This window comes from Brachybacterium muris (genome assembly GCF_016907455.1).
Classification (GTDB): Bacteria; Actinomycetota; Actinomycetes; order Actinomycetales; family Dermabacteraceae; genus Brachybacterium; species Brachybacterium muris.
In genome coordinates, this window is the sequence record NZ_JAFBCB010000001.1 from 343,831 (window position 1) to 401,501 (window position 57,671).

The following is a 57,671-nucleotide window of genomic DNA, read 5'->3' on the forward strand; positions in this document are numbered from 1 at the left end:
CTGATCGTGCACCTGCACGGCGGCGCGTACGTGTCCGGCCCGTTCCCCAGTGACTGGACCTGGCTGTCCAAGCAGGCCGACGGCCTGGACTGCGCCGCTCTGATGGTGGACTACCGCACCGCCCCGGACCACACCCACCCCGTCGCCCGCGAGGACTCCGAGGGCGTCCTGCACGCCCTCGCCGCCGACGGGCGCCTCACCGCCGGCCCATGGGTGCTCAGCGGTCAGCACGCCGGTGGCGGACTGGCCTTCGCCATCGCCCGGCGCCTGCGCGAGCAGGACGAGATCCCCGCGCCTGCGGCACTGATCACCATGTCACCGTGGCTGGACCTGGAGCTGGCCAACGCCGGCATCACCGAGACCGATCAGGTGGACCCGGTGCACGAGCGGCGGATGCTGCGCGAAGCGGCCCGCGCCTACGCCGGCCGCACGCCTCTGGATGATCCTGACCTCTCCCCGATCAACGCGAGCCTGGAGGGCCTGCCTCCCGTGCACCTGAGCGTGGGCACGCGGGACCTGTTCCTCTCCGACGTGCGCGTGGCCAAGCTGCAGCTGGAGGAGAACGGTCTGTCGGTGACCTACCGGGAGATCAACGGCCGTCTGGGCCTGCAGCTGGTGCAGCGCCGCGGCGAGGACCTCGAGCGCCTGCACCGCGAGCAGGGCGAGCTGATCGCCCGCGCGCTGACCCCGCCCCGCAGCTGAGGACTGCCCTCGCCCCGGCACTGAGGGAAGGCCCTCCCGTCACCCCTCGACGATGACGAGCTCCGCGCCGAGCGCGGGCACCTCGCACTCGCGGGAGGGGACCATCCGCAGGATCCCGGCGACCAGAAACGCCTGCCCCAGCGCGTAGGTGAGCATCACCCACACGGTGCTCAGCAGGATCGCGGCCCCGGGTAGGAACCAATCCATCGCCAGCAGTGAGCTGGACAGCAGGAACAGCGTCCCACCCATCCAGGTGAGGCCGTTGCCGCCGGAGGAAAGGAACGCCATCGCCGCCAGCACGATCGCGTACAGCGCCACCAGCGGCATCATCTCGCCGGCGCCGTCGGCGCAGGCCACGAACAGGCCGATCACCACACCGGCGTAGGGGATCGCCAGCGCCAGGCGCAGGGGATCGCGGTTGCGCGCCCAGAGCGGTGCCAGGGCCACGCAGTACAGCACCAGGGCCATCAGGAACATCACCACGGCACCCGGCCGCAGAGCGTCGGGGAGGAACGGTGGCAGCGTGTCACCGAGCCACGCGAAGAACAGCCCCGCGATGATCAGTGCGACGGTGCGGTTCCGCAGCGGGGCCGAGACCAGGATGATCGCCATCAGCAGCAGCGCGAACATCGGCTGGGTGACGCGCTGGACCATCCCCCCGCCTGCGAGCAGGGATCCCAGATGGACCAGGACCACCAGGGCATAGATCCCCCACAGCACGAACTGGGGGACGCGTCTCGGGGGCACCCAGCAAGATTATGAAAGCCCGTTGCCGGATATAAGGCCGAATCCCGTCCGGCCGGGGCACGTTTGGGTAACGGTGGGACACGATCCGGTCACGCCCGGGGGGACGCGGGCCCCTCGGGGCGCGCCAGGAGCGGCCCGGCAGGCTCTCACATCTGCTGCGGGGCGTTCACTCCGAGGGCTGCGAGACCATCGACCAGCACCCGCTCGGTGAGCTGGGTCAGCGCCAGGCGCCCCACCCGGACCTGCGGGTCCTCCTCCTTGAGGATGGGGGAGGCCTCGTAGAACGAGGTGAAGGCCTGTGCGGTGGCGAACAGGTACGCGCACAGGCGGTGCGGCTCGTAGCTGGCCCCCACCTGCGCGAGCGTGGGACCGAACTCGAGCAGCTGCAGCGCCAGGGCGCGCTCGGCGTCGTTGACCACGTGCGGGGTGACACCGGTGGCATCGACGCCCTGCTCGGCGGCTCGACGGCCGATCGAACGGATCCGCGCCACCGCGTACTGCAGGTACGGGGCGGTGTTGCCGGTCAGCGCCAGCATCCGGTCCAGGTCGAACACGTAGTCCGAGTCGTGCGCGGTGGAGAGGTCCGCGTACTTCACGCCGCCGATGCCGATGTCGTGGGCGATCGAGGCGCGCTGGTCCTCGGGCAGGTCCGGGCGCAGCTCGTCGATCACGCCGCGGGCCTTGGCCACCGCTTCTTCCAGCAGCGCCATCAGGCGCAGGGAGGAGCCGGAGCGGGTGCGCAGGATCTTTCCGTCCTCGCCGAGCACGGAGCCGATCTTCACGTGGGTGGCCTCAACGGTCTCCGGCAGCCAGCCCGCCTCGCGTGCGGTCTGGAAGATCATCTTGAAGTGCAGCTCCTGGGCGGTGCCCACCACGTACCCGATACGGTCGGCTCCCAGGGTCTGCACCCGGTGGCGGATCGCGGCCAGATCGGTGGTGGCGTAGCCGTAGCCGCCGTCGGACTTGCGGATGATCAGTGGCAGCGGCTGCTCGTCACGCCCCGTGAAGCCCTCGGGGAACACGCACAGAGCCCCGTCGGAGATGCGGGCGATGCCGGCCTCCTCGAGGTCGCGGCACACCGCCTCCAGCAGGTCGTTGTAGGTGGACTCCCCGGCGAGGTCCGCGTCGGTGAGGGTCACGTCCAGCTCGTCGTAGATGCGGTGGAAGTACTGCTTGGACAGTCCCACCAGGCGCTGCCAGATCTCCAGGGACTGCGCATCACCGGACTGCAGGGTCGCCACACGGCGGCGGGCCCGGGCGGCGAAGGAGTCCTCGCCGGCGCCCTGATCGCCGTCGGTGGCATCGAACTTCTGGCGTGCCGCCTGGTAGAAGGCATTGGGGTCGGTCAGCAGCAGGCCGGCCTCCTCCGAGTCCTCGCCCACCTCCAGCAGGTGCTCGATCAGCATCCCGAACGGGGTGCCCCAGTCGCCGATGTGGTTCTGGCGGATCACGGTGTGGCCCAGCGACTCCAGGGTGCGGGCCAGGGCATCGCCCACCACGGTGGTGCGCAGGTGCCCCACGTGCATCTCCTTGGCCACGTTGGGGGCGGAGTAGTCCAGCACCACGGTGCGGGGGGTCTGCTCGGGTGTGCCCAGGCGGGAGTCCTGCGCCAGCTCGGCGGCCTGCGCGGCGATCCAGTCGGTGCGCAGGCGGATGTTCAGGAAACCGGGGCCGGCGATCTCCAACGGCTCGGCCACGTCGTCCAGCTGCACGGCCTCCACGATCTCGGCGGCGATGTCGCGCGGCTTCTTGCCCAGTCGCTTGGCCAGGCCCATCGCAGCGTTGCACTGGAAGTCGGCGAACTGGGAGGGGCGGATCAGCGGGTCGGCCTCGGCGTACTCGGCTCCGAAGGCGGAGGTGAAGGCGGACTGGAAGCGCTGGGTCAGCACGATCTCGGGAGCAGGCATGGACTCAGGGTAATCCGGTGCTGAACCGGTGAGGGCCTCGGCGGGGCGTGAGATCCGTCGACCGCGGTGGGGAACCAGTGCAGATCCGGGGGCTTTCCTCCTGGTGGTTCGTCAGGACCGGTCTCTAGGCTTAGGGCATGCGCTTCTTCATCACCCTGGTCCTCAACCTCATCTGGCTGTTCACCGCCGGCATCCCCCTGTTCCTGGGGTACCTGCTGGCAGGCGTGATCGCCTGCATCTTCATCGTCACCATCCCCTTCGGTGTGGCCTCCTTCCGCCTCGCGGGCTTCGTGCTGTGGCCCTTCGGTCGCGAGGTGATCGTCACCGGTCGCGGTGGCGCCCTCAGCGGCGTGGGCAACGTGGTGTGGTTCCTCGTGGCCGGGCTGTGGCTGGCCATCGGCCACGTCGTCACCGCCGTCGCCCAGGCCGTCACCATCATCGGGATCCCGCTGGCGTGGGCGAACATCAAGCTGATCCCGGTGACCTGTTTCCCCTTCGGCAAGGAGGTCGTGGACTCCAGCTCGCAGCGCGCGAAGATGTTCCCCACCGCCGGCTGAGCGCTACACCCCGCCCCGAGTGGCCGGAACCGGGGCGGCCGGGCCCGGTCCGAATGGTCCCGGCCCGGCGCAGAGCACGCCAGGATCACGCCCGGCCCCCGGCGCGCCACGGCGGGCTCCCACGGGCGGCTCTCCTAGACTCGTCACGGCAGGTCGACCGGAGGAAGAGGGCTGTATGGCGGGGGAGCGCGAGCGAGGCACGGCAGGGGACGCCGACTGGATCTTCGCATCCGACGACCCCCACACCCTGCCCACCGAGCAGCTGCCCGACCGTGCCGCCTTCGACAGGTACGCGGCCCCGCTGCTGGAGCGCAAGCGCGCCGAACGGGCCCAGGCGCTGCAGGCGCAGCTCGCCGAGGACGCCGAACGCGCCGGCAATGACTCCGCCAGGCCGAGTGCGGAACAGGCGGGCACCCCCGGGAGCCCCACGGCCGTGCGCTCACCGCTGACCCCGAGTTCTGCTGCACCCCCGTGGCCCACCGGTGAGCCCCGCCAGGGAACTGCGCGCAGACTGGTCGACTGGGACCTGGACACCGAGGACCGCGAGGCCCCCGGCCAGGGACGCCCCGGGGAGGCCGTGCTGCCCTCCCGCACGACCAGCTACGCCCGCTCCGGCACCACCCCCAACGTCGAGGACCGCGCCAGCGGGATCGAGATGCCCGAGCGGTTCCGCGAGCTCGGGGTGTTCGACGCCCTGCGCGACCTTCTCGCCCTGGTATGCCTGGTCACCGCGCTCACCACCACCTTCACTTTCGCCTCGGTGCCGATCCTCGACACCCTGGGCAAGGTCTCGATCGGCATCGGCCTGGCGGCGCTGATCGCCGTGCACCTGCTGCGCTGGATCCCAGCGCAGCCGCCCCTGAACGTGGTGCGGATGGTGCGGGTGGTCGGTCTGCTGCCGGCCCTGCTCACCGCACTGATCGTGGTGGTCGCCGACCTCGCCGCCTCCCTGCCCGTGCTGTTCTCCTCCCTGCCCGATGGGCCCCCGGTGGGCATCGGGGTGGGGGTGCCGCTGCTGCTCCTGGGCGCGATCGTCGGCATGGAGCCGCGCGCCCACGAGGGCTACCTCCCGCACCTGGTGGCACGCAACCGGGCACGACTGGTGGTCCTCGGCATCGGCGTGGCCGCCGCCGCGGCCCTGCTGCTGGCCCTCGTGATGATCGTGGGCCGCCTGTTCACCACCGGCTGGGGCTTCTCACTGCGGGCCTTCGCCGACGCCCTGATCTCCGCCCTGCTGCTGGGGATCGTGTTCGGTGCCGTGTGGCGCAAGGACCGCTCCTGGATCGTGTTCTCCATCGCCGCGGTGGCAGGCCTGGTGATGTGCGCCCTGGCCGACAACACCCTGCGCCTCCAGTTCGCCGCCCCGCTCAGCTTCGCCACCGGCTTCGTGTACCTGCCGGCCCTGTTCGCAGCGTTCGGACTGATGATCTCCCGTTCCTTCGTGCGCACGATCCCGATCTCGTTCCGTCGCGTGGACTGGCTGGTGTACACCGTGCGGGCCTTCGAGTTCAGCGTGCTCATGCACGGTGCGGCCGTGATCTGGCACGTGCTGGCCGCGATCGCCTCGCCCACGGGCGTGACCCCCGGTGGGCCTGTGCTGCACCTGCTGGACGCCGTGGTGTGCGCCTGCTTCGTGGCCGTGTCCCTGTTCGCCCGCAAGGCGCTGCTGGAGCGTCGTGCGGAGGTGGCCCGCGCCAGCGGCGTCATCGCCGGCAGTCTGCTGGTGGTGGTCGGATTCCTGGACACCATCGTGAACTCCGTGGCCACCGGCGCCGGCGCCGGGCTGCTCACCGGTGGTGTGGCCATCGCCGTCGGCATCGCCACTGCGCTGATGCTCACCGTCCCCGCCCCGGTGCGCGACGAGTTCGGCGCACCGGACCTCGGCAAGATGTTCGCCGACTTCCGCCTGCGCGACACCCGCCGCGACTCCCTCCTGGACCAGGTGCCCGACGTCAACGCCGAGCGCGCCCGCAAGAAGGCCTTCCCCGGCGGCTGAGCCGCCCCGACCAGCCCCCGACACCTGCCCGGCCTCCTCCCGGCCTCCTCCCGGCCACCCCCTCTACTCCCACCAGGCACCACCCCGATCCCCACCCCGCTCACACCCCTGGAGAGCCATGCCGCTCTGGACCCTGCACGGCAACGGCCGCACCGTCGCCCCCGCCGCCATCGTCAAGCCCGAGGAGCGCCTGGCCTGGCCGGTGACCATCGGCATCGGCGCCCAGCACGTGATCGCCATGTTCGGTGCCACCTTCCTGGTGCCCCTGCTCACCGGGTTCCCGCCCTCGACCACCCTGCTGTTCAGCGGCATCGGCACGCTGATGTTCCTGCTGATCACCCGCAACCGGGTGCCCAGCTACCTGGGCTCCTCCTTCGCGTTCATCGCGCCGATCGTGGCCTCCACCGAGGCCGATTCCATGGGCGCGGCCCTGGGCGGGGTGATGGTCACCGGCATCCTGCTGGCGCTGCTGGGTCTGCTGGTGGCCCGCATCGGCACCGCCTGGATCGGCCGCCTGATGCCACCGGTGGTGATGGGCTCGATCGTGGCGCTGATCGGCTTCAACCTGGCCCCCACCGCGTACGGGAACTTCAAGGAATCCGCCGTCACCGCCACCATCACCCTGTTCGCGGTGGTGCTGTGCACCGCCCTGTTCAAGGGGCTGCTGGGCCGTGTCTCGGTGTTGGTGGGCGTCCTGATCGGCTACCTGGTGGCCGTGCTGCGCGGAGAGGTCGACTTCACGCCGGTGGCGGAGGCCTCCTGGCTGGGCCTGCCCGAGTTCCACCACCCCGAGTTCAACCTCGCGCTGCTGCCGATGTTCCTGCCGGTGATCCTGGTGCTGCTGGCCGAGAACGTGGGTCATGTGACCAGCGTGGGCCTGATGACCGGTCGTAACCTCGACCACATGGTGGGCCGCACCCTGTTCGCCGACGGCGCTGCCACCGCGCTGTCCGCTGGGTTCGGCGGCTCACCCACCACCACCTACGGCGAGAACATCGGCGTCATGAGCGCCACCCGCGTGTACTCCACCGCCGCCTACTGGGTGGCCGGGATCGTCGCGATCGGCCTGTCCCTGTCCCCGAAGGTGGGCGCGGCGATCTTCACCATCCCGCCCGGTGTGCTGGGCGGCGTCACCTTCGTGCTGTACGGCCTGATCGGCATCATCGGCGTGCGCATGTGGGTGGACGGCAAGGTCGACTTCTCCAAGCCGAAGAACCAGTTCACCGCGGGCGTGGCCCTGGTGGTGGGCATCGCCAACGTGACCTGGGAGATCGAGGGCATCCAGCTCACCGGTATCGCGCTGGGCACCCTGGCGGCACTGGGGATCTACCATCTGATGGACAGCCTGGGCCATCTGACCGGCACCGACACCGAGCCGGGCGGCCCGCACGCGCGGTGAGGCAGCCAGTGGGGTCTCACCTTTGATGAGCTTTATCTGGTCGGCAATCAACGCGGGGTTCTGCTCCGCTACAGCGGCGAGAGTGGCGAGGAGCCAGCAGTTGCCGAACGAGTTGCCCTGCACAACCGTTCTCGGATCGAACTCATCGATGGTCTCGAGGTCGACACCGATTGATCGTGAACGAACGGTGTTGGGATCTTCGAATCCACCCAGAGAGCCCGGTGTGGCGTCCCCAGAAGCCCCGCAGAGCTGGCGAAGGACTTCATCCAGAGAGTCGGACTCTTGAGCGCGGCGGAGATGATCCTGCAGCGACCGCATCGAGAACGTCGCCGAGGTGGAGTCGGGTTCGCTGGCCCGGTGAATATTCGCCTCGCTGGGGTCCGCTGATCGAGGGTTCGGGTGCCACGTCGCTGCCGTAGCGGTGGCGTCGTTCGGGACCACCAGTGGTGTCGTTGGGGCCGCTCTGTCTACGCTCCTTCCGCCGTGTGTATAGGGCACGCGGCGGAAGGAGCAATCTGGAATGGTACGGAAGATCAGGGCGAAGCTGGTGCTCCAGCTGCGCGCAGAAGGTCTGTCGGGGCGAGCGATTTCGTCCTCGCAGGGCATGTCCCGCAAGTCCGTGAGGGCGGTGTTCGAGGCCGCTGACGCTGCAGGGATCGGGTGGGGCGATATCGCGGACGTCGCCGATGAGCAGGTGTATGCCCGGTTGTTCCCGGGCCGGGGCGAGCACGAGAGCGTGTTCGCACAGCCGGACTGGGAACAGGTCCATCGAGAGATGGCCAGGGTCGGCGTGACGCTGAAGCTGTTGCACGGCGAGTACTTCGACGCGACCACGGCGGCTGGGGATCCGGCGATGGGGTATGACCGGTTTTGCCGCACCTACCAGCACCACGTCATGGTCACCGGTGCCGCTTCGAGAGTCGGTCACAAGGCCGGCCAGAGCGTGGAGGTCGACTGGTCCGGCCCCACGATGGAGCTGGCCGATCCGGTCACCGGCGAGGTCTCGAAGGTGTTCTTGTTCGTTGCCTGCCTGCCTTTTTCTCGTTACGCGTTCTGCTTCCCGGCGCTGGATATGCGCCAGGAGTCCTGGCTGCGAGCGCACGTAGCGATGTTCGAGGCGCTGGGCGGGACGGTCCCGAGGATCGTTCCGGACAACCTCAAGACCGGTGTGGTGAAGCACCCCCGCGAGGGCGAGATCGTCCTGAACGATGCGTATCGCGAGATGGCAGCGCATTACTCGGCGGCGGTGCTCCCGGGGAGGGTGCGGAAACCGAAAGACAAGGCGAGCGTGGAGAACACCGTCGCGCACGTCGCGACCTGGGTCATCGCCGGGCTGCGGGATCAGCGATTCACGTCCCTGCCCGAACTTGCAGCCGCCATCGGGCAGCGGATGGAGGCCTATAACGCGGAGCCGTTCCAGAAGCGGCCCGGATCCCGCGCCAGCGTGTTCGACGCGGAGGAGCGGCCGCTGCTGACGCCGCTGCCGGCGGTGCCCTACGAGATCTCGACATGGCACTACGGACGACGAGTGGGCAGGAACGGGCACGTCACGTTCGCGCGGAACTTCTACTCCGCGCCGTTCGCGCACATCGGCGCGAAGGTCGATCTGCGCATCACGGCCCGGACGCTGGAGATCTATCAGGGCAGCCAGCGACTGACCAGTCACCTGCTGCTCCCGGAGACCGCGAGCAATGAGTACCGCACCAACGACGCGGACCTACCTGCGGGCGAGCGTTTCCAGGCCTGGGACGCGCAGAGGGTGCGGGCGTGGGCAGATCGGGTCGGGCCGGCCACGGTGATCGTGATCCAGCGGATCTTCGAGTCCGTGCCGATCGTGGAACAGGGCCTGGATCCCGCGTTGGCGGTGCTACGGCTCTCTCGCCGCTTCTCCGTAGATCGGGTCGAGGCGGCCTGCGCACTCGCGCTGACGGGACGGGTCCGTTCACCGCGCTATGCGCATCTGCACCCGATCTTGGCCACCGGGCAGGACAAGGTCGCCGCCCTGCGTCCACCCCGCGAGGAACCCGCGGAAGACGGCGGATACGTCCGTGGCGCCGACTACTACGCCGGAGGTGTCCGGTGAGCGTGATCGATAACGACACGAAGCGGAAGCTGCGCGAGATGGGCGCGACCGCGCTGCTGGACGCGATCGATGCCCAGGATGAGGCTCACGTGCTGGGGATGTCGTTCCAGGAACGGCTCCAGCTGATCGTGGACGAGGCGCATTCCATCTTCAATCATGGAAAGGTCGAGGGTCTGATCCGCCGGGCGGGGCTGCGTTATCCCGGAGCGGACCTGCGGCGGCTGGATCTGGTCGAGGAACGGGGACTGAACCGGAACGTGATCGCGCAACTGGCAACCTGCTCCTTCATCCAGCGGCAACAGAACGTGGTCTTCCAGGGCTTCACCGGCTCAGGGAAGTCCTACCTCGGCTGCGCGCTGGCGAAGCAGGCCTGCCAGCACCGGCTCCGAGCCCACTACATCCGAATGCCCGACCTCGAAGAGGCCTGGGCCCTGGCAAAGGACAAGCCGCAGGGCCAGACGAAGTTCCTGCGGAAGTACTCCACGTTCTCGCTGCTGGTGATCGACGAGTGGCTGCTGGACCATCCTGACGAGGGAATGCGTTCGATGCTGCTGGAACTGCTCGAGCGCCGCTATGACACCGGCTCGACCGTGTTCTGCACCCAGTACCCGAAGAAGGACTGGCACGCCCGGCTCGGTGGAGCAGTCCACGCCGATGCGATCATGGACCGCATCGTGCACAACACAATCTGGATCGACACCGGCGACAGGAACATGCGAGAACACACCGCACTGCCCCAGTGACCCGATGCCGGCGGGAGCCAGTGGTCCCCACCGCGGCGGCTACTGGCCCCCGTCGGCACGATCGGCGGTCCCCAAGAGCAAGATTCGGTGGCTCCCACGACTACGAATACTCACCCGGTCCTGCTCCTCTGCGTGACCGCCAAGCTCGCCGGCATTCGCCCTCATCTGCTCGGAGACCTGGGTCAGACTCGCCGAGCCTCTCCCAGCCTCGTCTCGAACTGAATCCGATCTGATCCGTGCCAGGTCGTAGTCGCGAGCTGCTGCATGAGGGCGTCGGCGATCTGCTGGAGCGAACCTGAAGCTCGGATCATCCCTGCCTGCAAACCCAGTAGCTCCTGCGTGTCTGCGCCAATCATCTGGGTCCCCCTTGGACTCCCTGATGTGATCTACCACATAATACGGATGGGTGTCGATGCGAGGGAGGGTTTGTGGATGGAGCGGGCACGCGGGGGATTCGCCAGAGCGCACAGATGCTCATCCTCGGGGCCGGGGGTCTACTCATAATGGCCGCCTGCACGCCGTCAGAGCCCGGCACGATCCCCGTGGATGAGGCTTGGGCTTCGTGCCAGGAGTTGGTCGAGCCGCTGCAGACAGCGATGCATCCCGAGGGTGGCGCCGAACGGAACTCGGACGGTGGGGAGACGCTCTGGGACGATGGCGGCACATGCCGATGGGCTCCGGCCGACAGCGTCAGCGATGTCGGCATCCCTGAGGATGATGCGCAGTGGGAGATGCGCGAGAGCACCGTCGATGAGATCCTCGGTGCCTATGGCTTCGATCCCGTCGGCGCGGCGGGCAGACGGGCGGGAGCCCCGGCCTACGGATTCGACACCAGTCGTGAGGACGGCGCCCGCGTGCAGCTCTACTCGGCCCCCGGTACCACAGTCATTCGCGTCTCCGGTATCCCGGTGGATCCGGGAGCCTGCAACGCCTGACTGCCGTACCGGTGCAGTACCGAGCGGTCGAGGAGGGGCTGTCCCCTCGCATGGATCAGGATGCCTGCGTAGGTTGAGGGGGCACGCACGCCCAACCTGTCGCGCAGCGCGTGACCCCTGAGGGGAGATGTCCATGAGAGTCGCCGTCGTCGGTGCCACCGGGAACGTAGGAACCGCAGTCGTGCAGGCCCTGCACGAGCGCCCGGAGGTGTCCTCCGTGCTGGGCATCGCCCGGCGCATGCCCGATCAGACCGCAGAACCGTACTCGCACGCGGACTGGGCCTCCATCGACATCGGAGCGGCGGTCGCACCCGCCGAGGCGATCGCCCACCTCAAGAAGGCCTTCGCGGATGTGGACGCCGTGATCCACCTGGCTTGGCTGATCCAGCCCAACTCCAAGCGGGAACTGCTGCACCGCGTCAACGTCGAGGGCACCCGCCACGTGGCCCTCGCCGCTGCCGCCGCCGGGGTGGACACCCTGGTGGTGGCCTCCTCCGTAGGCGCCTACTCGCCGTCCCCGGGGCTGGAGGTGCGGGACGAGAGCTGGCACACCGGTGGCATCCCCACCTCCCACTACAGCGTGGACAAGGCCGCACAGGAGCAGGTGCTGGACGAGTTCGCCGCGGAGCACCCCGAGGTCACCGTGACCCGTCTGCGTCCGGCGCTGATCTTCTCCGCCGAGGCCGCGTCCGAGATCCAGCGGTACTTCCTGGGCTCCTGGATGCCGGTGCAGGCGCTCAAGGCGGGCCGCCCGCCGCTGCTGCCCCTGCCAAAAGGACTGCGTCTGCAAGCCGTCCACGCCGCTGACGTGAGTGCCGCCTACGCGGCGGCCGCGGTGACCGGTGCGGGTGGGGCGTTCAACATCTGCGCCGACGACGTGCTGGGTGTGCAGGAACTGGCCGACATCGTCGGCGGCGGCAAGCGGGTGCGGCCCGTGGAGGTGCCGCCTTCGATGGTGCGCACAGCGATGTCGGCCGGGCACCTCACCGGCCTCGTCGCTGCCGACGCCGGCTGGTTGGACATGGGCATGAACGTGCCGCTGATGGACAACTCCCGTGCGAAGGAGGAACTGGGCTGGCAGCCCACCCGAAGCGCCGCGGACACGGTGGCAGAACTGCTGGACGGGATGATCGAGGGCGCCGGCGCGGACTCCGTGCCGATGCGGCCACGTGATGCCTCCCGTGCGTCCTTGCCGGCTGTGGTCTCGGCCTCCGGGGACCCTGCCCGAGCTGGCGACGGCGCCGCTATGGGATCAGCGGGTGCCGCCGGCTCTGCGGGTGCCGAGGGCACGGGAGGGCCGGCAGAGGCGGGGGAGCGGATCTCTCCTGTGGTGGACCGGGAGCTGCTGGGCCTGTACCTGGCCGACCACCTCACCGGTTCCGCCGCCGGGGTGTCCCGGATCCAGCGGATGGCCGAGGCCAACGTGGACACCCCCGTGTTCGCCGAGCTCTCCATGCTGGCCGACGAGATCCGTACCGAGCAGCACTTCCTCGAGCAGATCATCCACGACCTGGGCCTGGCGCAGCGCCGGCACCGTCAGGCCGCCGCATGGGCCGGGGAGAAGGTGGCACGGCTGAAGAACAACGGCGTGCTGGTCAAGCGCTCGCCGATGACGCTCGTGCTGGAGGTCGAGCTGATGCGCAGTGCGGTGCTGGCCAAGAAGGGCGGTTGGGAGACCCTGCGGGACAACGCCGACCTGCTGGGGCTGGACAAGCAGGTGTTCGCCGACCTCGTGGAGAACGTGGACCGACAGGCGGCGGTGCTGGACCAGGTGCATGCCTACGCCCGCCGGCGTGCCTTCCGCACCGACAAGGAGACCTTCACCCCGCTGGAGTGAGCTACATCACTCTATGATGCGATCACCCTCGATGGGCACTTGCTCCGCGGAAGGAGTGACTCGTCGTGAAGATCAAGCGTCGGGTTCTCGCCATAGGACTGCTGGCATTGGTGGCGGGGTGCGGAACGGCGTTTCCCTGGGGTGATCGAGGCGGGTCGGCGGGTGCCCCACCGAGGGCTGGGACGCCGCGGTGATCTGGTCGACCCAGACCGCCCGCTCCAGCCGCATGGACTACGTGCGCGACCAGGTGAGTATTCGTAGTCGTGGGAGCCACCGAATCTTGCTCTTGGGGACCGCCGATCGTGCCGACGGGGGCCAGTAGCCGCCGCGGTGGGGACCACTGGCTCCCGCCGGCATCGGGTCACTGGGGCAGTGCGGTGTGTTCTCGCATGTTCCTGTCGCCGGTGTCGATCCAGATTGTGTTGTGCACGATGCGGTCCATGATCGCATCGGCGTGGACTGCTCCACCGAGCCGGGCGTGCCAGTCCTTCTTCGGGTACTGGGTGCAGAACACGGTCGAGCCGGTGTCATAGCGGCGCTCGAGCAGTTCCAGCAGCATCGAACGCATTCCCTCGTCAGGATGGTCCAGCAGCCACTCGTCGATCACCAGCAGCGAGAACGTGGAGTACTTCCGCAGGAACTTCGTCTGGCCCTGCGGCTTGTCCTTTGCCAGGGCCCAGGCCTCTTCGAGGTCGGGCATTCGGATGTAGTGGGCTCGGAGCCGGTGCTGGCAGGCCTGCTTCGCCAGCGCGCAGCCGAGGTAGGACTTCCCTGAGCCGGTGAAGCCCTGGAAGACCACGTTCTGTTGCCGCTGGATGAAGGAGCAGGTTGCCAGTTGCGCGATCACGTTCCGGTTCAGTCCCCGTTCCTCGACCAGATCCAGCCGCCGCAGGTCCGCTCCGGGATAACGCAGCCCCGCCCGGCGGATCAGACCCTCGACCTTTCCATGATTGAAGATGGAATGCGCCTCGTCCACGATCAGCTGGAGCCGTTCCTGGAACGACATCCCCAGCACGTGAGCCTCATCCTGGGCATCGATCGCGTCCAGCAGCGCGGTCGCGCCCATCTCGCGCAGCTTCCGCTTCGTGTCGTTATCGATCACGCTCACCGGACACCTCCGGCGTAGTAGTCGGCGCCACGGACGTATCCGCCGTCTTCCGCGGGTTCCTCGCGGGGTGGACGCAGGGCGGCGACCTTGTCCTGCCCGGTGGCCAAGATCGGGTGCAGATGCGCATAGCGCGGTGAACGGACCCGTCCCGTCAGCGCGAGTGCGCAGGCCGCCTCGACCCGATCTACGGAGAAGCGGCGAGAGAGCCGTAGCACCGCCAACGCGGGATCCAGGCCCTGTTCCACGATCGGCACGGACTCGAAGATCCGCTGGATCACGATCACCGTGGCCGGCCCGACCCGATCTGCCCACGCCCGCACCCTCTGCGCGTCCCAGGCCTGGAAACGCTCGCCCGCAGGTAGGTCCGCGTCGTTGGTGCGGTACTCATTGCTCGCGGTCTCCGGGAGCAGCAGGTGACTGGTCAGTCGCTGGCTGCCCTGATAGATCTCCAGCGTCCGGGCCGTGATGCGCAGATCGACCTTCGCGCCGATGTGCGCGAACGGCGCGGAGTAGAAGTTCCGCGCGAACGTGACGTGCCCGTTCCTGCCCACTCGTCGTCCGTAGTGCCATGTCGAGATCTCGTAGGGCACCGCCGGCAGCGGCGTCAGCAGCGGCCGCTCCTCCGCGTCGAACACGCTGGCGCGGGATCCGGGCCGCTTCTGGAACGGCTCCGCGTTATAGGCCTCCATCCGCTGCCCGATGGCGGCTGCAAGTTCGGGCAGGGACGTGAATCGCTGATCCCGCAGCCCGGCGATGACCCAGGTCGCGACGTGCGCGACGGTGTTCTCCACGCTCGCCTTGTCTTTCGGTTTCCGCACCCTCCCCGGGAGCACCGCCGCCGAGTAATGCGCTGCCATCTCGCGATACGCATCGTTCAGGACGATCTCGCCCTCGCGGGGGTGCTTCACCACACCGGTCTTGAGGTTGTCCGGAACGATCCTCGGGACCGTCCCGCCCAGCGCCTCGAACATCGCTACGTGCGCTCGCAGCCAGGACTCCTGGCGCATATCCAGCGCCGGGAAGCAGAACGCGTAACGAGAAAAAGGCAGGCAGGCAACGAACAAGAACACCTTCGAGACCTCGCCGGTGACCGGATCGGCCAGCTCCATCGTGGGGCCGGACCAGTCGACCTCCACGCTCTGGCCGGCCTTGTGACCGACTCTCGAAGCGGCACCGGTGACCATGACGTGGTGCTGGTAGGTGCGGCAAAACCGGTCATACCCCATCGCCGGATCCCCAGCCGCCGTGGTCGCGTCGAAGTACTCGCCGTGCAACAGCTTCAGCGTCACGCCGACCCTGGCCATCTCTCGATGGACCTGTTCCCAGTCCGGCTGTGCGAACACGCTCTCGTGCTCGCCCCGGCCCGGGAACAACCGGGCATACACCTGCTCATCGGCGACGTCCGCGATATCGCCCCACCCGATCCCTGCAGCGTCAGCGGCCTCGAACACCGCCCTCACGGACTTGCGGGACATGCCCTGCGAGGACGAAATCGCTCGCCCCGACAGACCTTCTGCGCGCAGCTGGAGCACCAGCTTCGCCCTGATCTTCCGTACCATTCCAGATTGCTCCTTCCGCCGCGTGCCCTATACACACGGCGGAAGGAGCGTAGACAGAGCGGCCCCAACGACACCACTGGTGGTCCCGAACGACGCCACCGCTACGGCAGCGACGTGGCACCCGAACCCTCGATCAGCGGACCCCAGCGAGGCGAATATTCACCAGGGGGTGGCGGCCAGCAGGACCCTGCCCTTCAAGGGTCTGGAGGCTGCCCTGGCAGAGGCGCCGTTCCGGCACGGGACCAATGCGTGGATGGTGGCCAACGGCAGCGTCTCCTATGACGGCACCCATCTGCTGCGCTACTCGCAGGAGAGCTGTGCGGTCCAGGGCTTCGAGGTCGACGAACCGGCCATCTGGGGCGTGGTCGCCGATGACCAGGCGTTCTACACCACCAATGCCATCGACGGTGCCGCCCACGTGCGCCGCAGGACGATGGACGGGGAGATCGCCGCCGAGGCTCTCGTCCCCGAGACCCTCCTGTCGGGCCTGGCATTGGGGGGTGATCGGCTGTACGCAGTCGGCCCTCTCGGGGAGGCTGAGACCGAGAGGACCGTGGTGATCACCTTCGATGCCGCGACGTTCGAGGAACTGGACCGCATCGAACTGGGGGACAGCCGCACGCCGGTGTCCGCCCTGGTGCACGAGGGCACCTTGTACCTCCCGGCCGGCGCCACCTCCGACCCGGACGGCAGCGGGCAGGAGGTCTCCACCGTGGACATGGTGGACGTCGACACCGGTGAGGCCGGCCAGGTTGACCTGGGGGCGGCCTCGCCCTACATCGTCGCTGGGGCCGAGGGGTGGCTCGTCTGCACCCACACCTTCATGAACGCGCCCTTCCGGGACATGGACGCCTACGGGCAGGTCACCGTGCTGGATGCAGCAACGGGGGAGGCGAGCACCGTCGATGTGGGCCCCGGGTTGCGCCAGATCTCCGTGGTGGGCGACGAACTGCTGGTGCTCACCCAGCAGGGGGAGGGCGACGCCCGACTGACCCGGTACGTTCTGGCGGACATGAGCGAGCTTTCCTCCGCCCAGATCCCGGTGCCCGAGGGTGGCGAGCACTACCTCAGCGGCGTCATCGCGCACCTGCCGGGTTCCTGAGCCGCGCGCCTGCCCGTTTCCTGCGCCTCTCGCCTGCCCGTTTGCTTAGCTCCTCGCCGACCAGGTTCCTGATCTGTGCACCTGCACCGCGAGTCGTGCAGAAACGGTTGTGCGCGCTGAGACTCCATTCCTGGAACCTCAGCGCGCACAACCGTGAGGTGTGGGCTGGCACGGGGTCAGCTCTCGCGGCGCCTCCAGGCGGCGAGCCCGCCGCCCACAGCGATAACCGCTGACGCGGCCAGCAGGTAGCCCCACAGCTCGATGCCGGTGCGGGCCAGGGGACCGCGGTCACCGTCGGCGCGTCCGGGATTCTCAGGCTTGCCCGGGTCACCGGGCTTACCGGGCTGGCCGGGCTCACCGGGGGTGCCATGGTCACCGGGGGTGCCGGGCTCACCGGGGGTGCCAGGGTCACCGGGGGTGCCGGGCTCACCGGGCTCACCCGGCTGACCGGGCTTGCCGGGCTCACCGGGGGTGCCAGGCTCACCGGGCTCACCGGGCTCACCGGGCTGCCCCGGTTCACCGGGCTCTCCCGGCTGACCGGGCTCGCCAGGCTCGCCGGGCTGCCCCGGTTCACCGGGCTGCCCCGGTTCACCGGGCTCTCCCGGCTGACCGGGCTCACCGGGCTCTCCCGGCTGACCGGGCTCACCAGGCTCGCCAGGCTCGCCGGGCTCGCCGGGCTCTCCCGGCTCACCGGGCTGCGTCTCCTGCGGGGCCACGAACACGGCCACCGTGTGCGCCGGCACCGTCACCGTTCCGGTGGAGGCCACCCAGGTGGACTCCTTGACCACTGGGTCAACACCCTCGGCCTGCACCTGGTGCAGCGAGTACTCCAGTCCCTCCATGCCGTCGATCTGCTCGGTGATCGGCTCATCGGAGGCGTTGAACACCGTGACCAGGCCGTCCAGCGCCGGATCCGCATCCGGGCCCACCGTGTCGTCGATCCGCATCACCAACAGACCGGGCGTGGCATCCGCACCGGCGTTGGGGAAGCTGACCTTCTGGTGGATCAGCTCCGCCTCGCCCAGGGTGAACAGGTTCGTGGAGGAACGCAGGCGCAGCAGGTCCAGCGTCACCTCCGAGCTGAACTCGATGTCCGCCGGGGAGGGGGTCTTGCCCGGGTCCTCCAGCATCGGCACCATCAGGTCCCACGCCTCACCGTTCTTGCCCTCCGGCGGCAGGCCGCGGCCGAAGCCGTTGTCCTGCATCGTCCAGTCGATCACGTTGAAGTGGTCACCGGAGTTGTAGGAGTCGCGGTCCAGGGACTTCGAGCGCATCAGGTCGGTGCCGCCCGCCCAGAACGAGGGGGACTGGCCCAGGGTCGCCGTGGCCAGCGACAGCGTGTTCATCCGCCCCCGCACCTCCATCGACGCGTCCTGCGGCAGCTTCCACACGTTCAGGTCGTACAGCGCCTCGTTGTCGTGGGCGTCCACGTAGTTCACCGACTCCTCCGGTCGGGAGGTGAAGCCGGCCGGTGCCCCGTTGTAGTCCAGCTGGTCACCGCGCAGCACCTCCCCGCTAGAGGACTCCAGCTCGAAGTCCTTCAGGCTCCCCGCCAGACCCAGACGGATCAGGTCGGTGCGGTAGCGCAGATCCTCCAGCTGCTCGTCCTCGCTCAGCTGCGCGTTGCCGTTGGGCATCGTGTACAGGCCGTTGCCGAAGCCCTGGTTGGTGCGCTTGTCGACGTCGAAGGGGCTACCGCCGTGCACCGCGTCCCGCAGACGGTCGTTGAACGACCCGATCGAGGTGCCGTCCAGCTGCCCCTGCGTGGCCTGGGTGAAGCGCGCGTTGCCGGCCACCTCACCGAAGTCCCAGCCCTCGCCGTACAGGTAGATCCCGGAGCCGTCGATGCCATCGGCCTCCAGGGTCAGCTCGTCCAGAGCGGCTCGCACCTGCTCCATGTTCTCGCGGGAGTGGTGACCCATCAGGTCGAAGCGGAAACCATCCACCCCGTACTGGCGGGCCCACAGCACGGTGGAGTCCACCATCATGCGGCCGGCCATCGCGTTCTCGGTGGCGATGTTCGAGCAGCAGGTGGAGTTCTCCACCCCGCCGCTCAGGTTCAGCCGGTGGTAGTAGCCCGGCACCACCCTGTCCAGCACCGAACGATCGGCCTGACCGTGAGCAGCGGTGTGGTTGTACACCTTGTCCAGCACCACCTGCAGGCCCATCCCGTGCAGCTCACCGACCATCGAGCGGAACTCCGCGGTACGGGCACCGCCCACCTGGTTCCCGGCGGTCGCGTAGGAACCCTCCGGGGTCTGGTAGTGGTACGGGTCGTAGCCCCAGTTGTAGGCGTCCTGATCCGCGACCTCCGCGATCGCCGCCTGCTGGTCCGGCGAGGCCGGGCCCGCATCGGGGATCTCCGGCTCGACCTGCTGGGCGCGGTCCTCCTCGATCGTGGCGATGTCGAAGGTGGGCAGCAGATGCACCGTGGTCACGCCCGCATCGGAGAGCTCCTGCAGGCGCGCCGACCCGGTCGAGTCCGGGTGCCCGAACGCCGCGTAGGTGCCGCGCACCTCCTCCGGCAGGCCCTCGTCACCGGCGGAGAAGTCCCGCATGTGCAGCTCGTAGATGGTCTGATCGGCGAACTGCTCGACCTGCGGGGCAGGAGTGTCCGTCCACACCTGCGGGGCCCAGCGCTCGTCGTCCAGGTCCACCATCACCGACTGCTGCGAGTTCAGCGTCAGCCCCACCGAGTACGGGTCGGTGACCACGTTGGTGACCACCTCGCCCTCGGCGGGGACGTACACGTCCACCGCGAAGGTGTACTCGCGGTCCTCCCAGCCGGGCTCGCCGGCGATCGTCCACACGCCGCCCTCGCCCCGCTCCATCGGCAGCACCAGGGCATCCTCCGGGGCGACGGCACGGGCAGCGGGACCAGCAGGCGCAGCAGCAGGTGCAGCAGCACGCGCGGGACCCGCAGCCTCGGGGGAGACCCCGGGAGCCAGCTGCAGGGACACGTTCTTCGCGGTCGGGGCCCACAGCGACAGCGTGGGGGCGCCGTCCTGCCCGAACACCGGGCCCAGCTCCTGGCCGGCCGCAGCCTCTGCGTACAGGGCATCCAGCACGCCCGGGATCTGCAGACCGGTGAGGATCTCGATGCCGTCGGCACCGAACTGCGCCACCAGCAGCTCTCCGGTGAGTGCCTCCTCGAGCGCCGCCCGGTCCACGCCGGACAGGTCCAGCGCCAGGAAGTCGCTCAGGTGGCCGCGGCCCTCCAGCTCGGCCGCATCCAGTGCGCCCTCGCGCAGGCTCAGCTCGCCGATCTGCTCGCCGCCGGTGACCTCACCGTCGACCACTGCGAGGCCGCCCTCCGGTGCGGAGTACAGCTGCCAGGTGGTGGCCGCCTGGTCGCTCACCTGCGAGGCGGGCCAGGCGATGGTGTCGGCGTCCACGAAGTGCGCCAGCTGCTGGCCGGCGCCCGTCACCAGCGGGTCCTCCGTTTCGATGGTGAGCACGTGGGTGGCCAGGTCGTAGGAGAAGGTCACGACCTTCCCCTCCTGCGTGGAGAAGGTGTAGTTGGCGCCGCCGGGGGCGCCGTCCACGCCGTAGTTCTCGTCCCAGGAGCCGCCGTGGGCCACCTTCACCTCGTAGTTGCCGGTGGGGATGGCGTCGGTGGAGAAGGTGTACACGCCGTCTCCGTCGCCGTCCTGCATCCAGGTGGCCATGCAGGAGGGCATCCAGTCCTCCGTGCAGCCCACGGCCGCGTTGAAGGAGCCGGGCAGGGTCACGAAGGGACCGTCGGCGCTGGACTGGACCACGTGGGTGACCGGGTCGTACCAGAAGGTGATCGGGCCGCCCTCGTGGGTGTAGGTGATGTTCTCGCCGCCGGGCACGCCCCCGGCGCCGTAGTTCTCGTCCCAGGAGCCGCCGTGGGCGACCTTGAACTCGTAGGTGCCGGCCGGCAGGTCGAAGGTGCCGGTGTACTTGCCGGAGGCCTCGTCCAGGCCCAGCTGGGCGGCCTCGCAGTCGGGCATCCAGTCCCCGGTGCAGCCCATGGCCGCGTTGTGGGAGCCGGGCAGGGTGACCGACTGCTCGTCGATCCCGCCGGGGCCCTCCTGCGGGCCGGTGGCGGAGAGGTCCGCACCCACCACGGCGGTGGTGGAGGCCGCGACCCGCGAGCCGTCGGCGTCGGTGGAGACCGCGCGGTACTCGATCACGGTGCCCGCGGGCAGGCCGCGCACGTCGTGGAACACACGGGGGGTGTCGTCCTCGGCGGTGCCCAGCGGCTCCCATGCCAGCTGGCCGGCCAGGCGGTAGCTGAAGGAGGTCTCGGCCCAGCGGTCCGCAGTGATCTGCGCGCTGATCGGGGCCAGGCCCTCCACCGCGCCGCCGGCGGCGGGGGTGAGGGTGATCGACTGCGCCTCGCCGGCAGCGGCCACGGGGCGATCGGCCACCAGCACCACGGCGTCGAGCGAGGGCACGGTCAGCTCCACGGTGCCGTCGGCCCCGGCCGTGACGGGGGCGTGGTCGCCGTTCAGCACGGTGTAGCTCGCCCCCGGGGTGAGGGTGGTCAGGGTGACGGTGCGCGCCTCACCGGCGTTGTTCAGCGCCACCACGTGCTCGATCTTCTGCTCGCGGTCCACGCGGGAGAAGGCGTACACGCCGGCACCGTCCTCGGCGTACAGCTCGATCTGCGCGCCGGTGGACAGGGCCGGGGTGCTGTTGCGCAGGGTGGCCAGCTCGCTGATCAGCGGGTACAGCTGCGCGTCGGTGTCGAAGTGCGCCCCGGGACCGTAAGGGGTGCCGTCGATCAGGGTGTCGTCCAGGTAGGACGGGGTGCGGCTGGGGAACATCGACTGGCGGGCGTCCTTGTCGTTGCCGTCGCCCACGAAGCCCTGCTCGTCGCCGTAGTAGATCACCGGCTGGCCGCGGGTGAGCAGCATGGTGGTGTGCGCGAACGCGGCGCGCTCGTCGAGCCGGCCGGAGTCGCGCAGCAGGAAACCCACCCGGCCCATGTCGTGGTTGCCCACGAAGGTGGGCAGGTCCGCCGGGGAGGAGGTGGGGGTGATGTAGTGGTCGTCGGCGTCGAACAGGCTCGCCATGCCCTGGGCGGTGTAGCCGCGGGCCCAGTTGGTGCCGGCCGACTGGTACGCGAAGTCCAGCACGGAGTCCATGTCGGTATCGCGCACGTACGGGGACAGCAGGGTGGCGTCGGCGTCGTACACCTCACCGAAGGTGAAGAACTCCTCGCCCGCCGGGGTGGAGCCCTGATGCTGGGCCAGGGTGCTGGTGAAGGTCTGCCAGAACGCGAAGTCCACGTGCTTGACGGTGTCGATGCGGAACCCGTCGATCCCGAAGTCCATCCAGGTGGTGTAGATGTCCTCCATGGTGGCCACGACCCGCGGGTCCTCGGTCATCACGTCGTCCAGACCGTCGAAGTCGCCGTGGGTGACGGACTCGCCCTGCCAGGTGGAGTTGCCGCGGTTGTGGTACATCGTGACGTCGTTGAGGATCTCCGGCACCATCACCGTGTTCTCCTCGCTGCGCACCGGGGTGTACGGGAAGGAGGTCTCCGGGTCGAAGGTGGGGAAGTCGGGGGACTGCGCCACCTCGGCGAGGTCCACCGGGTTGCCGTTCGCGTCGCGGTACGGGGAGGTGGCCTGGTCGATGTAGCCGTACTCGCCCTCCTCGTAGTCGATGAGGTCCGCGGTGTGGTTGGTGATGATGTCAAAGTACACCTTGATGCCGCGGGAGTGGGCGTCGTCGATCAGGGCCTTCAGCTCGTCATTGGTGCCCAGATGAGGGTCGATGGTGGTGAAGTCGGTGACCCAGTAGCCGTGGTAGCCGGCGCTCGCGTTCTCGCCCTCGCCCTGGACCGGGTTGTTCTTGAAGGAGGGGGTGAGCCAGATGGCGCTCATCCCTAGGCCCTCGATGTAGTCCAGCTTGGAGTGCAGGCCCGCGATGTCGCCGCCCTGGTAGAAGCCCTTGTCGGCGGGGTCGAAGCCGTGGTCCAGACGGTCGCCCTCGATGCCCGCGGTGTCGTTGCTCGGGTCGCCGTTCTCGAAGCGGTCGGTGAGCACGAAGTAGAAGGTCTGCCCGGCGCCGGGGTGGCGATGCGGGGCTGCGGCCAGGGCGGCATCGTCCTCGGTGTACTCACCCGGCTGCTCCGGCAGGGCGATGGAGACGCGGTCGGTGGCCTCGTCGAACTGGAAGCGCACCGTGGTGGCTGCGGAGACGGCCAGCGGGATGTTCTCGTCGCCGCCGTTCAGACCGTAGGCCTCGTCCCAGGAGCCGCCGATGGCGACCTTCGCCTCCCACTGCCCGGCGGGGATCTCGAAGGTCGCGGCCCACACACCGGCCTCGCCGGTGGGCAGCAGCTTGGTGGACTCGCAGTCCGGGGCCCAGTCGGCCCCGCAGCCCAGCTCGTCCTGCAGGGAGCCCACCAGCACCGGGTCGTTCGGCCCGACGGCGTGCACCAGCGGGGCGGTGCCCAGCACACTGGCCATCGCCATCATCAGCGCCGCGAGGATCGCCACCCCGCGGCGCGGCAGGGGAGCGGCGATGGTCGAGCTGCGGGCAGCGCGATGGGAGGGGACGGGGCGGGGGGACCGCGATACCGACATGCGGGGGCTCCTCTGTCCGGGCAAGGAACGACCGAGGGATTCGGCCGGGGCACACACCTCGGGGCGACGCGCCCTTCGAGACAGGTGCAAGAAATTCATCCGCGCCCGGAGCGACAGCGCTGCGAGTGCGGTCCCACCACCCTAAGTGCTGGCCTGAGCAGCATCAACCGAGAAGCGGAACCTGCAAGAACTTTCAGCGTCGGTGCTGCAGCAGCACCGCCACCGTGTGTGCAGGGATTCCCACCGTGCCGGTCCGCGCATCCCAGGTGGTCTCGCGCACCACCGGGTCGGCGCCGTTCGCCTGGATCGGCGACAACCCCAGGTCGATCCCGGCCCTGCCGGCGATCTGCTCGGTGATCGTCCCCGGGGAGCTGTTGAACACCACCAGCAGCCCGTCGACCGCTGGATCCGCATCCGGGCCCACCGTGTCGTCGATCCGCATCACCAGCAGCCCGGGTGTCGCCTCCGGGCCGCTGCTGGGGAAGGTGACCTTCTGGTGGATCAGCTGCGCGTCCCCCAGGGTGAACAGGGGGGTGGAGTGCCGCAGTCGCAGCAGATCCAGCGCCATCGCAGCGCTACGGGCGATCTGCTCGGGGGTGGGGCGCTTCGCGGGGTCCTCCAACATCGACCCCTGCCGCTCCCACAGGTGCTGGTTGCGCGCGGCCGACGGCAGGCCCCGGCCGAAGCCGTTGTCGCGCATCGTCCAGTCGATCGTGTTGACCAGGTCGCCGGAGTTGTAGCTGTCGGTGTCCAGCGACTTCGAGCGCAGCAGATCCGTGCCCGAGGCCCAGAACGCAGGCGACTGGCCGAGGGCCACCGTGGCCAGCGCCAGATGGTTCAACCGCACCCGCACTTCCATCGGCGCATCCTGCGGCAGCTTCCACACGAAGGTGTCGAACAGGGTCTCGTTGTCGTGGGCGTCCACGTAGTTGACCGTCTCCTCCGGGCGTGAGGCGAAGCCGGCCGGGGAACCGTTGTAGTCCAGCTGCTCACCACGCAGCGTGTCGCCTGTGGAGGCCAACAGTTCGAAGTCCTTCAGGTTCCCGGCCATCGACAGGCGGATCTGGTCGGTGCGGTGCAGCAGATCTGCACGCTGCTGCTCGGCGCTGTCGGGGGAGAGCTCATTGGGGGTGAAGAACAGGCCCGTGGCGAAGCCGCGGTTCATGCGCGGGTCGGGATCCATCAGGCTGCCGCCGTGCACGGCGTCGCGGATGCGGTCGTTGAAGCAGCCGATGGAGGTGCCGTCCAGCTGTCCCTGGGTGGCCTGGGTGAAGCGGGCGTTGTCCGCCACCTCCCCGAAGTTCCAACCCTCGCCGTACAGGTAGATGCGCGTCCCGTCCACGCCGTCGGCCTCGGGAGTGAGCGCATCCAGCGCCTCCCGCACAGCCACCATGTCCTGGCGGCGATGGTGCCCCATCAGGTCGAAGCGGAAGCCGTCCACCCGGTAGTGGCGGACCCACAGCACCACGGCATCCACCATCAGCCGTCGCATCATGGCGTGCTCGGTGGCGGTGTTGGAGTTGCAGGCCGAATCCGCGATCACACCATCGAGGTCCAGCCGGTGGTAGTAGCCCGGCACGATCCGGTCCAGCACGGAGCGCTCGTGCTGCCCGTCATGCGCGGTGTGGTTGAACACCACGTCCAGCACCACCTGCAGACCCATCGCGTGCAGCTCACCCACCATGGTGCGGAACTGCGCGATGCGCTCGCCGCCGTCCTGGTGGCCCTCGGTCGCATAGGACCCCTCGGGTGCGAGGTAGTGGAAGGGGTCGTAGCCCCAGTTGTAGGCGTCCTGGTCGGCGACCTCGCCCACGGCGGCCTGCTGATCGGCCGATGCCGGCCCGGCGCCGGCGGGGATCATCGCCTGCTGCTGGCGAGACCGCAGCTCAGGGACGGTGGCGATGTCGTAGGTGGGCAGCAGATGCAGGGTGGTCAGGCCCGCCTGGGCCAGCTCCCGCAGGCGGGCGGTGCCGGTGGAGTCGGGGTGGCCGAAGGCCAGGTAGGTGCCGCGCAGCTCCACCGGGAGTGCCTCGTCCCCGGCCGAGAAGTCCCGCACGTGCAACTCGTAGATGGTCTGCTGGGCAGGACGCTCCAGCCGGGGAGCCGGGGTGCCCTCCCAAACCGGGGGTGCCCAGCGCTCATCGGTGAGGTCCACCAGCACCGAGCGCTCGGAGTCCACGGTGAGGCCCACCGAGTACGGGTCGGTGACCAGGTTGGTGAGCACGCGGTCCTCGGCGGGGACGTACACCTCCACCTCGAACAGGTAGCTGCGGTCGGTCCAGAAGCCGGGACCGGTGGCGGGCCCCGTGGCACGCCAGATGCCGGCGCGGTCGCGGTGCATCGGGAGGGGTGAGTCCGCACCGTGCTCCCCACCATCGAGCTGCAGGGCCACCCGCGTGGCCGTCGGCGCCCACAGGGAGACCTCCCAGCCGTCCGCGGTCAGGCGCGGGCCCAGCGGTGCCACCGACGCCTGTTCGGCGTAGAGGGCATCGAGCACCCCGGGGATCTGCACCCCGGTGAGCACCTCGACCCGGTCGCTGCGCAGCTGCGCGACAGCCAACTGCCCGGTCAGAGCTGCCTCGAGGGTGGGACGATCCACTCCGCTCAGCTCCAGTGCGAGGAAGCCCTCGAGGTGCCTGCGGTCCTCCAGCTCGGCGTCGGTGAGGGACCGTTCCCGTGGGGTGAGCGTGCCCAGGCGCTCCCCACCTGCGACCTGACCATCCGCCAGAGCGAGCCCGCCCGTCGGTGCCGTCCACAGCTCCCAGCGGCAGCCGTCCGCGTCCTGCGAGCGCGCGCGGTCGTCGGTGCCCTGCGAACCCGCGTCGACGTCGATGTCGGTGCGGGGAGTCTGAGGGCTCGCGAGGTCCTGCGGCCAGGCGATCACGGTCTCGGTCAGGAAATGTGCGCGCTGCGCCTCCACCCCGGGGGAGGAGTCGTGAGCGAGGTCGGTGAGCGAGAGCGGCACGGACGGATCAGGCGTGGTCACGGGGCAGTTCTCCAAGGACGGTGGAAACGGACGGCAGATGCAGTACGGGCGGGCTCACCATTGTGGCCGCTGGGATCGAGCGAAGCTGGGAGACCGGTCCCGGACCTGGCCCGGGGACGTACCCGTGACGAGCCGCGGGGAGAGCCGTGACGGGCAGCGGGGAGGAGCCGTGGCGGGCACCGGGAGTACCTGCTGTGGAGACTGAGAGCCGGACGCACCTCAGAACCATTTCTGGTTCCCAGATGCGTCCCGCTCCCAGTGTCCCGGCACGATATGGGCGAGCGGCGATTGGGCCCCCGCGATCAAGCCCCCGGCGATCAGACCCCCGGTGATCGGGCCCCGGCGTTCAGGCCCCCAGCGATCAGACCCCCGACGGGCGGGTTGCGGCGGCCATCAGCTCCAGCACATGCCGGTACGCCTTCCCGGTCGCGGCCTGCATGCCCAGCTCGCAGGTGCGGTTCGAGCTCACGTACCACTGGGTGGGGCGGGCAGCGACCTCGGCGGCCTCCCGCGCCGTGGCCGAGGCAGTCAGCTCCGGGTGCAGCATCCCGCGGTCACCGGCGTAGCCGCAGCAGCCCCAGGCCACCGGCACCACCACATCGTCGGGGTCCTTCACACAGGCGCGAGCCAGGGTCACCAGGTCATCGGTGGCACCGAGATGAGTGGTGGAACAGGTGGGGTGGATGGTCACCGACTGCGCGGGCCGGGTCACCGTCAGGCGCTCCAGCATGGTGCGGCGTACCAGGGTGATCGCGTCGATCACCTTGATCCCGGAACCCTCCAGTGCCACCTGCACACCCTCGGTGCAGCTCATCGCATCGACCACCACCGGCAGGCGGCCCTGATCGGTGGCCTCCAGCAGCTCCTCCCGCAACCGGGTGCGCATCCGCTCCTTCGCCTTGGTCATGCCCTTGGAGGAGAACGGGGTGCCGCAGCACAGGGAGGCGGCATCCTCCGGCACCAGCAGGGCCACTCCAGCTCGCTCTGCCAGCTGGGTCAGAGCGGCGGTGGCACCGATGCCGCGGCCCGAGCCCCGGTGCTTCTGCGCCGATCCGGCGTCCGTGCCCGAGCGCGCGCTGCGGGGCGTCCCGCCCGTCGAACCGGTGCCGTCCGCCCCGCTGCAGCCGCAGTCGCCGCCACAGCCCGCGCCGGGCCCCTCCGCGGCACCGAACATGGTGTGCACGCACGCGGGCATGAACACGGCCACCACGTCGGCCTTACTGCCCGCACCGATCAACCCGCCCTTCCGCACCGACCCTCCGCGACGGGGCAGCTCGGGCCGGTAGTCCGGCATGACGTCGGTGCTGATCACCGCACGCGCCAGGCCTGTCGCTGCCCGCGGGAGGGCCCGGGGCATCGCCCCGGCCACGCTGATCCCGGCCGATGCCACCTGCGTGAGCGCGCCCCAGTGCTTGGAGGCCTGGTCCCAGCCGGCCCTCGCCACCGCGCCGGCCTCCTCGGAGCGCAGGCGACGCACCAGGTCGCCGGTGTTGATCGCCACCGGGCAGGTGGTCACGCACATGCCGTCCACGGCGCAGGTCTGCAGGCCCTGGTAGTCGTAGGCCTTCGCGATCGCCGCAGCGGTCTCCTCGTCGCCGCGCTGCCGGGCCAGCTGCTCCTCGCGGCGCAGAACGATCCGCTGCCGCGGGGTGAGGGTGAGGTCCTTGCTGGGACACACCGGTTCGCAGTACCCGCACTCCACGCACCGATCGGCCTCCTGCTCGATCTGCACCGTGGGCTTCAGGTCCTGCATATGGGCCGACGGGTCCTCGGTGAGCACCACCCCCGGGTTCAGCACCCCCGCCGGGTCCACCAGCTGCTTGATCTCGCGCATCACCTGGTACAGCTCGGCCCCGTACTGCCGCTCCACGAAGGGGGCCATCGCCCGGCCGGTGCCGTGCTCGGCCTTGAGGTTGCCGCCGTGGCCCAGGATCAGCTCCACCATGTCCTCGGTGAACGCCTCGAAGCGGTGTGACCCGTCGCCCAGGTGCTCGTTGAGCAGGAAGTGGATGTTGCCGTCCTTGGCGTGCCCGAAGATCACCGACTCCGCGTAGCCGTGACGGTCGAACATCTCCTGCAGGCCCACGCACGTGTCCTCCAGGGCTGGCACCGGAACCACCACGTCCTCCAGCAGGGCCGTGGTGCCCGTGGGGCGTGCCCCCGCGACCGCCGCGTACAGGCCCTTGCGGGTGGTCCACAGTGCTGCCCGTCGGACCGCGTCGGTGGTCATCTCGAAGGGGGCCGACAGTGACAGGCCGTCTGCCAGCCGGGCCCCGTCGGCCACCTTCTGCGCGAGCTCCTCGGGGCTGTCGGCCCGTTGCTCCACCAGCAGCGCCGCGTGCTGATCGACGGTGAGCGCCGCGATCTCCTGCGGGGACCCGGCCAGCTGCTGGGCGGTGAGCAGGGAGCGGGCATCCAGAAGTTCCACGGTGGCGAAACCGGCGTCGACCACGCCCGGGAGCATGGCGGTGGCGGCCTGCAGCGACGGGGCGGTGAGCAGGCCGGTGGCCACATGCTTCTGCACGGGGACGGTGCGGAACACGGCGGAGGAGACGAACGCGAGGGTCCCCTCGGAGCCCACCACCAGGTGGGCCAGCACGTCGGCCGGCTCCTCGAAGTCCAGCAGGGCGTTGATCCCGTAGCCGATGGTGTTCTTCATGGCGAACCGCTCGGTGATGGTGCGGCGCAGTTCGGGGTCCTCGCGCACCTCTCGCATCAGGCGCAGCAGGCCCTCGTGCAGGGCGGGCTCGTCCTCCCGCAGGCGCGCATTGGCCCCGGGATCGGAGGTGTCCACCACGGTGCCCGAGGGCAGCACGAAGCGCAGAGACTCCAGGGTGCGGTAGGAGTTCTCCGCGATCCCGGCGGCCATGCCGGAGGAGTTGTTGGCGATCACCCCGCCGATCGTGCAGGCCACCTCGCTGGCCGGGTCCGGGCCCAGCCGCGTGCCGTGCCGTGCCAGGTGGGCGTTGACCTGCCGCAGCGTCGCCCCCGGCCCCACCTTCACCCGGGCACCGCCGTCCAGCACCTCGATGTCGCGGAAGTGGCGGCGCACATCGGCCAGCACCTGATCGGACTGGGACTGCCCGGCCAGGCTCGTGCCGCCGGCGCGGAACGTGACAGGGGTGCGGTCGCGGTGGGCGCGGGCCAGCAGGGCTATGACCTGCGCCTCGCTCTGGGGCGCGGTGACGGCGCGGGGCACCAGCAGGTAGTGGGAGGCATCGTGCGCCTGGGCCCGGCGGGCGACGACGTCGGTGTCGAGCACGGGGGTGTCCATTACAGGGCCGGGGGAGGGGCGGCGGGATCCGAGGACGCGTGAGGGGCTGTGGCCGAAGGCATGACCCACGGTATCCCGGGGGCGCTCGGCGGGCGCAGGGATCGTCCGTCCGACACGCGTGGCAGCGCGGGGCCCATCTCGCCGACGCACGAGAAGGTGTCGGAATGCGTCGCTCTCAACGACACGGATTCGTGCGTGGGCCGGTGGATCTGCTCGTCCCGCCGGTTCGATCGGTCCTGGTGCTGTGCGTGGGCTGCGGGGATGGGGAGCGTCCGCTCGGCAGCCATGTATCGTCGGCCCTGTGTCTGCTGCCTTCCACACCACGCCCGGCTACTCCTTCCACCCCGCCCCGCGGTCCGACCCGGACGACGACCGCGACGCCAGCACCCACCCCGACACCGCCCTGCGCACCTACCTGGCGCGCATGGACGATGAGCTGTCCTCGGCCGCTAGCGAGGGCGAGATCCCGGAGCTCGCGCGCCTCTCCGGGGCCGAGGAGGACCAGATCGGCATCGCCCTGTGCTCGGTGGACGGGGAGATCACCGCGGTGGGCAGCGAGCATGCCTTCCCGATCCAGTCCATCTCCAAGGCCTTCGCCTACGGCGCCGCGATCGACCTGCACGGCCTGGAGTACGTCAACTCCATCGTGGACGAGGAACCCACCGGGGAGGAGTTCAACGCCGTCAGCCTGGATGCGGAGACCAAGAAGCCGAAGAACCCGCTGGTGAACATCGGTGCGATCCGCACCCACGCCATGCTGGGCCCCACCCAGCCCGAACGCACCCGCCGGCTGCGGGATGTGCTGGACGCCGCCGCCGGTCGGGCCCTCGAGGTCCACGAGGAGACCTACCAGGCAGAGCTGGACAGTGCCGACAGGAACCTGGCCCTGGCCTACATGCTGCGCGCGGCCGGTTCGATGACCGAGAACGCCGAGGACGTGGTGGGCGGCTACACCGAGGGCTGCTCGGTGCTGGTCAGCGTGGCCGATCTCGCCGTGATGGCCGCGACCCTCGCCGGTGGCGGCACCAACCCCATCACCGGCGTCGAGGTGTTCTCCCGGGTGGCCTCCCGCCAGGTGCTCTCGGTGATGCTCACCTGCGGGATGTACGACAACGCCGGCGACTGGGTGAGCGACGTGGGCATGCCGGCGAAGTCCGGGGTGGGCGGCGGCATCATCGCCGCACTGCCCTCGCGATTCGGGGTCGCCACCTACGCCCCGCAGCTGGACCAGCACGGCAACTCGGTGCGCGGCACCCTCGCCTTCGAACGGTTCAGCGGTGACTTCGCCCTGCACATGCTGGACGGCCAGGAGCCGATGGACCTCGAACGCCGTGCCGAGGAACTGGTGCGCATCCCCTGACGGAAGGGGAACAACATGGTGGGAGGGGAGCGCCGTGGTGGCAGGGGCCGATCCGCCCCTGTCGCTCCACGGACCCGCCCCCGCGGATCGGTAGACTCCCCGCCATGAGTTCCACCTCCAGCAATGCCCTGGTCCGTCGCCCCTTCGAGGGGATTCCCGCCGAGCGGGACCTGGTGGCGATGCGCCAGCTGATCCCGGCCGCCACCATGACCGCCACGACCACCAAGGAGCACGGCGGCGTGGCCGTCGTGCTCGCCACGATCCTGCCGATGGCCTGGCCCGCCGTGCGCCGCACCGACGGCTCCGTGATCCTGGGCGTCCAGGCCACCTACCCCGGCGGTGACCTGTCCCGCGGCATCGGCCAGGCCCTCAAGCAGGCCCTCGAGGCAGAGCCCGGCACCCCGGTGACCACCGTGCAGCTGGACGAGGAATCCCCGCGCCTGCAGGACCTGCTGGACCTCACCGGCGACTTCCCGATCACCGTGCACGACAGCTTCGACTTCTGGGTCGATCCGGGTGCCGAGCGCACCGCCGAGGTGGAGCAGTCCATCAAGCAGGCCGACGAGTCGATCATGGCCACCAAGCCCGTCGAGGGCCTCCCGCACGCCTACTGGGTGGACGCCGGCCCCAAGGAGCACCTGCGCTGGGTGCTGGATGCCGATGAGGACAAGGTCATCGACGCCGTTGCCCGCCTGCACGCCCGCCGCGAGTCCGGCGTGGGCGAGGGCACTAAGTACGTGGGCTCCTTCCGCGCCGAGGGCCTCACCATCCCGGTGTGGGACCTGCCCACCGGCTTCGGCGCCGAGGGTGTGGAGAAGGAGGCCGAGGCCTTCCGCACCCGCTTCGAGGAGGCCCTGTGCACCGAGGAGCCCCTCACCGCGCTCGAGCGTCGCGCCCGCGGCGGCATCGTGGCACGGCAGGTGACGCTGCGATGAGCACGGCGGGTGACGCAGTGACGAGCTCAGTGGGGCCGCTCGCGACTGATCGGCCCACCAGCGTCGCTGTCGTCATCCCCGCCAAGAACGAGTCGGAGCGCATCGAGGCGACCATCCATGCTGCCCGTCGGATCGACGGCGTGGACCTGGTGGTGGTGGTCGACGACGGCTCCACCGATGCCACTGCCGCCGTGGCCATGGGGGCGGACGCCCTGGTGGTGCGGCACAAGACCAACCGCGGCAAGGCCGCGGCGATGGCCACCGGCGCCCAGCTGGTGGCCATGCGCGATGACGCCCACCGGGCCGACGGCGGCGACGACTTCCGCGAGGAGCTGCACGCCGAGCCGCGGGAGCCCGGCCACACCGGCCCGCTGCCGGTGATTAACCCCGGGGTCGAGGTGCCGCGCGCCCTGCTGTTCCTGGACGCCGACATGGAGGACAGCGCCACTGCCGCACAGCCCCTGGTCGATGCGGTGCTGGGCGACGGCGTGGACATGGCGATCGCGCTGCTGCCGCCGCAGGAGGGCGCCGCGGGCCTGGGCATCGTGGTGCGCACCGCCCGCGCCGGGATCCAGCGCGCCACCGGGTGGGAGCCCACCCAGCCGCTGTCCGGCACCCGCTGCATCACCCGGGAGACCTGGGACGCCTGCCAGCCCCTGGCGCCCGGCTGGGGTGTGGAGACGTCCCTGACCATCGACGCGCTCACCGGCGGGTTCTGGGTCAAGGAGATCGAGTGCGACCTGCGCCATCGACCCACCGGTCGAGACCTCAGCGGCCAGCTGCACCGCGCCGCGCAGCTCAAGGACGTGGTGCGGGCCCTGGCGCGTCGCCGCCACGTGACCCCCGAGGAGCCCGCCGAGAGCGCGGTCGCCGAGGCGGACGGGCCCGAGGCAGTGCCCGCCGGGGCGGTGACCTCGGGTGCCGAGGACCTGTCGCCTGCGACGGCAGAGGAGACGGCCGCGGCTCGAGAGGCCGGAAACCCGGGGCCGGCTCAGGTGCCGGATGACCACGAGACCGCTGCGACCGCCCCCGCCTCCCGTGAGCCCCGGGAACCACGCGACACCTCGCCTGCCGTGTATCGGGACACCACCGAGCCGGACGACCCCGATGATGCCGCGGATGCCTGGAGCATCACCCCGGACACCGGTGCCGACGATCGCGCCGACCGCCGCCGGGCAGCCCTTGCCGAACTACCCGTGACCGGGACCTTCAGCGATGGTCAGACCCGCGCGCTCGGCGACGTGGACGCAGAGCGTCTCGACGCCCAGCTGCGTGCCCTGCCGGTGGAGGGTGACTTCGAACCGGACGACGTGGTGCTGCTGGCCGGTCTGGACCTCGACGCGCTCACCGCACGCCTACGGGACGCACCGGTGGAGGGCCCCTTCGACACCCAGCACGTGGTGATCATCGGCTCCCACCTGGACACCCCCGAGCCCGTGCTGCCGCCCTCGATCGTCCCGCCGCTGACGGCGGATGAGTACACCTCGCTGGTGGTGCACGCCGCCGTGGACGCCGAGAACGACGAGCACTGACCTGAGCGGCCTCGCGAAACAAGGGGCTCCGACGCGCAGGCTTCACACCGACCACGAATGGTGAGTGGACCCTGGTGGCTGCGATCCAAGGGAAGGACAGCCACCAGCGTCCACTCGCCGGCTCGGTCCGGGCACCTGGTCAGGCGCTAGCCGACGAGGCGCCGGGCTGCTCCTCAGGCTCCGATGCGGGCCGAGCCGAGGGCTCCGGGTCCGGCAGCACCGCGGGCAGCTGGGCCACCCACACGGCGAGCATCGCCGCCACCAGCACGGGACCGGTGTCGTTGACCGCGTAGCCGAGCCACGCCCCGACCACCAGCGCCACCCGCACCGGGTACGACGCCGGGTGCGCCTCATCCAGGCGTACCAGTCGCCGCAGGCCCAGGCGGCGGGGCATCAGGACCACCACCGACAGCACGATCGCGATCAGCATCAGCACCCCGAGCTGCCAGTACCCGGTCACCATCGCCACGTTCTGGGACAGCTTGCGGATGATCACGGCCAGCAGTTCACCGCTGAGCAGCTCGTCGATGAAACGGCCCAGGTGGGTGCGGTCCTCCGCAGGTCGCAACCAGTCCAGGAACGACACCCCGAGCACCGCCACCGCGCCGCCCACGCCCAGCAGCAGCAGGTGCCACAGCCGTACCCGGATCCGGGAGACCAGCAGGGCGAGCAGTCCGAACACCGGCACCGTGGTGACCATCGACCCGAAGTCCGCACCCATCGACGGGGCCACGCACACGATCGCGACCACCGCCCCCGCCCCCAGCGTCCACAGCATTCGGGCTCGGGCGGTGCGCACCACCGTGAACAGGCACAGCAGCGCCATCAGCGAGGCCGCGAGCACCAGGCCGAACAGGTGGTTGGACAGCCCGTAGAAGCGCCCCCCGGAGATCGGCTGCGCCCCCAGCGGTGACCCCAGCTGGAAACGGGACCCGGTGGCCGATTCCAGCAGCACCAGCGCGGCCACCAGCGTGGCAGCCACCCCGGCCGGACCGAAGCGGTGGCGTCGCCAGGGACCTGCCAGGCACACCACGGCCAGCAGGGCGGAGCCCGCCCACACCACCCCGGTCAGGGCGAGGGCGGGGGAGTCGGCTCGCCACCACGGCACCAGCGAGGCGAACAGCCCCACCGCCAGCGGCAGCGGCGCCACCGACGCGGCGGCCCGCGCCACGGCAGCCACCCCGGGGCGTCGTGCCGTGGCAGGGATGAGTAGCAGCACCGCCCCGATCAGGCCCATCGCGAACCAGGAGCCGAGCGCCGGCACGGACGCCGCATCCACTGCGGCCGCGGCCTGGGAGCGATCCAGCGCGAGCTGCTGCGGATCCGCGTGGTCCACCCCGCGGAACGGCTGCCCCGGGATCAGGCCCTGCGGGGATGCGTCGTGCGAGGCGAGGACGGTGGCCAGGGCGTCGGTGAGCACCACTACGCCCGTCTGCTTCGATGCGCCGCTGGTGAGGGCCTGGCCGGGGAAGGCGGTGTCCATCGCGACCTGCAGGCCCACGGTGCGGGAGGCCACGGCGCCCGTGCGCTCCACCTCCTCGATCTGGGAGGCCGGCGGGTCGGTGGCAGCGACGGACAGCAACAGGGTGCGGGGAAGCGCAGCGACATCGCAGGTGCCGGCTTCGACACCGCCGGTCTCGACCCCGGCGGCCTCGAGCACCGCCTCGACGCGGGCATCCAGGGTGCTCACCGCCTCGGCGCGAGCAGGGTCGTCATGATCGGGCACGGAGCCGACGTCCACCAGCACCACGGCGCCGTCGTCGAGAGCACCCGCCATTTGGTCTGCCACTGCACTGGCCAGCGAGTTCTCGGCGCCGGCGTCGCCGGTCCCTCCGGTGGCGTCGACCTCCACCACGGGCGCATCCAGCTGCTGCCACTGGTCCGTCGGCGGGTTCGGGATCCCGGCAGTACGAGGCGCCAATGCAGCCAGACCGCGGTACCCGGTGCGCAGGGTCTCCATGCCCTGCCGCTTGGTGCTCACCACAGTGGTGGAGGTGGTGTTCATCGCGCCCACCCCGGCGTTGTCCGCCAGGCACTGCAGGGCAGGGGTGCGCTCCGGGTCGATGTCCTCCCAGCTCAAGCCGGCCGTGGCGAGGACCAGCCGCACCGGCTGCTCGGCGGGGGCGCCCGGGCCGCCGGCGGGGGGCACTGGACCATCGGCGCGTGCGGCGGGCGGGGCGAGCGCCGTCATCACCAGTGCCAGCACCATCGCACGTGCCAGCAGCAGGACGATCACCAGGCCGGGCCGCGAGGAGAGCAGCCGCGGCCGGGGTGCCGCCTGCGCAGATGAATCGAGCGAGAACACGCCCCGATGCTACGGCCACCACCTCTGCACCACCTCTTGTCACAAAGGGTTGACACAACATCCCCACATCCTCATGCTTGTATCAGGTGCCCGACACATCGTCGGGTCGGTTCTCAGGAGAACACCATGGGCGGATTCGCCATGCTCGGCCTGGGAGTGACGATGTTGCTCCCCCTCGTGCTCGTGATCGGGCTGCTGGTGGTCGCTACGCTGCCCGGTGCCGGGCGCACCGGCCTGCACAAGGGCGCCCTGATCGCCCGCTGGATCGGTATCGCCGCTGCCGCGGTGGCCATCTGCCTCATGATCGGAGCTGGCATCAACGGCACGTGGCCCGGCGGCCGCCTCGGTCTCGGCGCTCTCACCGCCGCCGCACCCCTGGCGGGCGCGACCCTGCTGGTGATCGCGATCCTGATCGGTGAGCTCACCCTCCCGGCACCGAGGTCCACCACCCGCTACGGGCTGCTCACCCCGCGTGACCTCCGCACCGTCTCCTCCCAGTTGGCCTCGATCACCGCCTTCCTGGGAGTGTTGGCGCTGGGCGGCTACGCGGTGTTCACCACCCTCGTCGCGGCGCCCGATACCGAGGGCCGGCCCGGCAGGGCGATCGCCCACACCGGCGTCGACGGCTTCTCCGGGGGCGCCTACGGGCCCTTCCCCGGCCAGTGGTACACCCTCCCGGTGCTGATCGGCCTGGCCGTACTGGTCGCCTCAGCAGCCGGTGCGATCACCGTGGTGGTGCGCCGCCGCCCCAGCACTGACCCCCAGGACCTCCTGCTGCGCCGGCGGTCGGTGACCTCCCTGCTGGGCGCCGTCGCCGTCGGCACCGGACTGACCGCCCAGGGACTGTCGGCCTACGGACTGATGGGCTTCCTGCGCATCGCCCAGCCGGACTACGTCGAACAGGGCCTCGGCTTCGCCGGGATGGCCGCCTCGCTCGGAGTGGGCATGGCCGGCCTGGTCATCTCCCTCCTGGGCGCGGTGATGGTGTGCATGCCCGCCTTGATCGCGCGCACCGTGCCCGGGCAACGGGAGCCGGTGGGGGCAGCATCCACGGGCCCTGATGATCCTGCTGCCGCCGCATCGCCCGCACCCTCGCCCCATGGTCCCGGCCCGGCCCCGTCAGCCCGAACAGCTCCTGCCTCCCAGGCCGTGATGCCCGGGCACCTGGCCGACGGATCCCTGGCCGACGGGGCCGCGCGATGAGCAGCTTCGTCGTCGACCTCACCGACCCCACCCCGCCCTACGAGCAGATCCGCCGCGCGATCCTGGACCAGGTCGCCACCGGGGTGCTCGCCACCGGCGACAGGCTCCCCGCCATCCGGGCGCTCGCCGGCGACCTGGGGCTCGCCCCCGGCACCGTGGCCCGCGCCTACAAGGAGCTGGAGGAGGCGGGGGTCCTGATCACCCGCCGCGGGGCCGGCACCCGCATCGCCGAGGGCGCCCCGGTCGCTCAGTTCAACGAGGACCTGCAGCGCCTGGCCGAGACGATGGTGGACGCCGCCCGCACCCAGAGCTTCGGCGACGAGGCGATCCTGGAGGCGGTGCGTCGGGCCCTGCGGTCCCGGCCGGAGTCCCCGCGCCAGGCGCCCGCTGGGAACGGTCGCTAGGCAGGACGGCCCACCTCGACGTGATCCGCCTGGATCGACTGGGCCTCCAGCACGCAGCCCCGATCCTCGACGGGCAGGACGACCTCCTGACCGCCGAGGTCTTCGGCGTCCGCTGGAGGGCCGACGCGCTGGCGGCGTTCCTGGACCGGGCCACCCGGTGGCAGGCCGACGGACCACTGCGCGAGTACGCCGCAGTGGACGACGGCTCGGGTGCCATCCGGGGTGCCGGAGCAGGCGGCGCAGGTCCAGCCGCGACGCACGGAGGGCGGGACCCCGGCGGGGAGCTCATCGGCGGGGGAGGACTGCACCTGGTGGGCGCGGGCCTGGAGCGCGGCCAGGCGGCGCTGACCTACTGGGTGCTGTCACCCCACCGCGGCCAGGGGTACGGCATCGCCATCGCCGCAGCGCTCACGGACCTTGCTCGCGAGGAACCGCGCATCACCCAGCTGGTGCTCCGGATCGCCCCGCACAACGTCGCCTCCGCGGCCGTGGCCCGCAGCCTCGGTGCCACCCCCACCGCAACCACCGAACGCCACCCCGCCGACGCCAGCCGCTCGGTGGACCGCTGGACGCTGCCGCTGCGCTGAGTTGCCGGACGCCCCGCTCTGCTGAGTCGCTGGACGCCGCCGCTGCGCTGAGTTGCCCGGCACTAGACTCACCGCTCATGCGGTACGGATTCCTCGGCCCCGAGACCACCTTCACCCACCAGGCACTCCTGCAGGCCCTCGCAGAGACGCCCGAGGAGTTCGCCGGCACCGAACCGGAACTGGTGCCCTTCGCCTCCGTGGCCACCGCCACCACCGACCTGCTGGCCGGGGACATCGACGCCCTGATGGCCCCCATCGAGAACTCCGTGGAAGGCGGGGTCTCCGGCACCCTCGACGTGCTGGCCGCCACCGAGTCCATCACCATCGTCGCCGAGCAGGTCGTCCCCATCACCTTCGTGCTCGCCGCCCGCACCGCGATGGACCTGGCCGAGGTCACCACCGTCTCCTCCCACCCCCACGCCCAGGCGCAGGTGCAGGGCTGGCTGCGCACGAACCTGCCCGAGGCGAACGTCGCCGCATCGTCCTCGACCGCTGCCGCAGCGCGAGACCTCGCCGCGGTCAGCGAGCAGGAGGCCGCCGGTCGTGCCGCCGTGTGCTCGCCGCTTGCCGCCCAGCACTTCGGGCTCCAAGTCCTCGCCGAGGGCATCGAGGACTTCGAGGGCGCGCAGACCCGATTCGTGCTGGTCACCCGCGAGGGCCGGATCCCCGCCCGCACCGGGGCCGACAAGACCACGCTGGTGGTGCAGCTTCCCCACAACCGCTCCGGCGCACTGCTGGAGATGCTGGAGATGTTCAGCGCCAACGGGGTGAACCTCTCCCGCATCGAGTCCCGCCCCATCGGGGACTTCCTGGGCCGGTACTCCTTCTCCATCGACGCGGAGGGCCACATCGAGGACCGCCGGGTGGCCGCCGCCCTGCGCGCCCTGCACCGCGTGTGCCCGGTGGTGCACTACCTGGGCTCCTACCCGCGGGTGGACGGGCAGCGCCCCGAGTTCCGCGAGGACTACGGCGACGACGCCTACGACCAGGCCCGCGACTGGGTCGAGAGCCTCACCTCGATGGTCACCCGCCCAGACGGGAACCGCTGACCGCACGTAACGGCTCGCCCCAGAACGCGCACGCCACTCATCAACGACGGAGCCGCCCGCTGCGCAGGTGCGCAACGGGCGGCTCGATCCGTCAAAGGATGTTCAGTCCCGGGTGGGGTCGGTGCTCACCGGCACCCGCAGGTGCAGCACGCCCGGATCCACCTCGGCGATCAGGTGGGTGGCCTCCACGTCCGTGTCGCCGTCCAGCTGCACCATCTGTGGCTTAATGGTGGCGACCCTGATGGACGTGGTGTGGTACGCGTGGAGCGTGGACAGACGCGGCCCACGGCTGAGGCGACGCCTCGGCGCCAGGTTCGGGTTCACGATCTGGGTGACCACCTGGCTGAAGCCCGCGGCGCCGCGCCATCCGGCCACCAGCACCTCGAGGCGGCCGTTGTCGATCGCGGCATCCGGCATCAGGGTGATACCGCCAGGCAGCTTGCCCACGTTGCCCAGCAGCACGGTGCGGGCCTTATGCGGGTAGCGGGAGCCGTCGGGCAGGTACACCACGATGTCGATGGAGCGGCCCAGGATGGACTTCACCCCGCCGAACACGTAGGCGATCCAGCCTATGCGCTTCTTCATCTCTTCACCGGTGTTCCTGATCATCTCGGCATCGGCCCCGAAGCCGGCGATCACCAGGAACACCTGGCGTCTGGCGGACTGGGCCTCGGCGAGGGAGGAGCCCACGCGCAGCCAGCCCACGTCGGCCTTGCGATCCTGGCCGGTGAGGATCGCGATCATCGCGGAGGCCGGGTCGGCCAGCGGGATTCCGACGTTGCGGGCCAACAGGTTGCCGGTGCCGGCGGGGATGATCGACATCAGGGTGTCGGTGCCAGCCAGTTCGGAGGCGACCATGCGCACGGTGCCGTCGCCGCCGGCGGCCACCACCAGGTCCGCGCCCTCGGTGATGGCCTGGCGGGCCATGCCCCGGCCCGGGTCCTCCACGGTGGTCTCGTAGAACACCACCTCGGCCCCCTCGATCCGCTCGATCACCTCGGTGATGCGCTGCTTGAAGGAGTCCTGGTCGGCGAACTTGGAGGGGTTCAGCACGATCGCTACCTTCTCCAGCCGTTTGCCGGTCCCGGTCTCCCGATGCTGAGGGTCCTCCTCGGTGGCCTCGTCCTCGAAGGAGTCGTCCGGTGCACCGAAGTCACCGGCCACCGGGTGGGCGTGCTCGTCGGCCCCGGCGCCGTCATGCCGGGTGGAAGGGGCGGAGGCGGCGCCGTCGCGCGAGCTGTGGTCGGTCCCGGTGTCGCCGCGCGAGGCGCCGCCGGTGCGTGCCTGCCGGGCGATGCCGCCACGGGTCGCTCCGCGCACCTCGTCGCGCAGGGCGGCGATGTCCCGTCGGTGCTGGGCCTGACGCGCCAGCACCACCCCGAGCATCACCAGGCCGACGAGGGCCGCGATCACGAGGGCGATGCCGAGCACTAGTGAAGTCTGATCCATGTGCTCAGGATAGGCGCGGTTCCCGATCATCGCCCCGGAGGGACGCTACCGCTCGACTCGCACCAGCGGCGGCCCGACTCCGCACAAGGCACGGGTACGCTGGAGCGATGATCGATCTGCGGCAGCTGCGCGAAAACCCCGACGTCGTCCGAGATGCCCAGCGGGCACGGAGGCGAGACCCCGGCGTCGTCGACGCCGTGCTGGAGGCCGACGCCCGCTGGCGCGAAGCCACTACCACCTTCGAGGCCAAGCGCGCCGAGCAGAAGAGCTTCGGCAAGAAGGTGGCCCAGGCCAAGGGCGAGCAGAAGCAGGAACTGCTGGCGCAGGTCAAGGGCCTGGCCGCCGAGGTCAAGCAGCTCGAGGCCGCCACCGCCGAGGCGTCCGTGGCGCGCGACGAGCTGCTGCGCTCCATCCCGAACATCTCCGAGGGCGCACCCGAGGGTCTCGAGGAGGACTTCGAGGTGCGCGAGCTGGTGGGCGAGCCGCGCCAGTTCGACTTCCCGGTCAGGGACCACCTGGAGATCGCCGAGGGCCTGCGCGCGATCGACATGGCCCGTGGCGCGAAGGTCTCCGGTGCCCGCTTCTACTTCCTCACCGGCGTGGGCGCCCAGCTGGAACTGGCGATCCTGAACTCCGCGATCGACCAGGCCACCAAGGCCGGCTTCACCCCGATGATCACTCCCACCCTGGTGCTGCCGGAGGCCATGGAGGGCACCGGCTTCCTGGGCGAGCACGCTGACGAGGTGTACCACCTGGACAAGGGCGACGACCTCTACCTGGTGGGCACCAGCGAGGTGGCCCTGGCCGGGTACCACGCCGGGGAGGTGCTGGACCTCTCGGACGGTCCGCTGCGCTACGCCGGATGGAGCGCCTGCTACCGCCGCGAGGCCGGCAGCTACGGCAAGGACACCCGCGGCATCATCCGCGTGCACCAGTTCCACAAGGTGGAGATGTTCTCCTATTGCCGCGTGGAGGACTCCTATGAGGAGCACGAGCGGCTGCTGGACTGGGAGCGGGAGATGATGGCGCGCATCGACGTGCCCTACCGCATCATCGACACCGCCGCCGGTGACCTAGGCACCTCCGCCGCCCGCAAGTTCGACTGCGAGGCGTGGATGCCCAGCCAGGGGACGTACCGCGAGCTCACTTCCACCTCGAACACCACCCAGTTCCAGGCGCGACGGCTGAATATCCGCGAGCGCACCGAGGACGGGCTGCGCCCCGTCGCGACCCTCAACGGCACCCTCGGCACCACCCGCTTCATCGCAGCGATCCTGGAGAACCACCAGCAGCCCGACGGCTCCGTGGTGGTCCCCGAGGGCCTGCGCCCCTACCTGGGCGGACGTGAGGTCTTCGAGGTCATCGCCTGATGCCCCGCCCTCTGCGCTCGCTCCTGCGCGCCCTGTGTCACCACCGGTTCACCCGCCAGACAGACGCCCATGACACGCTTCTCGACATGACCACCACCGACACCACCCCGACCCTTGAGCAGCGTGCCCGGCGCGAGGCCGACCGCGCCCGCATCTCCGGCGCCCTGGAGCACCTGGCCGGCAAGGACCTGATGATCGGTCTGGACGTGGACGGCACCCTGGTGGATCACGACGGCGCCATGACCGATCCCATGCGCGAGGCCCTCCAGCGGGCCGCTCAAGACCATCATGTGGTGATCGCCACCGGCCGTTCCATTGGCGCGACCCTGCCGATCGTGGAGGCCGCCGGCATCGAGCATGGTTACGCGGTGTGCTCCAACGGCGCGGTCACCGTCCAGATGGACCCGGGGCTGGAGGGCGGCCACCGGGTGATAAGCACCCGCGTGTTCCAGCCCGGCCATGCCCTGGCCACCCTGCGTGAGGTCGCCCCGGATGCCCACTACGCGGTGGAGATGGCCGACGGCTCCTTCCACGCCACCCCAGGCTTCCAGGACGCCAGTTTCGGGGTGCGCGCCACCGAGACGAACCTAGACGACCTGATGGTGCTGGAGGCTGTGCGCGTGGTGGTCCACGTCCCGGACCTCACCCCGCAGGAGTTCTCCAAGGTGGTCGCCGAGTCCGGGGTGCACGGCGTGGAGTATGCGATCGGATGGACCGCCTGGCTGGACATGGCCGCCCCGGGCGTCTCCAAGGCCAGCGCACTGGAGGAGATCCGCGAGCGCCTAGGCATCGACCAGGGCAGCACCGTGGCCGTCGGTGACGGCTTCAACGACACCGAGATGCTTCAGTGGGCCGGCGTGGGCGTCGCCATGGGCCAGGCCCCACAGGGTGTCAAGGACGTGGCCGACACCGTCACCGCCTCGGTGTATGAGGACGGAACCGTGCTGGTGCTGGGTTCCCTCAGCGACGCCTGAGGAACTGCCTCATCGACTGCTCAGGCCGCTCGGGCTCCTGGCACCGGCCTCACTCGCAGCACCACCTTGCCCAGGTGCCCGCCCGCGCGCAGCACCGCGTGGGCATCAGCGGCCTGCTCCAGTGGGAACGGGGACCGGACGGGGATTCGCACGGTGCCGTCGGCCAGCCACGGCCACACCAGCTCCCTGGTGCGCTCCAGGATCTCGCGCTTGTCCTCGGTGGGGCGTGAGCGCAGGGTCGTGCCGATCACCCGGGCCCGCTTGCCCATCAGCGCGCCGATGGGCAGCTCGCCCGTGGCACCGCCCAGGGTGCCGATGATGATCAGCTGGCCGTGCTCGCGCAGCATCGCGACGTTGTCGGCCAGGGCCGGGCCGCCCACCACGTCGAGGATCACGTCGGCGCCGCCGGCCTCCTTCACCGCGGCCCGCAGATCGGTGGTGCGCCGGTTCCAGGCCAGCTCCGCGCCGAGCCCGCGCACCACCTCGATGGCCTCATCGGAGCCGACGGTGGTGAGAACCCGGGCACCGAGGGCGCGGGCGATCTGGATCGCGGCCGTGCCGATGCCGCCGGTGCCGCCTTGGATCAGCACCGTCTGTCCGGCCCGCAGCCCGGCCTCGGTCACCAGGTTGGAGACCACGGTGGCGCACACCTCCACCACTCCCGCGGCCTCCACCAGGTCCAATCCCTCCGGGACCGGGAGCAGCTGACCTTCCGGCACGGCCACCACCTCGGCGTAACCGCCTCCGGCCAGCAGCGCCACCACCGGCTCGCCGGTGTCGCGGCGGTGCCCGGAGACCTCCAGGCCGGGCAGGTCGGAGGCGCCAGGCGGAGGGGGATAGTGCCCGGCCACCTGCGCGAGGTCTGCCCGGTTCACACCGGCCGCCACCACGTCCACCAGCACCTCACCGGGTGCGGGGACGGGCTGTGGCACCTCGGTGAACTGCATGCGATGGTCCTCGGTGATGGCGATGGCGCGCATCAGCGGCGCCTGATCCGGGAGGCCGGCCGTGGATGTCTCGGCGGCATTCACAGCGCCACGTCCACCACGGTGCGGCCCCGCACCTGACCGGCGAGGATCCTCGGCGCGTAGTCGATCACCTCGGACAGACCGATGGTGGTGGTCAGCCAGTCCAGCAGGTCCAGGTCCAGTTCGTCGGCCAGCGCGTCCCAGGCCCGCTGCCGCAGCGGCAGCGGGGCATCGACCGAGTTCACCCCGGCGAGCGTCACCTGCCGCAGGATGAACGGCAGCACCGTGGTGGGCAGGTCCGGGCCCTGGGCCAGGCCGTAGGCCGCCACGGTCCCGCCCCACCGGGTCTGCGCCAGCACGTTCGCCAGGGTCGTCGATCCGACCCCGTCGATGGCGCCTGCCCAGCGCTGTGACTGCAGGGGCTTGCCGGGCTCTGCGCCCACCTCGTCGCGGTCGATCAGTTCGGCGGCACCCAGCTGCCGCAGGTACTCCTCGTTCTCGGTGCCGCGACCGGTGGAGGCCACCACCCGGTACCCGCGCGCCGCGAGCAGGGCGATCGCGATGGACCCCGCGCCGCCCGAAGCGCCGGTGACCAGCACGTCCCCGTCATCGGGCGCCAGGCCCGCGTCCTCCAGGCGCAGCACGGCAAGCATCGCGGTGAAGCCCGCGGTGCCGATCGCGGCGGCCCGCTCGGGTGAGAGCGTGGCCGGTAGGCGCACCAGCGCATCGGGACGTACCCGGGCGCGAGTGGCGAAGCCGCCGTGGCGGGACTCGCCGATGCCGTCACCGTTGAGGATCACCAGGTCACCGGCATCCCAGGCATCGCCGCTCGAGGCGGTGACCCGGCCGATCAGGTCGATCCCGGGGATCAGCGGGAAGCTGCGGGCGATGCCCTTGCCGGCCACCGCCATGCCGTCCTTGTAGTTGTAGCTGGAGGTCAGCACGTCCAGCTCCACGGTGGCGCCCTCGGTGGCCTCCAGCAGGGCCGGGTCGGCGTCCTCGACCAGGCGGGGCTGGGCGCCCTTGGACTCGATGATCACGGCGCGCATGGCGGTCCTCTCCCTCGGGTGCTGGTCGCTCCAGCCTAGGCCTCGAGGGTCCCTGGCTGCTCGGCCACCGGTCGCACCACCCGTGCCCGAAAGGCACGGTGCCGGATCCGGACCGATCGGTGCGTGATCCGAGGATCGTTCTCGCCGAAAGTCCTGGAAAAATCCAGCTCGGAGGCGGAAGCTGGACGTGATGACCACCGCGACCGCATCCCCCGAGCAGCCACCCACCCACGATCAGCAGCGCGATGAGCAGAGCGTCGTGCCGGACCCCCACGCGGTCGGCACCGAGCAGGCGATGGAGGTGCTCGAGGTCTCCGGTGACGGCCTGACCGCCGACGCCGCCGCCGCACGCCTCGAACGGTACGGTCCCAACGCCCTGCCCAGCGGGGAGCAGGAATCGGCGCTGACGCGACTGCTGCGCCAGTTCCGGGACCCGATGATCTACGTGCTGATCGGCGCCGCGGTGCTTACCACCGTGATGGGCCACTACGTGGACACCATTGTGATCGCCGCGGTGGTGATCATCAACGCGGTGATCGGCTACCTGCAGGAGGGCAAGGCCGCCGACGCCCTGGACGGCATCCGCACCATGCTTTCCCTGGAGGCGCAGGCCCGCCGCGACGGCACCTGGGTGACCGTGCCGGCCGACGAGCTGGTGCCCGGTGACGTGGTGCGCCTGGCCGCCGGGGACAAGGTGCCCGCCGATCTGCGGATCCTGGAGGCCACCAACCTCACCTGCGAGGAGTCCGCCCTGACCGGCGAATCGGTGCCGGTGGAGAAGGGCACCGACCCCGTCGAGGCCGATGCGGGCCTGGGCGACCGCACCTCCATGGCGTTCTCCGGCACCACCGTGGCCTCCGGCTCCGGCCGGGGCCTGGTGGTCGGCACGGGCCGCCGCACCGAGATCGGCCACATCACCACCATGCTCGACGAGGTCGAGTCCATGGAGACCCCGCTGACCCGGCAGATGGCCTCCTTCAGCACCAAGCTGTCGCTGCTGGTGGTCATCGCCGCGGTGCTGATGTTCGGCATCGGCTGGGTGCTGTACGACTACTCCCTGGCCGACCTCACCCTCTCCGCGATCGGTTTCGCGGTGGCCGCGATCCCCGAGGGCCTGCCGGCGGTGCTCACCATCACGCTGGCCCTCGGCGTGCAGAAGATGGCCGGCCGCAACTCCATCACGCGTCGCATGAACTCGGTGGAGACCCTGGGCTCGGTCACCGTGATCTGCTCGGACAAGACCGGCACCCTCACCCGCAACGAGATGACCGTGCGCACCGTGGTCACCCCCGAGGGCACCTACGAGGTCAGTGGCACCGGCTACGCCCCCGAGGGCGACATCGAGCAGGACGGTGCGGCCGTCGGACCCGAGGAGCGCAACGACCTGCGGATGCTCGCCGAGGTCGCCGCCCGTACCAACGACTCCACCGTCAGCCGCAAGGACGACAGGTGGGTGCTCTCCGGCGAACCCACCGACGGCGGCCTGCGCACCTTCGCGATGAAGGCCGGTATCGAGGGGCACGACGAGAACCGCATCGACGCGGTCCCCTTCGACTCCGCCTACAAGTACATGGCCACCCTGGACCGCATCGACGGCATCGGCGACGTGGTCAACCTCAAGGGCGCACCGGACCGCCTGCTGGACCGCTGCGACCGCCAGGGCGTGGACCTGGATGAGAACGAGCCGCTGGACCGCGAGCACTGGGAGCGCGCCATCGACGAGCTGTCCGGGCAGGGCCTGCGCGTGCTCGCCGCTGCGGTGCGCCGCGCCGATGACAGGGGCTCCGCGACATCCCTGACCACCGATGACATCGACGGTGGCGGCTTCGTGTTCCTGGGGCTCTACGGGATCATCGACCCGCCGCGCGAGGAGGCGATGGACGCGATCCGTGCCTGCCACGACGCCGGCATCCGGGTCGTCATGATCACCGGCGACCACGCCGGGACCGCCTCGGCCATCGGTCGTGAGATGGGCATCGAGGACGAGCAGGGAGCCGTCACCGGCGCTCAGCTGGAGGAGGCGAGCGACGAGGAGCTCGCGCAGCTCGCCCGCACCCACTCGGTGTTCGCCCGCACCAGCCCCGAGCACAAGCTGCGCCTGGTCCAGGCCCTGCAGGACGACGGCGAGGTCGTCTCCATGACCGGTGACGGCGTGAACGACGCCCCCTCGCTCAAGCGTGCCGACGTGGGCGTGGCGATGGGCATCAAGGGCACCGAGGCCACCAAGGACGCGGCCGACGTGGTGCTGGCCGACGACAACTTCGCCACCATCGCCGACGCCGTCCAGATGGGCCGCACCATCTACGACAACCTGCGCAAGGCCATCGTGTTCATCCTGCCCACCAACGGTGCGCAGGGCCTGGTGGTGCTGGTCTCCGTGCTGCTGGGGATGACGCTGCCGCTGACCCCGGTGCAGGTGCTGTGGGTCAACACCATCACCGCCGTCACGCTGGCCCTCGCGCTCGCCTTCGAACCGGGGGAGCCGGACATCATGCGCCGCCCGCCGCGTGATCCGAAGGAGTCGATCCTGCCGCGCGCCGGGGTGGTGCGCATCGTGTACGTGTCGCTGCTGCTGGGCGCGGTCACCATCGGGGTGTTCCTGCTGGGCCAGGCCGCCGGGGTGCCGCTGGAGATCTCCCGCACCACCGCGGTGAACACGCTCGTGGTGGGGCAGATCTTCTACCTGCTGGCCTCGCGCTTCACCCGCACCACCAGCCTGCGCAAGGAACTGCTGACCACCAACCCGATCTCGTGGCTGTGCATCGCGGTGATGCTGCTGCTGCAGCTGGCGTTCGTGTACGTCCCGTTCATGCAGACCACCTTCGCCTCCGGCCCGGTGGGCTGGATGGGATGGCTGGTGCCGCTGGGCGCGGGTGTGCTGGTGTTCGCCGTGGTCGAGGCCGACAAGGCACTGCGCCGCCGGTGACCGTGGCCGGCCGTGGCGGCAGCGCCGGCCTAGAAGGAGACGGTGCCCCCGGCGATCACGGCGATCGCCACCACCATCGACCAGAACGCCGCGAAGACGAGGCCCGCCCTGGTGAGGACGGTCCACTCGTGGCCGCCGGTGACGGTGCGCACCAGGCTGCCGATCGCGGCCACGCACAGCCCCGCCATTCCTCCGGCCAGCATCCACGCCAGGTACACCACGGCAGAAGAGCCGTCGGGGAGGTAGCTGCTGACGATCCAGATGGACACCACCGCCATCACGGCAAGCATGGCCAGGGTGGTGGCGGTCAGGGAGTCGCCCCTGCGCGCTGAGGACACCGACGGGGAGGCGGAGGAGGACGTGGGCGCGGGGACACCGATGTCCTGGGATGTGTTGTCGCTCATGTCGTGACTGTAGACGGGAACGGGCGCAGGGGGAATAGTCGAAGGTCGAGCAGCGGCCGACGGGCCACGGCCGTGTGCTCCCCAGGCACCCGGCCCGGTATGCTCGATCGGTGCCTCACGGCACCGGGAGGGTTGACAGAGCGGCCGAATGTGGTGGTCTTGAAAACCACTGTGCGGTAACCCCGTACCGCGGGTTCGAATCCCGCACCCTCCGCCCCGTGGCACGAGTGCTACGAGCCGAAGTCCATGTCCAGCTCGGTGGTCACCAGGTGCACCTGCTCCTCGCTGATGCGCACCGCCACGGCGGCCTCCGCGGAGAACACTTCCGGCACCCCCAGCGGACCGGACCGGTCCACGTCGTAGGGCTGCACCATCATGCCCTGCAAGGTGTCCAGCACCACCAGGGTCCCTTCCTCGGGGCGCAGTGCGTACGACAGGCGCTCGCCGGCGCTGACCAGGCGCAGAGCCTCAGGATCCACGTGCCGCCACAGCTCCGTCCCCTCGGCGTCCATCCCGGTGACCACGGTGCCGGAGACCAGAACGATGGTCCCGGTCGCGGGATCGAGCGCGACGGCGGTGGCGTCCTTGCCCAGGACACTGCCGTCGGTGAGGTCCACCAGCAGGCCGAAGCCCTCACCGTCATCGGTGTCGCCCCGCACCACGGCCAGGTTCGCGAGAGGATCGATGGTCCCGGGCACGTGCGCGCTCATCGGATCGGCGCCGGCGGGCAGGTCCAGCTCCCACAGTCGGCTTCCGTCTGCGGAGGAGACTGCCACCAGCTGCGCCCCCTGGGTGTGCAGCACGGTGCCGAGGTGCTCGGCCACGATGCGGCCGCCGTCGAGGTCGGCCTCGGCGATCACGGTGTCCCCGGTGCCGGCGGCCACGGCCACCCGCTCGCCGCCCGCCCCCATCGGCTGCTCGCCCGGCGCGGCGAACACCAGGCCCGGTGCGACCTGCGGGCCGGGCACCTCCGTGGGCCCCCACAGGGTCTGGCCGGTGACCAGGTCGTAGCCGTTCAAGGTGCTGAGCACGACCTGCTCCTCGCCCGCCGCCACATCGGCCAGGACCGCTACCGGGGCGTCGTCCTCGGTGCGGGAAACGGCGAATCCGGTGCAGCTCAGCGGCCGCCGGGCGGTCCAGGACACGGTGCCGTCCTCGACCACTGCGATGTAGCGCAGCGCGTCCTCCTCCTCGGCGTAGCCCAGGAACATGTCGCCGAGCTGCCGTGGGGTGCCGCTCCAGCCCGGGGCCACCATCACGTGGGTGGTCATCTCCAGCGGCAGCCGCAGGGCGGACTTGTCCACGGTCTCGGCCACGGTGCGGTCCGGCACCGGCGTGGGGTCGATCGAGGTATCGGGCAGCTCGGGTGTGGGAGCACCGGAGGGGCTGCTCGAGCCGGTCGGCGCGGGATCCTCGGAGGTGCAGGCGGCCAGCCCCATCACCCCGAGGAGACCCACGGGGAGGGTGCGGGCGAAGGTGCGTCGTCTCATGGCTCCTGCCGGGTGGTCGAGGGTGCGGCACTGCCGCCGGAGGTGTTGTCGTCGACTGGGTCGCTGGCGTGGGAGGCACGACGGGAGCGCCGGCTGCGCTGGCGCCCCCACCACCACAGCAGCAGCGCGACCACCGCCGCGGCGATGATCACGACGATCTGCACGGTCGGGTCGGACAGCGCCGAGCCCGCCTCCTGCCAACGGGCCAGCGTGCCGGTGGGAACCAGCGACGGCAGGGTGACCAGGCCGTTCGTGGCCCAGAACAGCACCCCCAGAGCCATGATCACCACACCGGTGACGACGGTGGTGGTGTGCAGCTCCCGGCCCAGCAGCGTGAAGGTGCGGCCGCGAAGCAGGGAGCGGCCACGGCCTCCCAGCAGGTCCCACACGGCCGCCAGCAGCATCAGCGGCACCACCATGCCGGCCCCGTACACGGCCAGCAGGATCACGGCACCCAGCACATCGGCCTGCCCCATCGCCAGGGTGAGGACAGCGCCGAGGATCGGTCCGGCACAGAACCCGGCCACCCCGCCCACGGCACCCAGCAGGAAGGTGCGCAGGAACCCGGAGCCGCGCGAGGCCCGCTGCTGCACCCGGTCGAATCCGGGCAGCAGACGTGACAGGTCGAAGCCCCAGCCGAGGACGTGCATCGCGCCCAGGACGATCAGCAGCAGGGAGGTGACCGCCACCAGCACCCCGCGGTGCTGCGCCACGAGCATGCCGACGGCACCGATTCCCACACCCAGCGGGACCAGGGTCACCAGCAGCCCCGCATAGAACACCAGGCCGTGGGGGATCAGCTGGGCCCGGGACGTGAGGGACGAAGCGAAGAAGCCCGGCAGCAGCAGTGCCCCGCAGGGGCTGAGCAGGGACAGCATCCCGCCCAGGAACGCAGTCAGGATCCCGATCTCCATCGCCGCGGCCTCAGCCCTGCGCCCGGTCCAGGGCCTCGTCCACCGCGGTGGTGAACACCTCGGTGGGCTGGGCGCCGACCATCGGGGAGCCGCCGAGGATGAACGACGGGGTGGAGAAGGCACCCAGGTCGATGCCCTGCTGAGCGTTGGCGGCGACCGTCTCGGCGACCTCCGGGGAGTTCAGGTCCTCGGTGAACTGCTCGGTGTCCAGCCCCAGCTCCGCGGCCAGTTCGATCAGTGACTCCTCGCTCAGCTCCTGCTCGGAGCGGATCTCACCGCCGGCGAACAGGGCGTCGTGGTACTCGGTGTGCCGGCCCTGCATCGCCGCGGCCAGGACGGCCCGGCTGGCACGCTCGGAGTTCTCGCCGTAGATGTTCACGTCGCGCCACTCGATGCGCAGCTCGCCGCGGTCCACGTACTCGCGCAGCTCCGGCAGGGTCTCGTTCGACCAGCGTGCGCAGTAGGGGCACTGGAAGTCGGTGAACACCACCAGTGCGACGGGAGCGTCGACGGGGCCCTCGGCCAGCAGGTCGTCGGGGTCGCGGCTCTCCTGGGCGCTCAGGTCAGGGGTGGCCACCTCGGAAGGATGCGGGATCGGGCCCGTGGCCGCCCTATCGGTGCCGGACTGCTGGCCGGGCTGGGCGGGGGATGCCTCGTCGCCCCCGCCGTCGGGGCGCAGCACCAGCACGCCGGTGATGAGCAGCGCAGCGACCGCCACGATCACGGCCGGCACGATCCACGGTCGATCGGGGCGCTCCTCAGCGGGGGAGCGGGGGGAGTCCTCGGAGCGGGGCATGGCGTCCACTGTGGATCGCGAAGGGGCGGGGTGCAACCGATCCGCCCCCGGGTGTGAGCGAACCTGCCCGGGCGGGGCCGCTGCTGCCGCCCACGGGGGCCGCAGCAGAGCCCTCGGTCAGGACGCCTTCTTCTTGCTGGAGGTGGAGGAGCTCTTCTTCTGACCGCTCTTCGATGCGCCGCCCTTCTTCTTGCCGGACGTGGAGGAGCTCTTCGATGTGCTCTTCTTCGAGTTCCCGCTCGTGCCCGACGTGCCGGTCTTCTTCGACGTGCCCTTCTTCCCCCCGCTCTTCTTGGCCGACCCGCCCTTGGAGCTGCCCTTCTTCGATCCGCTCGAGGTGGATGCGGAGGTGGATGTGGCGGTGCTGGTGCTCGAGGTGCTCTTGGCGGACGAGTCGTCCCCGCGGCGTTTGCCGAGGCTGCGCTCCAGGGCGTCCATCAGGCTCAGCACCTTGCCGCCACCGCTGCCATCGTCGTCCGAGCCCTCGGACTTCTTCTTCTCCTGCTCGGCGCGCTCCTTGCCGAAGGTCTCCTCGGTATCGATCGCATCGCCCTGCTCGAGCTTCTCGTCGATCAGGGTGCGCAGCTGCTCCTGGTACTCGTCGGTGTACTGGTCCGGCTCCAGGTCACCGCTGAACTGCTCCACCAGTGCGGCCGACATCCTCAGCTCCTTGTCGGTGACCTTGGTGCGCTTGGACGGCGCGAAGTCCACGTCCTTCAGGTCGCTAGGCCAGCGCATCGTCTGCAGCACCAGCAGGTCCTCGTGCCGGCGCAGCACCCCCAGGCGGGTCTTGGAGCGCAGGGTGAAGTGCACGATCGCGGTGCGGTCGGTGGCCTCCAGAGTGCGACGCAGCAGCACGTACGACTTGGGGGAGCGCCCCACCGGCTCCAGGAAGTAGCTGGTGCCCAGCAGGATCGGATCCACCTGGTCGTTGGGCACGAACTGCACCACGTCGATCTGGTCGTTGTCCTCCGCCGGCAGGGAGTCCAGCTCCTCGTCGGTGAGGATCACCGTCTTGTCGCCGTCGTCGTACGCCTTGGCGATGTCCTCGTACTCCACCTCGCGCCCGCACACCTCGCAGTGCCGCTCATAGCGGATCCGGCCGTTGTCGTCGTCGTGGACCTGATGGAAGGACACGTCGTGCGACTTCGTTGCCGAGTACAGCTTCACCGGCACGTTCACCAGCCCGAAGGCGATCTCACCACTCCAGATTGCGCGCATGCCTGATCCCACCACGTTCTCGCCTCCCGGGCCAGCGATCCGGGCGACCGAACGGACGACCAGCCGCTGTCCGCCCAGATTCCAGCGGCGGACCGACCGGACGATCCGCGCTCGATCCCGTGACGGCCGCCCGCGAGTGCGGCACAGTGGAGCGATGGCGACTGGTGAGCAGCAGGTCGAGGTGGACGGTCACACCCTGAAGGTCTCGAACCTGGACAAGGTGATGTACCCGGTCACGGGCACCACCAAGGGCGAGGTCATCGACTACTACCTGCGCATCGCCGAGGTGATGATCCCGCAGGTCACCCGCAGGCCAGCCACCCGCAAGCGCTGGGTCGACGGCGTGGGCACCGAGGAGAAGCCCGGCCAGGTGTTCTTCCGCAAGGACCTGGAGGACTCCGCACCCGACTGGGTGCCGCGGGCCGCGATCGAGCACCGCTCGGGAACCAGCACCTATCCGCTGATCGACCAGCTGGCCGTACTGGTGTGGCTGGCCCAGCTGGCGGCGCTGGAGATCCACACCCCGCAATGGCGCTTCGACGATGCCGGGGAACCGCACAACCCCGACCGGCTGGTGCTGGACCTCGATCCCGGCGACGGCGCCGCGCTCGCCGACTGTGCCCAGGTGGCGCAGTGGTGCCGGGAGATCCTGGACGACATGGGTCTTGCCACCTACCCGGTGACCTCCGGCTCCAAGGGCATCCACCTGTACGCACCCCTGGATGGCACCAGCACCGTCGAGGAGGTTGCCGCCGTCGCCCACGAACTGGCCCGCGCACTGGAGGCCGACCACCCCGACGAGGTGGTCAGCGACATGAAGAAGACCCTGCGCCGCGGCAAGGTACTGGTGGACTGGTCCCAGAACAACGGCTCCAAGACCACCGTGGCCCCGTACTCCCTACGCGGCCGCTCCCATCCCACCGTCGCCGCGCCCCGCACCTGGGAGGAGATCGAGGACCCGCACCTCGCGCAGCTGGAGTTCACCGAGGTGCTCGCCCGGGTCGAGGACGGCCAGGACCCGATCGCGCCGCTGGGCTTCGATACCGAGGCAGACGGCTCATCGGCCGGCAGGGCCCGCGACCGCCTGGAGGTGTACCGCTCCAAGCGCGACCCCGAGAAGACCCCGGAGCCGGTCCCCGCCCCGCCCGGCTCCGAGCAGGCGGAGGACTCCCCGGCATCGACGGCTGCGCGCGAGGCACTGGAATCCGCCGCTCCGATGTTCGTGATCCAGGAGCATCACGCCTCGAGCCTGCACTGGGACTTCCGCCTGGAGAACCACGGGGTGCTGGTCTCCTGGGCCGTCCCCAAGGGGCCACCGCTGGAGACCGACGTGAACCGCCTGGCCGTGCAGACCGAGGACCATCCCCTGGAGTACGGCACCTTCGAGGGAACAATCCCCAAGGGCGAGTACGGCGGCGGAGAGGTGACCATCTGGGACGCGGGCACCATCGAGATCGAGAAGTGGCACGAGGGCAAGGAGGTCATCGTCGTCGTCCACGGCCGTCATGACGGCGGCCTCGGCGGTGTCCCGCGCCGCTACGCGTTCATCCGCACCGGCGGGATGGGACGGAAGAAGGGCAAGAGCGCCGCCGCGAAGGAGAAAGCGGAGAACAACTGGCTGCTTCACCTGATGAAGGACCAGCCGGAGCCCGGCACCCCGGCCCCCGATACCGATAGTGCTCTGCCCACCTCGTCAGGGTCCGCCGGTGCCGAGATGGACGAGCCGATCGCCCCCATGCTCGCCACCGCGGGGTTGCGCTCGGACATCCGCGACGAGGACGAGTGGGCCTTCGAGATGAAGTGGGACGGGGTGCGGGTGATCGCCACCGTGCTCGGCGAGCAGGTACGCCTGACCAGCCGCAACGGCAAGGACCTCACCGCCACGTTCCCCGAGCTCGCCGAACTGGTCGAGGCGATCGACCCCGAGGTCCGCGAGGCCGGGCAGACGGTGATAGACGGGGAGATCGTGGCGCTGGACGCGAACGACCGCCCCTCCTTCGGCAGGCTCCAGCAGCGCCTCGGACTCACCGCCGAGGCCGATGTCACCGCGGCCCGGAAGCAGGTCGAGGCGTACCTGATGGCCTTCGACCTGCTGCAGCGGGGCGGCGACTCCCTGTTGCGCACCCCGTACCAGGAGCGGCGCGAGGCCCTGTTCGAGACCCTCACCGCCACCGACCACGTGCACGTGCCGCCCGCCGATCACGGCGACGTGGACCACGCGATCGACCTGTCCCAGCAGCTGCGCCTCGAAGGCGTGATGGCGAAGAAGGAGACCGGCATCTACCAGGCCGGGAAGCGCTCCCGCACCTGGATAAAGATCAAGAACGCCCGCCACCAGGAGGTGGTGGTGATCGGCTGGCGGCACGGCAAGGGCTCCCGTTCGAGCACCGTCGGCTCCCTGCTGGTCGCCGTTCCCGACACGGATGGGGAACTGCGCTATGCGGGCCGCGTGGGCACAGGGTTCAGCGATCGCGACCTCGAGCGGGCGGCCGACATGCTCGGCTCGCGCGTTAGGAAGACTCCGCCGGCCGACGATGTGCCCGCCGCTGACCGGCGCGATGCCACCTGGGTGCGGGCCGACCTGGTGGGGGAGGTGCAGTACGGAGAGCTCACCGAGGACGGGCGGCTACGGCACCCCGTGTGGCGCGGATGGCGGCCCGACAAGGACGCCGACGAGGTGCGCTGGGAGGAGTGAGCGACCGGGTGCGGGAGCAGAAGCGTTCCCGCGGGAACGTCACATGTCCCCTATTTGTCAGATCCTTGGTCGTTCAGCAGCTGTGGCAACATCTCGTCGACAAGGTACGCACGCAAGGCAGGGATGTCCCGGGTAAGAGTGCGCCACACGCGCTGAGGGTCGAGGTCGTCGTACTGGTGCGCCGCAGAATTCCGTTTCGAGTACGCCCTACTCACAGGGGGACTGCCTCATCAAGAACACGATCGCGGAAATGTCCGCGAAGGGCATCGATCGCGACGATGTCGACGTTCACCCCGAGCAGTTCCTCGAGCTCGAGTCGTAGGCCGATCTCATCGAGAAGGGAGGCTTCGTCGGAGAACTCCACCAGCAGGTCGAGGTCTGAGCCCACATGGTCCTCGCCGCGGGCGACAGAGCCGATGACCTGGGGCGAAGTGGCGTGGTGGCGCGCGATCACAGCGCGCATCGCCGCGCGATGCGCGTCAATGCGATCCGACGGACGCCCTGAGGTGGCCATGCCCCGATGGTACGCCGCGCCTCTCAGCCGCGGCCGAACAGGCGCGAGAGGAAGCCGGGCTCGGCCTCGCGCTCGTGGCCGGGGCAGCGGTTCGCGGGGGTCACGTTCTTCATGACCTGGTCGACGTGCTGGCCGCAGCCGGCCCAGGTGGTCTTGCCGCATTCCTTGCAGGTGACTGCTCGGCACATGGTGGTACTCCGATCTATCGGTGAGGGTGTTCTGGCGGGTTCTTCAGTGGGTGATGGGCCGTGCGGCCGGGCCGTCAGGCGAGGGAGAGGAACAGCTTCTCGAGCTGCTCGACGGTCAGGCCGTCCTCGTCCTCGGCGGTGCCCTCGGGGTCGGTCAGGCAGTTCTGCATGGCGGTGGAGACGATGCTGAAGCCGGCACGGTCCAGGGCGGTGGAGACGGCGGCCAGCTGGGTGACCACCTGCTGGCACGAGCCCTCACCCTCCACGGCCGCGATCACGGCGTCGAGCTGGCCGCGGGCACGCTTCAGGCGGTTCAGGATGCGTCGCTGGGTCGCGGGATCGGCACTGCGCACGGTGGTTCTCCTTCGGGATCTGCTGGTCAGGTGGTGGGCTGCTGCTGCGACCAGGCGCTCCAGCCGGCGTAGCTGCCGTCGAGCTCCACCACGTCGATGCCCTCGCGGCGCAGCGCGTTCGCGATCACAGAGTTGCGCACCCCGGACTGGCAGTAGGTGACCACCGTGCCCTCGCGGGGCAGGCGGTCCAGATCCCACAGGGCACGGCCCGCACTGAGCTGCTCCGATCCGGGGATGTGCCCGGCCGCGTGCTCGGAGCGGGATCGCACGTCCAGCAGCAGGGCGTGCTCGAAGCCGTCCAGTTCGGCAGGGGAGAGGACCGCGGGGACCACGGTGGGCAGGCCCTCCAGGGACTCGGTCCAGCCGACCACCTGGTCGATGCCCACCCGCAGCAGGTGGTCGCGCATCTGCGAGGCCACCTCGACGTCGTCGGTGAGCACCACCAGTGGACGCGTCTCGCGCTGCGGGTCGTAGGCCCAGGCGCCGAAGCCGGCAGCCTTGGCTGGACCGGGGATGTTCAGGGCGCCGCGCACCGTGCCCCGGTGCACCTCCGTGTGGGGGCGGGGGTCCACCACGATCACATCGTCGGCCTCGACCAGCCGCGCTAGCTCCGCCGCATCGAACCGGCGCAGGGCGGGCAGTTCACCCACCACCTGGGGCCCCTCGCGGTTCTCGACCTTCATGCGGGCGAAGTAGGCGTGGGCATCGGGCTGGCCGTCCAGCAGGGAGTCCACGAAGCCCTGCTCGTCGTCCTGCTCCACGAAGGGCGCCCACCAGGCGAAGCGACGCTCGTAGCCCACCGTGGTGGCGGGCAGTGCCCCGAGGGCCTTGCCGCAGGCACTGCCGGCACCGTGGGCGGGGTAGACCATCACGTGGTCCGGCAGCGGCCAGAACACCTCGCGCAGGCTGCGGAACAGCTGCTTGGCCCCCTCGAAGCGGGTGTCCACCCCGCCGGCGGCCTCGTCCAGCAGGTCCGGCCGGCCCAGGTCCCCGATGAAAACGAAGTCGCCGGTGAGGGCATATCCGGGGGAGTCGGCGGTGGCGCCGTCGGTGACCAGGAACATCAGGTGCTCCGGGGTGTGGCCCGGTGTGTGGCGGGCCTGGATCCGGATGTTGCCGATCCGGATCTCGTCGCCGTCGTGCAGGCGCTCGGCCTCGAAGCCGTACTGCCAGTCCTGCCCGCCCTCGCCCGAGACGTGCACGGTGGCGCCGGTGGCAGCGGCCAGCTCGCGGGTGCCGGAGAGGTAGTCGGCGTGGATGTGGGTCTCAGTGACCGCGACGATGCGCAGTCCGTGGCGGGCCGTGAGCTCCAGGTAGGGGGCGATGTCGCGGCGGGGGTCCACCACCATCGCCTCACCGGAGGCCTGGCAGCCGATCACGTAGCTCGCCTGGGCGAGGTCCTCGTCGTAGAGGCGTTCGAGCAGCATCGGGACTCCTCCTGGGGAGCGTGGTCTTCGGCATCGGACAAGATCGGTCCGCGCCAT

Annotated in this window: 43 protein-coding genes and 1 tRNA gene (1 of these 44 running past the window's edge); 22 read left to right on the forward strand and 22 right to left on the reverse strand. The window is 70.3% G+C overall.

The annotated features are described in order from the left end of the window. Positions 1-702, forward strand: partial view of an alpha/beta hydrolase fold domain-containing protein gene (locus JOD52_RS01590; protein WP_204408593.1) — the 3' portion only. Its footprint begins 204 nt before the window's first position; only the last 702 of its 906 coding nucleotides appear in the window; the start codon falls outside the window, past its left edge; it ends in the stop codon at positions 700-702. Positions 703-741: 39 nt separating this feature from the next. On the opposite strand, the gene JOD52_RS01595 is transcribed toward JOD52_RS01590, so the two are convergent. After that, positions 742-1,449: a lysoplasmalogenase family protein gene (locus JOD52_RS01595; RefSeq protein ID WP_237738762.1), complete on the reverse strand. Its 708-nt coding sequence runs from the start codon at positions 1,447-1,449 to the stop codon at positions 742-744. A gap of 146 nt (positions 1,450-1,595) precedes the next feature. Further along, positions 1,596-3,356: an arginine--tRNA ligase gene (argS, locus tag JOD52_RS01600; RefSeq protein WP_204408594.1), complete on the reverse strand. Its 1,761-nt coding sequence runs from the start codon at positions 3,354-3,356 to the stop codon at positions 1,596-1,598. Positions 3,357-3,493: 137 nt separating this feature from the next. Here argS and JOD52_RS01605 point away from each other — a divergent pair, with 137 nt between their 5' ends. The 8 genes from JOD52_RS01605 (at position 3,494) to JOD52_RS01635 (ending at position 12,906) form a co-directional block, all read left to right on the forward strand. After that, positions 3,494-3,913, forward strand: coding sequence for a YccF domain-containing protein (locus tag JOD52_RS01605; protein ID WP_017824930.1), 420 nt, complete (start codon positions 3,494-3,496; stop codon positions 3,911-3,913). A 175-nt stretch (positions 3,914-4,088) separates the two neighbouring features. After that, entirely contained in the window at positions 4,089-5,909 is a 1,821-nt protein-coding gene (locus tag JOD52_RS01610; protein ID WP_204408595.1) for a DUF7937 domain-containing protein, read from the forward strand. 118 nt (positions 5,910-6,027) lie between these two features. Further along, positions 6,028-7,308 carry a uracil-xanthine permease family protein gene (locus tag JOD52_RS01615; RefSeq protein WP_204408596.1) on the forward strand — a complete coding sequence of 427 codons (1,281 nt, stop codon included), beginning with the start codon at positions 6,028-6,030 and terminating at the stop codon, positions 7,306-7,308. 520 nt (positions 7,309-7,828) lie between these two features. After that, positions 7,829-9,391 (forward strand): IS21 family transposase, encoded by a 1,563-nt coding sequence (istA, locus tag JOD52_RS01620; protein ID WP_204408388.1) that lies wholly within the window; start codon positions 7,829-7,831, stop codon positions 9,389-9,391. After that, positions 9,388-10,134: an ATP-binding protein gene (locus JOD52_RS01625; RefSeq protein ID WP_338124028.1), complete on the forward strand. Its 747-nt coding sequence runs from the start codon at positions 9,388-9,390 to the stop codon at positions 10,132-10,134. The genes istA (JOD52_RS01620) and JOD52_RS01625 overlap by 4 nt, the downstream gene beginning before the upstream one ends. Positions 10,135-10,138: 4 nt before the next feature. Then, entirely contained in the window at positions 10,139-10,270 is a 132-nt protein-coding gene (locus tag JOD52_RS17395) for a hypothetical protein (RefSeq protein WP_275579067.1), read from the forward strand. Positions 10,271-10,706: 436 nt separating this feature from the next. Beyond that, complete coding sequence (locus JOD52_RS01630) at positions 10,707-11,069, forward strand: hypothetical protein (protein WP_204408597.1); 363 nt, start codon at positions 10,707-10,709, stop codon at positions 11,067-11,069. A gap of 133 nt (positions 11,070-11,202) precedes the next feature. Next, a complete protein-coding gene (locus tag JOD52_RS01635) occupies positions 11,203-12,906 on the forward strand; it encodes an NAD-dependent epimerase/dehydratase family protein (RefSeq protein ID WP_204408598.1) in 1,704 nt (567 codons plus the stop codon). Between the two features lie 231 nt (positions 12,907-13,137). Here the strand turns inward: JOD52_RS01635 and JOD52_RS17400 are convergent, their stop codons facing one another. Genes JOD52_RS17400 through istA (JOD52_RS01645) form a run of 3 tightly spaced genes read right to left on the reverse strand, consistent with a single transcriptional unit; the run spans position 13,138 to position 15,573 of the window. Further along, a complete protein-coding gene (locus JOD52_RS17400) occupies positions 13,138-13,263 on the reverse strand; it encodes a hypothetical protein (RefSeq protein WP_275579068.1) in 126 nt (41 codons plus the stop codon). Positions 13,264-13,267: 4 nt separating this feature from the next. Beyond that, complete coding sequence (locus JOD52_RS01640; protein WP_338124028.1) at positions 13,268-14,014, reverse strand: ATP-binding protein; 747 nt, start codon at positions 14,012-14,014, stop codon at positions 13,268-13,270. After that, positions 14,011-15,573, reverse strand: a complete 1,563-nt coding sequence (istA, locus tag JOD52_RS01645) for an IS21 family transposase (RefSeq protein WP_204408388.1) — start codon at positions 15,571-15,573, stop codon at positions 14,011-14,013. Before istA (JOD52_RS01645) ends, JOD52_RS01640 begins: the two co-directional genes overlap by 4 nt. A 79-nt stretch (positions 15,574-15,652) precedes the next feature. Here istA (JOD52_RS01645) and JOD52_RS01650 point away from each other — a divergent pair, with 79 nt between their 5' ends. Further along, a complete protein-coding gene (locus tag JOD52_RS01650; protein WP_204408599.1) occupies positions 15,653-16,675 on the forward strand; it encodes a hypothetical protein in 1,023 nt (340 codons plus the stop codon). A 176-nt stretch (positions 16,676-16,851) separates the two neighbouring features. On the opposite strand, the gene pulA is transcribed toward JOD52_RS01650, so the two are convergent. From pulA to JOD52_RS01665, 3 genes are all read right to left on the reverse strand, one after another. After that, complete coding sequence (gene pulA, locus JOD52_RS01655) at positions 16,852-23,241, reverse strand: pullulanase-type alpha-1,6-glucosidase (protein ID WP_204408600.1); 6,390 nt, start codon at positions 23,239-23,241, stop codon at positions 16,852-16,854. Positions 23,242-23,434: 193 nt separating this feature from the next. Next, positions 23,435-26,227: an alpha-1,6-glucosidase domain-containing protein gene (locus tag JOD52_RS01660; protein WP_204408601.1), complete on the reverse strand. Its 2,793-nt coding sequence runs from the start codon at positions 26,225-26,227 to the stop codon at positions 23,435-23,437. Between the two features lie 361 nt (positions 26,228-26,588). Further along, entirely contained in the window at positions 26,589-29,489 is a 2,901-nt protein-coding gene (locus JOD52_RS01665; protein WP_259804583.1) for an FAD-linked oxidase C-terminal domain-containing protein, read from the reverse strand. A 313-nt stretch (positions 29,490-29,802) separates the two neighbouring features. Between JOD52_RS01665 and glsA the strand changes: the two genes are divergently transcribed. The 3 genes from glsA to JOD52_RS01680 all read left to right on the forward strand — a co-directional run bounded on the left by glsA (position 29,803) and on the right by JOD52_RS01680 (position 33,328). After that, positions 29,803-30,861, forward strand: a complete 1,059-nt coding sequence (glsA, locus tag JOD52_RS01670; RefSeq protein WP_204408603.1) for a glutaminase A — start codon at positions 29,803-29,805, stop codon at positions 30,859-30,861. Positions 30,862-30,965: 104 nt separating this feature from the next. After that, a complete protein-coding gene (locus JOD52_RS01675; RefSeq protein WP_204408604.1) occupies positions 30,966-31,796 on the forward strand; it encodes a DUF5926 family protein in 831 nt (276 codons plus the stop codon). Next, a complete protein-coding gene (locus JOD52_RS01680) occupies positions 31,793-33,328 on the forward strand; it encodes a glycosyltransferase (protein WP_239551706.1) in 1,536 nt (511 codons plus the stop codon). The genes JOD52_RS01675 and JOD52_RS01680 overlap by 4 nt, the downstream gene beginning before the upstream one ends. 139 nt (positions 33,329-33,467) lie before the next feature. Here the strand turns inward: JOD52_RS01680 and JOD52_RS01685 are convergent, their stop codons facing one another. Next, on the reverse strand, positions 33,468-35,633 hold the full coding sequence (locus tag JOD52_RS01685; protein WP_204408605.1) for a hypothetical protein: 2,166 nt from the start codon (positions 35,631-35,633) through the stop codon (positions 33,468-33,470). A gap of 126 nt (positions 35,634-35,759) precedes the next feature. On the opposite strand from JOD52_RS01685, the gene JOD52_RS01690 reads away from it, so the two are divergent. From JOD52_RS01690 to pheA, 4 genes are all read left to right on the forward strand, one after another. Further along, positions 35,760-36,836, forward strand: coding sequence for a hypothetical protein (locus tag JOD52_RS01690; protein WP_204408606.1), 1,077 nt, complete (start codon positions 35,760-35,762; stop codon positions 36,834-36,836). After that, complete coding sequence (locus JOD52_RS01695; RefSeq protein WP_204408607.1) at positions 36,833-37,240, forward strand: GntR family transcriptional regulator; 408 nt, start codon at positions 36,833-36,835, stop codon at positions 37,238-37,240. The genes JOD52_RS01690 and JOD52_RS01695 overlap by 4 nt, the downstream gene beginning before the upstream one ends. Positions 37,241-37,260: 20 nt before the next feature. After that, on the forward strand, positions 37,261-37,827 hold the full coding sequence (locus JOD52_RS01700; protein WP_204408608.1) for a GNAT family N-acetyltransferase: 567 nt from the start codon (positions 37,261-37,263) through the stop codon (positions 37,825-37,827). A 77-nt stretch (positions 37,828-37,904) separates the two neighbouring features. After that, on the forward strand, positions 37,905-38,876 hold the full coding sequence (gene pheA / locus JOD52_RS01705) for a prephenate dehydratase (RefSeq protein ID WP_017824946.1): 972 nt from the start codon (positions 37,905-37,907) through the stop codon (positions 38,874-38,876). Between the two features lie 102 nt (positions 38,877-38,978). Here pheA and JOD52_RS01710 read toward each other — a convergent pair whose 3' ends face one another. Beyond that, on the reverse strand, positions 38,979-40,325 hold the full coding sequence (locus JOD52_RS01710; protein ID WP_239551708.1) for a diacylglycerol/lipid kinase family protein: 1,347 nt from the start codon (positions 40,323-40,325) through the stop codon (positions 38,979-38,981). A gap of 107 nt (positions 40,326-40,432) precedes the next feature. On the opposite strand from JOD52_RS01710, the gene serS reads away from it, so the two are divergent. Beyond that, positions 40,433-41,695 (forward strand): serine--tRNA ligase, encoded by a 1,263-nt coding sequence (serS, locus tag JOD52_RS01715; protein ID WP_017824948.1) that lies wholly within the window; start codon positions 40,433-40,435, stop codon positions 41,693-41,695. Between the two features lie 86 nt (positions 41,696-41,781). Further along, entirely contained in the window at positions 41,782-42,669 is an 888-nt protein-coding gene (locus tag JOD52_RS01720; RefSeq protein ID WP_239551710.1) for an HAD family hydrolase, read from the forward strand. Between the two features lie 20 nt (positions 42,670-42,689). Here the strand turns inward: JOD52_RS01720 and JOD52_RS01725 are convergent, their stop codons facing one another. Next, complete coding sequence (locus JOD52_RS01725; RefSeq protein ID WP_204408610.1) at positions 42,690-43,649, reverse strand: NAD(P)H-quinone oxidoreductase; 960 nt, start codon at positions 43,647-43,649, stop codon at positions 42,690-42,692. Positions 43,650-43,696: 47 nt separating this feature from the next. Then, positions 43,697-44,686, reverse strand: coding sequence for an MDR family oxidoreductase (locus tag JOD52_RS01730; protein WP_204408611.1), 990 nt, complete (start codon positions 44,684-44,686; stop codon positions 43,697-43,699). Positions 44,687-44,876: 190 nt separating this feature from the next. Between JOD52_RS01730 and JOD52_RS01735 the strand changes: the two genes are divergently transcribed. Then, on the forward strand, positions 44,877-47,612 hold the full coding sequence (locus tag JOD52_RS01735; RefSeq protein ID WP_204408612.1) for a cation-transporting P-type ATPase: 2,736 nt from the start codon (positions 44,877-44,879) through the stop codon (positions 47,610-47,612). A gap of 29 nt (positions 47,613-47,641) precedes the next feature. On the opposite strand, the gene JOD52_RS01740 is transcribed toward JOD52_RS01735, so the two are convergent. Continuing rightward, on the reverse strand, positions 47,642-48,016 hold the full coding sequence (locus JOD52_RS01740; RefSeq protein WP_204408613.1) for a hypothetical protein: 375 nt from the start codon (positions 48,014-48,016) through the stop codon (positions 47,642-47,644). A 126-nt stretch (positions 48,017-48,142) separates the two neighbouring features. Between JOD52_RS01740 and JOD52_RS01745 the strand changes: the two genes are divergently transcribed. Continuing rightward, a tRNA-Ser gene (locus JOD52_RS01745) sits at positions 48,143-48,230 on the forward strand. Between the two features lie 16 nt (positions 48,231-48,246). Here the strand turns inward: JOD52_RS01745 and JOD52_RS01750 are convergent. The 4 genes from JOD52_RS01750 to ku form a co-directional block, all read right to left on the reverse strand. Continuing rightward, positions 48,247-49,506: a PQQ-binding-like beta-propeller repeat protein gene (locus tag JOD52_RS01750; RefSeq protein WP_204408614.1), complete on the reverse strand. Its 1,260-nt coding sequence runs from the start codon at positions 49,504-49,506 to the stop codon at positions 48,247-48,249. Beyond that, complete coding sequence (locus JOD52_RS01755; RefSeq protein WP_204408615.1) at positions 49,503-50,420, reverse strand: cytochrome c biogenesis CcdA family protein; 918 nt, start codon at positions 50,418-50,420, stop codon at positions 49,503-49,505. The genes JOD52_RS01750 and JOD52_RS01755 overlap by 4 nt, the downstream gene beginning before the upstream one ends. A gap of 10 nt (positions 50,421-50,430) precedes the next feature. After that, positions 50,431-51,216: a DsbA family protein gene (locus JOD52_RS01760; protein WP_204408616.1), complete on the reverse strand. Its 786-nt coding sequence runs from the start codon at positions 51,214-51,216 to the stop codon at positions 50,431-50,433. 117 nt (positions 51,217-51,333) lie between these two features. Beyond that, positions 51,334-52,437 (reverse strand): non-homologous end joining protein Ku, encoded by a 1,104-nt coding sequence (gene ku / locus JOD52_RS01765; protein ID WP_204408617.1) that lies wholly within the window; start codon positions 52,435-52,437, stop codon positions 51,334-51,336. Between the two features lie 154 nt (positions 52,438-52,591). Here ku and JOD52_RS01770 point away from each other — a divergent pair, with 154 nt between their 5' ends. Continuing rightward, positions 52,592-55,132, forward strand: a complete 2,541-nt coding sequence (locus tag JOD52_RS01770; RefSeq protein ID WP_204408618.1) for an ATP-dependent DNA ligase — start codon at positions 52,592-52,594, stop codon at positions 55,130-55,132. Positions 55,133-55,182: 50 nt separating this feature from the next. On the opposite strand, the gene JOD52_RS17845 is transcribed toward JOD52_RS01770, so the two are convergent. The 5 genes from JOD52_RS17845 to JOD52_RS01795 form a co-directional block, all read right to left on the reverse strand. Next, positions 55,183-55,347, reverse strand: coding sequence for a HepT-like ribonuclease domain-containing protein (locus tag JOD52_RS17845; protein WP_083871854.1), 165 nt, complete (start codon positions 55,345-55,347; stop codon positions 55,183-55,185). After that, complete coding sequence (locus JOD52_RS01780) at positions 55,344-55,646, reverse strand: nucleotidyltransferase family protein (RefSeq protein WP_031307520.1); 303 nt, start codon at positions 55,644-55,646, stop codon at positions 55,344-55,346. Before JOD52_RS01780 ends, JOD52_RS17845 begins: the two co-directional genes overlap by 4 nt. Positions 55,647-55,669: 23 nt before the next feature. Further along, positions 55,670-55,834 (reverse strand): hypothetical protein, encoded by a 165-nt coding sequence (locus JOD52_RS01785; protein ID WP_204408619.1) that lies wholly within the window; start codon positions 55,832-55,834, stop codon positions 55,670-55,672. 74 nt (positions 55,835-55,908) lie between these two features. After that, on the reverse strand, positions 55,909-56,187 hold the full coding sequence (locus JOD52_RS01790) for a metal-sensitive transcriptional regulator (protein ID WP_017824961.1): 279 nt from the start codon (positions 56,185-56,187) through the stop codon (positions 55,909-55,911). A 26-nt stretch (positions 56,188-56,213) separates the two neighbouring features. Further along, complete coding sequence (locus JOD52_RS01795; protein ID WP_204408620.1) at positions 56,214-57,614, reverse strand: MBL fold metallo-hydrolase; 1,401 nt, start codon at positions 57,612-57,614, stop codon at positions 56,214-56,216. Positions 57,615-57,671: the final 57 nt, after the last annotated feature.

What these genes read in the sequence shown, in the direction of transcription:
- serS (WP_017824948.1), top strand. Translation starts at nt 40,433, where the DNA reads ATGATCGATCTGCGGCAGCTGCGCGAAAACCCCGACGTCGTCCGAGAT.
- JOD52_RS01770 (WP_204408618.1), top strand. Translation starts at nt 52,592, where the DNA reads ATGGCGACTGGTGAGCAGCAGGTCGAGGTGGACGGTCACACCCTGAAG.
- JOD52_RS01740 (WP_204408613.1), bottom strand. Translation starts at nt 48,016, where the DNA reads ATGAGCGACAACACATCCCAGGACATCGGTGTCCCCGCGCCCACGTCC.
- JOD52_RS01610 (WP_204408595.1), top strand. Translation starts at nt 4,089, where the DNA reads ATGGCGGGGGAGCGCGAGCGAGGCACGGCAGGGGACGCCGACTGGATC.
- JOD52_RS01710 (WP_239551708.1), bottom strand. Translation starts at nt 40,325, where the DNA reads ATGGATCAGACTTCACTAGTGCTCGGCATCGCCCTCGTGATCGCGGCC.
- JOD52_RS01755 (WP_204408615.1), bottom strand. Translation starts at nt 50,420, where the DNA reads ATGGAGATCGGGATCCTGACTGCGTTCCTGGGCGGGATGCTGTCCCTG.
- JOD52_RS01680 (WP_239551706.1), top strand. Translation starts at nt 31,793, where the DNA reads ATGAGCACGGCGGGTGACGCAGTGACGAGCTCAGTGGGGCCGCTCGCG.
- JOD52_RS01730 (WP_204408611.1), bottom strand. Translation starts at nt 44,686, where the DNA reads ATGCGCGCCGTGATCATCGAGTCCAAGGGCGCCCAGCCCCGCCTGGTC.
- JOD52_RS17400 (WP_275579068.1), bottom strand. Translation starts at nt 13,263, where the DNA reads ATGCCGGCGGGAGCCAGTGGTCCCCACCGCGGCGGCTACTGGCCCCCG.
- JOD52_RS01605 (WP_017824930.1), top strand. Translation starts at nt 3,494, where the DNA reads ATGCGCTTCTTCATCACCCTGGTCCTCAACCTCATCTGGCTGTTCACC.
- JOD52_RS01785 (WP_204408619.1), bottom strand. Translation starts at nt 55,834, where the DNA reads ATGTGCCGAGCAGTCACCTGCAAGGAATGCGGCAAGACCACCTGGGCC.
- pheA (WP_017824946.1), top strand. Translation starts at nt 37,905, where the DNA reads ATGCGGTACGGATTCCTCGGCCCCGAGACCACCTTCACCCACCAGGCA.
- istA (WP_204408388.1), bottom strand. Translation starts at nt 15,573, where the DNA reads ATGGTACGGAAGATCAGGGCGAAGCTGGTGCTCCAGCTGCGCGCAGAA.
- JOD52_RS01750 (WP_204408614.1), bottom strand. Translation starts at nt 49,506, where the DNA reads ATGAGACGACGCACCTTCGCCCGCACCCTCCCCGTGGGTCTCCTCGGG.
- JOD52_RS01635 (WP_204408598.1), top strand. Translation starts at nt 11,203, where the DNA reads ATGAGAGTCGCCGTCGTCGGTGCCACCGGGAACGTAGGAACCGCAGTC.
- JOD52_RS01735 (WP_204408612.1), top strand. Translation starts at nt 44,877, where the DNA reads ATGACCACCGCGACCGCATCCCCCGAGCAGCCACCCACCCACGATCAG.
- JOD52_RS01615 (WP_204408596.1), top strand. Translation starts at nt 6,028, where the DNA reads ATGCCGCTCTGGACCCTGCACGGCAACGGCCGCACCGTCGCCCCCGCC.
- JOD52_RS01780 (WP_031307520.1), bottom strand. Translation starts at nt 55,646, where the DNA reads ATGGCCACCTCAGGGCGTCCGTCGGATCGCATTGACGCGCATCGCGCG.
- istA (WP_204408388.1), top strand. Translation starts at nt 7,829, where the DNA reads ATGGTACGGAAGATCAGGGCGAAGCTGGTGCTCCAGCTGCGCGCAGAA.
- JOD52_RS01675 (WP_204408604.1), top strand. Translation starts at nt 30,966, where the DNA reads ATGAGTTCCACCTCCAGCAATGCCCTGGTCCGTCGCCCCTTCGAGGGG.
- pulA (WP_204408600.1), bottom strand. Translation starts at nt 23,241, where the DNA reads ATGTCGGTATCGCGGTCCCCCCGCCCCGTCCCCTCCCATCGCGCTGCC.
- JOD52_RS01690 (WP_204408606.1), top strand. Translation starts at nt 35,760, where the DNA reads ATGGGCGGATTCGCCATGCTCGGCCTGGGAGTGACGATGTTGCTCCCC.
- ku (WP_204408617.1), bottom strand. Translation starts at nt 52,437, where the DNA reads ATGCGCGCAATCTGGAGTGGTGAGATCGCCTTCGGGCTGGTGAACGTG.
- JOD52_RS01795 (WP_204408620.1), bottom strand. Translation starts at nt 57,614, where the DNA reads ATGCTGCTCGAACGCCTCTACGACGAGGACCTCGCCCAGGCGAGCTAC.
- JOD52_RS17395 (WP_275579067.1), top strand. Translation starts at nt 10,139, where the DNA reads ATGCCGGCGGGAGCCAGTGGTCCCCACCGCGGCGGCTACTGGCCCCCG.
- JOD52_RS01725 (WP_204408610.1), bottom strand. Translation starts at nt 43,649, where the DNA reads ATGCGCGCCATCGCCATCACCGAGGACCATCGCATGCAGTTCACCGAG.
- JOD52_RS01695 (WP_204408607.1), top strand. Translation starts at nt 36,833, where the DNA reads ATGAGCAGCTTCGTCGTCGACCTCACCGACCCCACCCCGCCCTACGAG.
- JOD52_RS01720 (WP_239551710.1), top strand. Translation starts at nt 41,782, where the DNA reads ATGACCACCACCGACACCACCCCGACCCTTGAGCAGCGTGCCCGGCGC.
- argS (WP_204408594.1), bottom strand. Translation starts at nt 3,356, where the DNA reads ATGCCTGCTCCCGAGATCGTGCTGACCCAGCGCTTCCAGTCCGCCTTC.
- JOD52_RS01760 (WP_204408616.1), bottom strand. Translation starts at nt 51,216, where the DNA reads ATGCCCCGCTCCGAGGACTCCCCCCGCTCCCCCGCTGAGGAGCGCCCC.